At 68.5% G+C, this 55391-nt stretch carries 65 protein-coding genes (1 of these 65 running past the window's edge); 12 read left to right on the forward strand and 53 right to left on the reverse strand.

Features of this window, described 5'->3' with window-relative positions; all coding sequences use genetic code 11:
• Window positions 1-44 precede the first annotated feature (44 nt).
• The 14 genes from DMC64_RS41485 to DMC64_RS41550 all read right to left on the reverse strand — a co-directional run bounded on the left by DMC64_RS41485 (window position 45) and on the right by DMC64_RS41550 (window position 8829).
• Entirely contained in the window at window positions 45-491 is a 447-nt protein-coding gene (locus DMC64_RS41485; RefSeq protein ID WP_040133713.1) for a hypothetical protein, read from the reverse strand.
• Window positions 488-877 (reverse strand): hypothetical protein, encoded by a 390-nt coding sequence (locus tag DMC64_RS41490; protein ID WP_040133714.1) that lies wholly within the window; start codon window positions 875-877, stop codon window positions 488-490. The genes DMC64_RS41485 and DMC64_RS41490 overlap by 4 nt, the downstream gene beginning before the upstream one ends.
• 18 nt (window positions 878-895) lie before the next feature.
• On the reverse strand, window positions 896-1456 hold the full coding sequence (locus DMC64_RS41495; protein WP_040133715.1) for a hypothetical protein: 561 nt from the start codon (window positions 1454-1456) through the stop codon (window positions 896-898).
• Window positions 1450-2277: a hypothetical protein gene (locus tag DMC64_RS41500; protein WP_125737984.1), complete on the reverse strand. Its 828-nt coding sequence runs from the start codon at window positions 2275-2277 to the stop codon at window positions 1450-1452. The genes DMC64_RS41495 and DMC64_RS41500 overlap by 7 nt, the downstream gene beginning before the upstream one ends.
• 938 nt (window positions 2278-3215) lie before the next feature.
• Window positions 3216-3596 (reverse strand): hypothetical protein, encoded by a 381-nt coding sequence (locus DMC64_RS41505; RefSeq protein ID WP_125737986.1) that lies wholly within the window; start codon window positions 3594-3596, stop codon window positions 3216-3218.
• Complete coding sequence (locus tag DMC64_RS41510; RefSeq protein WP_125737988.1) at window positions 3593-4936, reverse strand: hypothetical protein; 1344 nt, start codon at window positions 4934-4936, stop codon at window positions 3593-3595. Before DMC64_RS41510 ends, DMC64_RS41505 begins: the two co-directional genes overlap by 4 nt.
• 247 nt (window positions 4937-5183) lie before the next feature.
• Window positions 5184-5417 (reverse strand): hypothetical protein, encoded by a 234-nt coding sequence (locus DMC64_RS41515; RefSeq protein ID WP_125737990.1) that lies wholly within the window; start codon window positions 5415-5417, stop codon window positions 5184-5186.
• Window positions 5417-5680 carry a hypothetical protein gene (locus DMC64_RS41520; protein ID WP_125737992.1) on the reverse strand — a complete coding sequence of 88 codons (264 nt, stop codon included), beginning with the start codon at window positions 5678-5680 and terminating at the stop codon, window positions 5417-5419. Before DMC64_RS41520 ends, DMC64_RS41515 begins: the two co-directional genes overlap by 1 nt.
• A complete protein-coding gene (locus tag DMC64_RS41525) occupies window positions 5677-5919 on the reverse strand; it encodes a hypothetical protein (protein ID WP_125737994.1) in 243 nt (80 codons plus the stop codon). The genes DMC64_RS41520 and DMC64_RS41525 overlap by 4 nt, the downstream gene beginning before the upstream one ends.
• Complete coding sequence (locus tag DMC64_RS41530; RefSeq protein WP_125737995.1) at window positions 5916-6296, reverse strand: hypothetical protein; 381 nt, start codon at window positions 6294-6296, stop codon at window positions 5916-5918. Before DMC64_RS41530 ends, DMC64_RS41525 begins: the two co-directional genes overlap by 4 nt.
• Entirely contained in the window at window positions 6293-6700 is a 408-nt protein-coding gene (locus tag DMC64_RS41535; RefSeq protein WP_125737997.1) for a hypothetical protein, read from the reverse strand. Before DMC64_RS41535 ends, DMC64_RS41530 begins: the two co-directional genes overlap by 4 nt.
• 100 nt (window positions 6701-6800) lie before the next feature.
• Window positions 6801-7463 carry a hypothetical protein gene (locus tag DMC64_RS41540; RefSeq protein WP_125737999.1) on the reverse strand — a complete coding sequence of 221 codons (663 nt, stop codon included), beginning with the start codon at window positions 7461-7463 and terminating at the stop codon, window positions 6801-6803.
• Window positions 7460-8332 (reverse strand): hypothetical protein, encoded by an 873-nt coding sequence (locus tag DMC64_RS41545; protein ID WP_125738001.1) that lies wholly within the window; start codon window positions 8330-8332, stop codon window positions 7460-7462. Before DMC64_RS41545 ends, DMC64_RS41540 begins: the two co-directional genes overlap by 4 nt.
• Window positions 8329-8829: a hypothetical protein gene (locus tag DMC64_RS41550; RefSeq protein ID WP_125738003.1), complete on the reverse strand. Its 501-nt coding sequence runs from the start codon at window positions 8827-8829 to the stop codon at window positions 8329-8331. Before DMC64_RS41550 ends, DMC64_RS41545 begins: the two co-directional genes overlap by 4 nt.
• Before the next feature lie 107 nt (window positions 8830-8936).
• Here DMC64_RS41550 and DMC64_RS41555 point away from each other — a divergent pair, with 107 nt between their 5' ends.
• From DMC64_RS41555 to DMC64_RS41565, 3 genes are all read left to right on the forward strand, one after another.
• Window positions 8937-9335 (forward strand): helix-turn-helix domain-containing protein, encoded by a 399-nt coding sequence (locus tag DMC64_RS41555; RefSeq protein ID WP_125738005.1) that lies wholly within the window; start codon window positions 8937-8939, stop codon window positions 9333-9335.
• A gap of 147 nt (window positions 9336-9482) precedes the next feature.
• Window positions 9483-10697, forward strand: coding sequence for a helix-turn-helix domain-containing protein (locus DMC64_RS41560; RefSeq protein WP_125738007.1), 1215 nt, complete (start codon window positions 9483-9485; stop codon window positions 10695-10697).
• Window positions 10698-11000: 303 nt separating this feature from the next.
• On the forward strand, window positions 11001-11372 hold the full coding sequence (locus tag DMC64_RS41565; protein WP_125738010.1) for a hypothetical protein: 372 nt from the start codon (window positions 11001-11003) through the stop codon (window positions 11370-11372).
• Window positions 11373-12311: 939 nt separating this feature from the next.
• Here DMC64_RS41565 and DMC64_RS41570 read toward each other — a convergent pair.
• The 5 genes from DMC64_RS41570 to DMC64_RS41590 all read right to left on the reverse strand — a co-directional run bounded on the left by DMC64_RS41570 (window position 12312) and on the right by DMC64_RS41590 (window position 16329).
• Window positions 12312-12731, reverse strand: a complete 420-nt coding sequence (locus DMC64_RS41570) for a hypothetical protein (protein WP_125738012.1) — start codon at window positions 12729-12731, stop codon at window positions 12312-12314.
• Between the two features lie 54 nt (window positions 12732-12785).
• Window positions 12786-14045: a hypothetical protein gene (locus DMC64_RS41575; RefSeq protein WP_125738014.1), complete on the reverse strand. Its 1260-nt coding sequence runs from the start codon at window positions 14043-14045 to the stop codon at window positions 12786-12788.
• A gap of 309 nt (window positions 14046-14354) precedes the next feature.
• Window positions 14355-14786 carry a hypothetical protein gene (locus DMC64_RS41580; RefSeq protein ID WP_125738016.1) on the reverse strand — a complete coding sequence of 144 codons (432 nt, stop codon included), beginning with the start codon at window positions 14784-14786 and terminating at the stop codon, window positions 14355-14357.
• The gene (locus tag DMC64_RS41585) at window positions 14783-15547 is read right to left on the reverse strand and encodes a protein phosphatase 2C domain-containing protein (RefSeq protein WP_125738018.1); all 765 of its coding nucleotides are present in this window, start codon (window positions 15545-15547) and stop codon (window positions 14783-14785) included. Before DMC64_RS41585 ends, DMC64_RS41580 begins: the two co-directional genes overlap by 4 nt.
• 11 nt (window positions 15548-15558) lie before the next feature.
• A complete protein-coding gene (locus tag DMC64_RS41590; protein ID WP_125738020.1) occupies window positions 15559-16329 on the reverse strand; it encodes a GntR family transcriptional regulator in 771 nt (256 codons plus the stop codon).
• Between the two features lie 80 nt (window positions 16330-16409).
• Here DMC64_RS41590 and DMC64_RS41595 point away from each other — a divergent pair, with 80 nt between their 5' ends.
• From DMC64_RS41595 to DMC64_RS41605, 3 genes are all read left to right on the forward strand, one after another.
• Window positions 16410-17612 carry a DUF2637 domain-containing protein gene (locus DMC64_RS41595; RefSeq protein ID WP_125738021.1) on the forward strand — a complete coding sequence of 401 codons (1203 nt, stop codon included), beginning with the start codon at window positions 16410-16412 and terminating at the stop codon, window positions 17610-17612.
• Window positions 17613-17636: 24 nt separating this feature from the next.
• A complete protein-coding gene (locus DMC64_RS43600) occupies window positions 17637-19229 on the forward strand; it encodes a hypothetical protein (RefSeq protein ID WP_125738023.1) in 1593 nt (530 codons plus the stop codon).
• 83 nt (window positions 19230-19312) lie between these two features.
• The gene (locus DMC64_RS41605) at window positions 19313-21526 is read left to right on the forward strand and encodes a hypothetical protein (protein WP_125738025.1); all 2214 of its coding nucleotides are present in this window, start codon (window positions 19313-19315) and stop codon (window positions 21524-21526) included.
• Window positions 21527-22748: 1222 nt separating this feature from the next.
• On the opposite strand, the gene DMC64_RS41610 is transcribed toward DMC64_RS41605, so the two are convergent.
• Window positions 22749-23129: a hypothetical protein gene (locus DMC64_RS41610; protein ID WP_125738027.1), complete on the reverse strand. Its 381-nt coding sequence runs from the start codon at window positions 23127-23129 to the stop codon at window positions 22749-22751.
• Window positions 23130-23216: 87 nt separating this feature from the next.
• On the opposite strand from DMC64_RS41610, the gene DMC64_RS41615 reads away from it, so the two are divergent.
• A complete protein-coding gene (locus tag DMC64_RS41615; protein WP_084098846.1) occupies window positions 23217-23324 on the forward strand; it encodes an MYXO-CTERM sorting domain-containing protein in 108 nt (35 codons plus the stop codon).
• Between the two features lie 53 nt (window positions 23325-23377).
• Here DMC64_RS41615 and DMC64_RS41620 read toward each other — a convergent pair whose 3' ends face one another.
• From DMC64_RS41620 to DMC64_RS41690, 16 genes are all read right to left on the reverse strand, one after another.
• Window positions 23378-24367, reverse strand: coding sequence for a glycoside hydrolase family 25 protein (locus DMC64_RS41620; protein WP_125738029.1), 990 nt, complete (start codon window positions 24365-24367; stop codon window positions 23378-23380).
• An 82-nt stretch (window positions 24368-24449) separates the two neighbouring features.
• Window positions 24450-24725, reverse strand: coding sequence for a hypothetical protein (locus DMC64_RS41625; protein WP_125738031.1), 276 nt, complete (start codon window positions 24723-24725; stop codon window positions 24450-24452).
• Window positions 24726-24743: 18 nt separating this feature from the next.
• The gene (locus tag DMC64_RS41630) at window positions 24744-25310 is read right to left on the reverse strand and encodes a hypothetical protein (protein ID WP_125738033.1); all 567 of its coding nucleotides are present in this window, start codon (window positions 25308-25310) and stop codon (window positions 24744-24746) included.
• Window positions 25311-25324: 14 nt separating this feature from the next.
• Window positions 25325-25879, reverse strand: coding sequence for a hypothetical protein (locus DMC64_RS41635; RefSeq protein WP_125738035.1), 555 nt, complete (start codon window positions 25877-25879; stop codon window positions 25325-25327).
• 96 nt (window positions 25880-25975) lie between these two features.
• Entirely contained in the window at window positions 25976-29734 is a 3759-nt protein-coding gene (locus DMC64_RS41640) for a LamG-like jellyroll fold domain-containing protein (protein WP_125738037.1), read from the reverse strand.
• Between the two features lie 43 nt (window positions 29735-29777).
• Window positions 29778-30401, reverse strand: coding sequence for a hypothetical protein (locus DMC64_RS41645; protein WP_125738038.1), 624 nt, complete (start codon window positions 30399-30401; stop codon window positions 29778-29780).
• 22 nt (window positions 30402-30423) lie between these two features.
• Complete coding sequence (locus DMC64_RS41650) at window positions 30424-33438, reverse strand: phage tail tape measure protein (RefSeq protein WP_125738040.1); 3015 nt, start codon at window positions 33436-33438, stop codon at window positions 30424-30426.
• Between the two features lie 43 nt (window positions 33439-33481).
• The gene (locus tag DMC64_RS41655) at window positions 33482-33958 is read right to left on the reverse strand and encodes a hypothetical protein (protein WP_040133635.1); all 477 of its coding nucleotides are present in this window, start codon (window positions 33956-33958) and stop codon (window positions 33482-33484) included.
• Window positions 33948-34124 carry a hypothetical protein gene (locus DMC64_RS42850; RefSeq protein WP_158634324.1) on the reverse strand — a complete coding sequence of 59 codons (177 nt, stop codon included), beginning with the start codon at window positions 34122-34124 and terminating at the stop codon, window positions 33948-33950. Before DMC64_RS42850 ends, DMC64_RS41655 begins: the two co-directional genes overlap by 11 nt.
• A gap of 92 nt (window positions 34125-34216) precedes the next feature.
• Window positions 34217-34591, reverse strand: a complete 375-nt coding sequence (locus DMC64_RS41660) for a hypothetical protein (RefSeq protein ID WP_125738042.1) — start codon at window positions 34589-34591, stop codon at window positions 34217-34219.
• Between the two features lie 75 nt (window positions 34592-34666).
• Window positions 34667-35818: a phage tail tube protein gene (locus tag DMC64_RS41665; protein WP_040133637.1), complete on the reverse strand. Its 1152-nt coding sequence runs from the start codon at window positions 35816-35818 to the stop codon at window positions 34667-34669.
• A 3-nt stretch (window positions 35819-35821) separates the two neighbouring features.
• Window positions 35822-36121, reverse strand: coding sequence for a hypothetical protein (locus DMC64_RS41670; RefSeq protein ID WP_125738044.1), 300 nt, complete (start codon window positions 36119-36121; stop codon window positions 35822-35824).
• A 32-nt stretch (window positions 36122-36153) separates the two neighbouring features.
• The gene (locus DMC64_RS41675) at window positions 36154-36651 is read right to left on the reverse strand and encodes a hypothetical protein (protein ID WP_125738046.1); all 498 of its coding nucleotides are present in this window, start codon (window positions 36649-36651) and stop codon (window positions 36154-36156) included.
• Window positions 36652-36653: 2 nt separating this feature from the next.
• Window positions 36654-36890, reverse strand: a complete 237-nt coding sequence (locus DMC64_RS41680) for a hypothetical protein (protein WP_125738047.1) — start codon at window positions 36888-36890, stop codon at window positions 36654-36656.
• 42 nt (window positions 36891-36932) lie between these two features.
• A complete protein-coding gene (locus DMC64_RS41685) occupies window positions 36933-37454 on the reverse strand; it encodes an NUMOD3 domain-containing DNA-binding protein (protein WP_125738049.1) in 522 nt (173 codons plus the stop codon).
• A gap of 4 nt (window positions 37455-37458) precedes the next feature.
• Window positions 37459-38136 carry a hypothetical protein gene (locus DMC64_RS41690; RefSeq protein WP_125738051.1) on the reverse strand — a complete coding sequence of 226 codons (678 nt, stop codon included), beginning with the start codon at window positions 38134-38136 and terminating at the stop codon, window positions 37459-37461.
• Between the two features lie 193 nt (window positions 38137-38329).
• Here DMC64_RS41690 and DMC64_RS41695 point away from each other — a divergent pair, with 193 nt between their 5' ends.
• Complete coding sequence (locus DMC64_RS41695) at window positions 38330-38530, forward strand: hypothetical protein (RefSeq protein WP_125685098.1); 201 nt, start codon at window positions 38330-38332, stop codon at window positions 38528-38530.
• Between the two features lie 5 nt (window positions 38531-38535).
• Here the strand turns inward: DMC64_RS41695 and DMC64_RS41700 are convergent, their stop codons facing one another.
• The 15 genes from DMC64_RS41700 to DMC64_RS41770 form a co-directional block, all read right to left on the reverse strand.
• The gene (locus DMC64_RS41700) at window positions 38536-38919 is read right to left on the reverse strand and encodes a hypothetical protein (RefSeq protein ID WP_125738052.1); all 384 of its coding nucleotides are present in this window, start codon (window positions 38917-38919) and stop codon (window positions 38536-38538) included.
• An 82-nt stretch (window positions 38920-39001) separates the two neighbouring features.
• The gene (locus DMC64_RS41705) at window positions 39002-40372 is read right to left on the reverse strand and encodes a hypothetical protein (RefSeq protein ID WP_125738054.1); all 1371 of its coding nucleotides are present in this window, start codon (window positions 40370-40372) and stop codon (window positions 39002-39004) included.
• A 142-nt stretch (window positions 40373-40514) separates the two neighbouring features.
• Window positions 40515-42248: a hypothetical protein gene (locus DMC64_RS41710; RefSeq protein WP_125738056.1), complete on the reverse strand. Its 1734-nt coding sequence runs from the start codon at window positions 42246-42248 to the stop codon at window positions 40515-40517.
• Entirely contained in the window at window positions 42238-42441 is a 204-nt protein-coding gene (locus DMC64_RS41715) for a hypothetical protein (protein WP_125738058.1), read from the reverse strand. Before DMC64_RS41715 ends, DMC64_RS41710 begins: the two co-directional genes overlap by 11 nt.
• A 98-nt stretch (window positions 42442-42539) precedes the next feature.
• Window positions 42540-42920, reverse strand: coding sequence for a hypothetical protein (locus DMC64_RS41720; RefSeq protein ID WP_040133646.1), 381 nt, complete (start codon window positions 42918-42920; stop codon window positions 42540-42542).
• The gene (locus DMC64_RS41725; protein ID WP_125738060.1) at window positions 42917-43918 is read right to left on the reverse strand and encodes a hypothetical protein; all 1002 of its coding nucleotides are present in this window, start codon (window positions 43916-43918) and stop codon (window positions 42917-42919) included. Before DMC64_RS41725 ends, DMC64_RS41720 begins: the two co-directional genes overlap by 4 nt.
• Window positions 43919-44266: 348 nt before the next feature.
• Entirely contained in the window at window positions 44267-44515 is a 249-nt protein-coding gene (locus DMC64_RS41730) for a hypothetical protein (protein ID WP_125738062.1), read from the reverse strand.
• A gap of 3 nt (window positions 44516-44518) precedes the next feature.
• Window positions 44519-44800, reverse strand: a complete 282-nt coding sequence (locus DMC64_RS41735) for a hypothetical protein (RefSeq protein ID WP_040133649.1) — start codon at window positions 44798-44800, stop codon at window positions 44519-44521.
• A gap of 305 nt (window positions 44801-45105) precedes the next feature.
• On the reverse strand, window positions 45106-46761 hold the full coding sequence (locus tag DMC64_RS41740) for a phage portal protein (RefSeq protein ID WP_125738064.1): 1656 nt from the start codon (window positions 46759-46761) through the stop codon (window positions 45106-45108).
• A 14-nt stretch (window positions 46762-46775) separates the two neighbouring features.
• The gene (locus DMC64_RS41745; RefSeq protein ID WP_125738066.1) at window positions 46776-48299 is read right to left on the reverse strand and encodes a terminase large subunit domain-containing protein; all 1524 of its coding nucleotides are present in this window, start codon (window positions 48297-48299) and stop codon (window positions 46776-46778) included.
• The gene (locus DMC64_RS41750; RefSeq protein WP_125738068.1) at window positions 48256-48708 is read right to left on the reverse strand and encodes a hypothetical protein; all 453 of its coding nucleotides are present in this window, start codon (window positions 48706-48708) and stop codon (window positions 48256-48258) included. Before DMC64_RS41750 ends, DMC64_RS41745 begins: the two co-directional genes overlap by 44 nt.
• Window positions 48709-48736: 28 nt before the next feature.
• Complete coding sequence (locus DMC64_RS41755; RefSeq protein ID WP_125738069.1) at window positions 48737-49162, reverse strand: hypothetical protein; 426 nt, start codon at window positions 49160-49162, stop codon at window positions 48737-48739.
• 67 nt (window positions 49163-49229) lie between these two features.
• Window positions 49230-49823, reverse strand: a complete 594-nt coding sequence (locus tag DMC64_RS41760) for a ParB N-terminal domain-containing protein (protein ID WP_125738071.1) — start codon at window positions 49821-49823, stop codon at window positions 49230-49232.
• Window positions 49820-50914: a phosphoadenosine phosphosulfate reductase family protein gene (locus DMC64_RS41765; protein WP_125738073.1), complete on the reverse strand. Its 1095-nt coding sequence runs from the start codon at window positions 50912-50914 to the stop codon at window positions 49820-49822. Before DMC64_RS41765 ends, DMC64_RS41760 begins: the two co-directional genes overlap by 4 nt.
• Window positions 50911-51537 (reverse strand): ParB/RepB/Spo0J family partition protein, encoded by a 627-nt coding sequence (locus DMC64_RS41770; RefSeq protein ID WP_125738075.1) that lies wholly within the window; start codon window positions 51535-51537, stop codon window positions 50911-50913. The genes DMC64_RS41765 and DMC64_RS41770 overlap by 4 nt, the downstream gene beginning before the upstream one ends.
• A 379-nt stretch (window positions 51538-51916) precedes the next feature.
• Between DMC64_RS41770 and DMC64_RS42855 the strand changes: the two genes are divergently transcribed.
• A complete protein-coding gene (locus DMC64_RS42855; RefSeq protein ID WP_158509823.1) occupies window positions 51917-52087 on the forward strand; it encodes a hypothetical protein in 171 nt (56 codons plus the stop codon).
• 187 nt (window positions 52088-52274) lie between these two features.
• Here DMC64_RS42855 and DMC64_RS41775 read toward each other — a convergent pair whose 3' ends face one another.
• Window positions 52275-53255 (reverse strand): hypothetical protein, encoded by a 981-nt coding sequence (locus tag DMC64_RS41775; protein WP_125738077.1) that lies wholly within the window; start codon window positions 53253-53255, stop codon window positions 52275-52277.
• Complete coding sequence (locus DMC64_RS41780) at window positions 53252-53461, reverse strand: hypothetical protein (RefSeq protein WP_125738078.1); 210 nt, start codon at window positions 53459-53461, stop codon at window positions 53252-53254. The genes DMC64_RS41775 and DMC64_RS41780 overlap by 4 nt, the downstream gene beginning before the upstream one ends.
• 283 nt (window positions 53462-53744) lie before the next feature.
• Here DMC64_RS41780 and DMC64_RS41785 point away from each other — a divergent pair, with 283 nt between their 5' ends.
• The 3 genes in view from DMC64_RS41785 to DMC64_RS41795 are tightly spaced (at most 13 nt apart) and all read left to right on the forward strand, a layout consistent with a single transcriptional unit that may run on beyond the window.
• Window positions 53745-54194, forward strand: a complete 450-nt coding sequence (locus DMC64_RS41785; protein WP_125738080.1) for a hypothetical protein — start codon at window positions 53745-53747, stop codon at window positions 54192-54194.
• A gap of 13 nt (window positions 54195-54207) precedes the next feature.
• Window positions 54208-54819 carry a hypothetical protein gene (locus DMC64_RS41790; RefSeq protein WP_125738082.1) on the forward strand — a complete coding sequence of 204 codons (612 nt, stop codon included), beginning with the start codon at window positions 54208-54210 and terminating at the stop codon, window positions 54817-54819.
• Window positions 54812-55391 carry the 5' portion of an MAB_1171c family putative transporter gene (locus tag DMC64_RS41795; RefSeq protein WP_125738084.1) on the forward strand. 575 nt of this gene lie beyond the right edge of the window, so only the first 580 of its 1155 coding nucleotides appear in the window; it begins with the start codon at window positions 54812-54814; its stop codon lies off the right edge, out of view. The genes DMC64_RS41790 and DMC64_RS41795 overlap by 8 nt, the downstream gene beginning before the upstream one ends.

Here is a 55391-nt window from a genome sequence, read left to right on the forward strand (position 1 = left end):
GAGCGGCACGTCGAGCTCGAAGACGCGGCCGAGGATCGGTTCCGTCACGCGGCCACCTGCCAGCGGCTCGGCGCGCGGAGCGTGGCCACGGAGGCTTCGCGGCGCAGTTCGGCGCGGACGCGTTCGACGGTGCGCGGGCTGACGCCGGTCCGCTCGGCGACGACGGCGACCGTGAGCGGGGTCGCCGCGAGCGCGCGGAGCAGGTCGAGCTGCTCCGCGGGGATGTGCTCTTTCCGTGGCGCCGGGATGACGGCGGCCACTGGGGTCTCGCGGCGCAGTTCGGCGCGGACGCGTTCGATGGTGCGTTTGCTGACGCCGGTGCGGTCGACGATCTCGATGGCGTGCCGACCGGTGGCGGCGAGGCGCCGCAGGGCTTCCCGCTGCTCGGCGGGGAGCAGGCGGCCGAAGGCGATGATGCCTTCGCAGGCGAGCGCGATGGCGAACTCGTCGAGCACGGCCTGGGGTTCGGGGTCGAACATCGGGATGGTCACGCCGCGACCCCCGTTCTCTTGTTGGCGCACAGGGTGCGGGCGATCCCGGCGTCGACGCCGGTGCTGACGAGGCGTTCGTACTCGGCGGGGTCCTGGAGCCAGCCGAGGAGATCGGCAGGTGAGCGGTCTTCGAGGACCAGGCCGGCGAGGACGGTGAGGACGGCGCGGGTGCCGAGTTCGATCCCGGCCGGGACCGGGGTGCGGTCGTTTCTGAGGGCTCGGCGCAGGACGCGGTCGGCGTCGGCGAGTGCGAGCCCGATGCCGTCAGCGTCGCCGCGGTGTACGAGGTCGATGACCTGTTGGACGTGCGGGAGGACTTTGTCGAGGTGACGGCTTCCGGTGACGGCGACGGCGTCGGCCGTCCCAGGTGCTGCTGGGGCGATCATCGCTCGTTCCCTTCGGGGCTAGTGGCTGCTGGTGGTGGCGGATTCGCGGGCGTAGCGTTCGGCGGCCGCGCGGCAGACCTTGCGGTGGCCGTGGAAGATCGGGGCGGGGCCGAGTGGCCAGACTCGGTTCTCGGTGAACCGGATGGGCCGCTGGTTCGCGGTGACCTCGCCGCCGCATTCGGGGCAGCGGCCCGCTTCGGAGAAACGCAAGGCTCTGGCGAAGACGACGTCGGAGACCTGGTTGGCCTCCTGGGCGCGGCAGGGCACGGGCTCGTGGCAGCAGCCGCACACCGGGTAGTGGCCGTTCGGGTAGATCCACCAGGCGACGACTCCGGCCCAGGTGCGCAGCCGCAGGGAGCTGGTGCCCGTGGTGGCGTGGATGGTGACCAGGCTCGGGGTGGCGTCGCGGCCGTGGGTTTCGCGCATCGAGCGGTCGGTTTCGGTCCATGCGTCTCGGGGGACGGCGGCGACGTCCTTGACGATCCAGGCGCGCCGGTCGTAGGCGATGGTGTCGCCGATTTCGGGAGTCCGGCGGGTCTTCTCCGCGTCGGCGGGTTCCCATGCGGGCGGTTTCAGCATGTGCTTGCTCCCGCCTGGATGGCCGTCTGCGCGAACGGGCGGTCGTCGTCGGGGTGCAGCGCTTCGGGCAGTTCGTCGACGTTCTGGACGAATCTGGGGCGCGGTAGCGGCGGCAGCTCGCGCGTGTGCGCGCGCGTGTGGTGGGTTACCTCCACGGCCGGAGTTTCGAGTCGGCCACTGATTCGGTGAGCAGGCTGTTCGAGGGCAAGCCGACCCGGACCGCAGGGAGCGGAGCGACCGAGGACCGGAAGCGGCGCGGCAGCGCCTTCCTTCTCTTCGGGTTGTTCTTCTGTTCTGGTTGTTGAGGGTTCAGGTTGTTGATCTCCCTTCTGAGGGAGGTCCGGACGTCCCTTGGAGCGGGTAACCGGATGTCCCTTGGAAGGGGTCGCCGGACCTCCCTTCTGAGGGATGTTCGGGCTGACCTGCACCTTTGCGCCGTAGAAGCTGGTCAGGGTGATGTGGCCGTCGTAGCTTCCGGGCGGGGCCTCGTGGACGGTGTAGATCAGCCGCTTGAACATGCGGTTCGGGCCCCACCGGACTTCTTCGATCTCCACCGCGCCGAGCTCCACGAGCGGGCGCGTGTACTTCCCGACGTCGGTCGGCTTCTTGAGTCCCATCAGGCCGGCGAGCGTGGCCTGCGTGGGCCAGCAGGTGTCGTCGCGTCGCTGCCCGTTCACGTGCATGCGTAACAACGCGTAGAGCGTCTTCGACTGGGAGGGGAGATCGGCGGCGAGGAGGACCCACTGGCCGACCGTGGTGTACGGGAATCCGCGTCCGTGGCGGATGGCCATCTCGGTGTCGGGGTCGTGCGTGTCGAACAAGGTCGTGCTCCGGTTGTGAGTCCGCGCGCGGGCGTGCAGGAGCGCCAGGCGTGGGAGGTGGTCCGGACAACGAGAGGGCGCGCGGGTATGCGGCGGCTCGGGCTGTGCCGGGAGAACCCTCGACGGGGTGCGACGAACGTGCGGTCCGGGCTGTTGGGCCCGCAGGGTTGACCGCGTGGACGTGCTGGCGTCGTGGGTGGGAAGTAACCCCTGATCAGCCGTTAGGTCAGCTGGCGGGGCTGAGCCGCCCGCGAGGAGGCGGGCGGTGCGACGATCGTCTGATCTCTACGGCGTTAGGCCGGAGATGTGACGCTCGTATCGGCTTGACGTCGCCGTGTCGTGGGTACGATCCACGCTGGCCCCCTGGTGCTCGTTTTTGTTGGAAGGAACGAGTCTGGGGCGGTGAGACGGTCTTCGACTGTCTCGGTCTCGGGGTGGATTGTGCTGATCCACCCCGAGGCTCCGCCTGACAAACTCGGTTGTTGCATACTCAACGAAACCTATGTTAGTGATGGTCCCCAACCAATAACAGGGCTGTAACACATAGATCTCCGAAAAAGAGTCGCAGCCGCCATTTGGGTGACGTGTTTTCGTGACAATTCCGAGGCCGAAACCTGTAACGATCACCGCGCCGGTGTCACTCACCAGGGACGACGCGCCACTACCGCCGAGTAAGTGAGGCAAGGGTAACCGCAGGTGAGAAGGGCCCTCGACCGTCCACAGTGACCGGACACACACGCCTTGAGCTTGATCACCTTCGGTGCCGGATCGATCACCTCCGGTGAATATGCAATTGCGCGCTACGCGGACTGCGACATTTGCACTAGCCCCGGAAATGTCACAGTAACAACAAAGGGGCGTCCAGCGATAAATAGTGTTCGCCATTGTGGATTTCGAGCGCAATTGAGCGCGGATCGCCTCCGCTGACGACCGCGGCCTCACGTCGGGAACGCGTAGTAGCCGCCGCGCGGGGTCACGTGCTCGTCCAGCGCGGCGAAGAACTCCGCCATCGCCTCGCGTTCCCAGCTCGGGGCGCCGCCGTCCGCGGTGTGCTCCAGGTAGCGCCTGGTGCTCTCCCATTCCTCCACCACCTTCGCCGTCGGCTCGTTCGAGATCAGCCACCGGGCGTGGCCTGCCGGGGTTCCGCCGCGCATGGCGGGTTTCAGTCCGGCGCGCAGGGCGTCCTCTTCGGACATGGCGAACGTCGACCACGGGGCGCCGTTCTGCTCGGCGGCGCCCGCCGGCTTGTACCCGGCGGGGGCCGGTGCCCGCCGCGCGGGGGCGGCGGGCACCGGCCATGACCACTTGCTGGCCTTCACGACGCGTCGTCCTCGGCGCTGGCCTCGTCCTGAATCGCCTGCTCGATCGCGGCCGCGATGATCTCCTGGCGCTGGTCCTTCTCCAGTGCGCTGTACTCGCGCAGCGTCGTGAGGATCAGGCGCCGGTCTTCCATGGTCAACAGGTTCGGGTTCTCCACCGGGTGCTTCACCACGTCCGCCAACACCCGGATCTGGTTCTCCAAGTCCCGGACTTCCAGGTACTCCAGGCCCGCCTTGATGGCCACGAGCAGCTGCTCTCCGGTCATCTCCGTGACGGGCTTCCCCTGGGTGTCCGCCGAGGCCTGCGCGGGCGCGGCCGGGGGCCGCTGGGGGCGCTGCTGAGCCTGCTGGCGGTTCTGCGGCGGCCGCCCGTCACCTTGGGCGCGGGCGTCCCGTTCGGCCAGGCGACGGGACTCTTCCGCGCGGTCCTCGTCCGCACCATCGCGGCGCACCTCCCGGCTGTACGCCTTAACGGGGTCGCACTTCATGTAGTCGAAGATCAGCCATTCCAGCGGGTTCCGGTCCTTCGGTGGCTCCACGGCCTCGTCTTCGGACTGGATGCCCGCGAACACCGAGCGGCAGCCGACGACCTCGACCTTCGCGCGACGGCCGCGCGTGCCGCGCCGGACACGGAGGATCGCCGTCGAGTCGAACGACAGGTCCTTCTGCGCCTGCGTCGACCACACCTTTTCCCCGGTGGGGTTGCCGTCGTCGCCGATCGCCGAGACGTCGCGGCCGCGCGCGGTGTAGACGACGATGCCGGGGATCGCGGCGAGCAGGTTCAGGATCTCGTAGTGCTTGTCGATCACCGGGTTCCAGTAGTTGGGTCCGGCGTTGATCTCCGCGTTCGGGTCCTGCCGCAGGATCGCGCGGTTCTTCTTCGACTGCCTGGCCCGCCACTTCGCGAGCGCGCCGAGGGCTTTCCACTCCCCCGACATGGAGTCGATGCACACCAGGATGGGCTTCTCCCCGGCGGCGAGAGCGGCCTTCCCGACGTGGCGCAGCCACGCCAGGCGCTCCATGAAGTCGGCGAGGTTCGTGAAGTTCACGACCTGGTAGTTCGCGCCGGGAACGGCGCCGTACTGCTGTGCGGTGCCCTCGAAACCGAATTCGAGCCAGAACGCGCGGCCGACCTTTTCACTGCCGGTGAATTCGGCGAGGAGCCAGGACTTCCCGGCCTTTTCCTCGCCTTCGACCAGGACCATGGGCCACGGCACCGCGCCGGTCGGCGTCTCGGTCGGCACCAGCTTGAGCAGGCGTTCCAGCTCGGCGGTTGCCTTGTCGAGCGAGGTCCCGGCGCCGGTCGGTGTGCTGCCCGGGGCGTCGAGTGTTGCGGTCATTTCTTCCTCGTTTCTGACATGACGGTCCCCTGACGCGCTTTCGTGTTGGACCGAAAGCGCGCTTTATGAACAGTTTGTTTTGGGGATGCCGAAACGCTATTCGGAATGGCAATCAGATGTCAATAAGCATTATTTGACGTCTGTTCTTAATGAATCAGGCCCGAGACGAATTCCGTCTCGGGCCTGTTCGATGACTTCCGCGGCTGGCGTCCTATGGGTACAGGTGTGCCGTCGCGCAGCCCGTACTTTAGCAGCTTTCCGCAGGTGAGCGAGGCTCCTCGCCCCAGTGTTCGCGGTTGCGGTCCGCCTGGGCGCGGAGCATCTGCGCGCGGCCGGTTTTGCCGAGCTCGTCGAGCTGATCCGCGAGCTCGTCGAGGCGGCGGGCGCGGCGTCTCGCCGCCCTGCGTTGCAGGCGGCGGACGCCGAGCAGCACCGCGAGGCCGTAGCTGGCGCGGGCCCGCAGTTCGGGGCCGGTCAGCATCAGCTGATCTCCCAGAAGCCGTGTTCGGTCGCGGTCAGCTCCCGCACCTCGCACGGCACGCCGTCGTCGGCGGAGGTGGCGAAGGCCCAGGACAGCGGGGTCCGTCTGCTCGGCTTCGGCTCGGCGTTGAGTTCCCGGAGGCCGGCGGCCCAGAGCCATCCTTCCTGCTGCCGCACGAGGTACGGGGTCTTCGACGGCTTGGTGTCGATCAGGACGGTGACGTTGGCGGCGGGTTCGGTGTCGCCGGTGCGCCAGGTGCTCATGCGGTGGCCTTTCCAGGGTGAAGGTGGACGGTTCGGGTCATGCGGGTGGCGAGGTGGTCGAGGAAGGCCGGGAGGCGTTCGCTGTCGTCGAACGGGTCCAGGTCGGTGCCGCGGATCTCGGCGGCGAGGTCCGGGCGTTCGCGCTTGAGCTGGTTGAAGGCGGCTTGTCCTTCGCGCTGGTCGGGGTGGTCGTCGTGGTACTGGGTGGCGCGGCGCAGGTATCGCTCGAACTCGGTCACGGCTGCGGCTCCGGGAACAGGCTCGGCTCCGGACCTTCGGCCAGGCGGGGCCCGGCCTGGCGTTCGTCGAGCGCGAGCGCCCACCGCGCGGACGCGGCGCCGATCTCGATCAGGTGGTCGCGCAGCCGTGTCGGGTCGAGTTCGGCGAAGGCGGCGGTGACGTGCTGCATGAGGACGGCGCGGTGCGTGAGCCGACCTCCGGCGCTGTCGACGGCGACGAGCTCGGCGGCCTTCGCCGCGGCGTGCCGGTCGTGCGGTCGGCCGGTGCCGTCCGGGAGCGGGCCGAGGCCGGCGGCCGCGGCCGCGCGGTCCTGCGCGGTGCACGCGGTGAAGACCTCGCCGAGGACGCGATGTGTGGAGGCTCTACCGGGGATCACGCGGTCGCCGCCTGGTCGTCGACGAGGGTGAGCGCCGAGGGCGGCAGGTGCAGCGGCTTCTGGCCGTCGTCGAGCCGCACGAGCACGTCGACAGGTGCCAGGATCTCGCCGCCGATCTTGACGGTGGGGCCGATCGTGACCCGCTGGCCGGGCTTGAAGCCGCCCGGCATGACGAAGACGCCGTGAGCGAGAAGCTTGCGGGCGATGACTTCGGCGGTCTGGACGATCGCCTCGTCGAGGATGGTTCCAGCGGGGTCTGGTTCGTCCTGGCGGAAGTCGTTGAGCTTCGCGAGGGCGCGGAGGCGCTGGCCGACGAAGTCTTCGATGGTCCCCATGATCCGGTCGTCGTCCTTCACCGCGCTGGCGATCAGGTCGACGAGCAGAGGCTCGGCTGGTGCGGTCATCGGCGGTTCCTTCGCTGGTAGAGGTGGCGGTCGCGGTTGGTGGCGCGGCCGTTGAACAGGGCATGGAGGCATCGGCGGACGTAGCGCGTCAGGTCGGTGATCACGTGGGCTCCTGGGCGGGGACGACGGCGGCGACGGCGGAGGGAAGGAATTCCAGGACCGGGTCGACGTCGGGCGGCAGCTGGCGGATGTGGTGCACGAGCGACGTGTCGGCGGCGCGCAGCGGCGGCCGGTCGAAGGCGAGGGTGAAGAACTCGGGAGGGAACCGGGTCAGCTCGGCGAGCAGGACCAGCGATTCCCACGTCGGGTAGAGCTCGCCGGCCTCCCACATGTCCACCTGTGGTTCGGTGACGCCGCAGGCTTCGTCGACGCCGGGGCCGTCGAGTCCGCGCAGGTCGAGGGCCTGGGTGATGCGGTGCGGGACGACGTCCCCGGCCGCCCACGCCTGGTAAGCCCGTTGATCGGGAGAGAACCGCTCGTACCGCTGGTGGGCGGCGCGGATGGCGGCTTCGAGGCGGCCGAGGGCGGCGATCCGGCGCCCGGCGGCGGCCGGGTCGGGCTTGGCCGCGGGCTGCTCGGCGGGCGGCTGCTTGCGGGCGTCGTGGTAGTCGGCGAGAACCTGGCGGCCACCGGGCCGCATCCGGAAGCAGGGTTCGAGCGGGGCCGCGCCGCAGGTCGGGCAGCGCCGGGAGCGCGGGTTGTCCCGCGCGGTGTCGCGCACCGGCCCGGACGGGGACCAGCGGAAGCCGTCGATGGTGCTCACGCCGCGATCCCCTCCCCGAACAGGTCCAGCTGGCCGCCGATGGGCTCCGGCGAGCGGAGGGAGTGGATCAGACGCCCCCGCCACGCCAGGGCGTAGTCGAGGCAGGACACGCACTTCTTGTGCGTGCCGACGCAGCCCGGCAGCGGCTCGCTGTGGCGGGCGTCGACCGACCACGCTTCGCTGTCGGACGTGGCGAGGAGATGGCCGACGCGACGGATGCCGAGGGTCTTAACCCCGTAGCCGTGCAAGCGGATGCCAGGCACCGCCGCGGTGATCGCCCGGATGATCGCGACGATTTCGCTGGTCGCCTGGCGGCGGCAGAGCGAGCCGACACCGACCGGCCCGGCGAGCAGGTCGACGCCAGCGGCGAGGTACTTCCGGATGTGGGCGACGTAGTCGCGGGGCGTGCCGCCCTGGAGCGTCGGGATGAACTTCGAGTCGCCGACCGTGCGGAAGCGCTGATTCCAGCGGGCGGTCAGCTCGAGGTAGTTCTCGGTGGTGCGGTCCTGGTGCTCGTCGACGTCGAGGCCGGTCTTGGCGAGGATGTGGTCCTCGCACATCCAGTCTTGGATGCCGACCATCACCGGCGGGCCGATCCAGTGGTGGTATTCGGCGACGGCGGTGACGTACTCGCGCGGGTCGGTGCGCCAGTAGCCGTGTTCCTCCAGCTCCGTGCGGGGTGTGCCGTCCGGGATGGAGTCGAGCATCGAGAAGGCCCCGGAGTCGACCATGTACGGCGGCAGGCCGCGATCGCGCCGGACCCACCAGGTGGTGCGCTGGAGCCGCTGGTGGGCGATGCACACCGGGACCGGCGCGGCGAGGTGCCGGGGTTCGGAGATGCCCAGGAAGAAGTCGGTCTCGACGTTCACGGCCGTCTCCGCTGGCGTGCCTGGTGAGCGGCAACGGCCGCGTCCAGCAGGTCGTCGAAGGACCGCGCGGGGTCTTGGAGACGGGACCAGCGGGCAAGCAGCTCTTCCCCGGCCGGGGTGAGCTTGAGCTGGTTGCCTTTGAGCCACACCCGCCCGAAGCGGTGCTTCTTCGCCGGGGCGAAGACGACGTACTTCTTGTTCGCGGCGAACTCGCGGGCGGCGCGCTCCTCCGGCAGGTGGAAGAAGTCCTTGAGCTTGTCCGCGTGTTTGCGGGTGTCGGCCAGGTCGCATTGCGGGTCGGCGAGGTCCGCGCGGCCGGTCCACACGTTGACCCGGAGCACGAGGTGCCCGGCGCCGATGAAGTGGAGCGCGCGGTAGTGCGGCCACGCGGAACGGGTCACGGGCCGGTCGGCCGGAGCGGGGACCGCGGGGAGTTCGGAGAGCTCCCACAGGGCCGGAGCGTCCTCGGTGGACGCGTCCATCAGGGACGAATTCATGCAAGAAAATCTTGCATATAAGGGCATCAGATGGCCAGGTTTTTATGCAAGATTTTCTTGCATGATCCGTGACGGCTGAACGCAAGGAAATCTGGCATGATGCGCGCGTGCCACCCATCGAAGTCCCCGGGGAATCCAACGAGCAGGAACGTCGTCGCGCGGCCGCGCGAAAGCGTCTTAAGCGCATCCGCATGGCCCGGGAGGACGAGCCCGCCGCCGTGCTCGAAGCGGTCGCGGCCGGGATCGAGAAGAACGAGATCGCGAAGCTTCTCGGCGTCACCAGGCAGACGGTTCGCATGCGGCAACGAGAAGGCGAAGCCGCGGGGAATCGGCAGGGAACCGCAGGTCAGAGCGGGGATTCCCCCACCCGTCCCCCCGTCGGGGACACTGGGGAAACCGGGGAATCCCCGACGTCGAACGGTCCCCGCGAGCAGGCATTCGGGGAGTCGTCCCCGGGGACGGGGACACCGGAATCTTCGGGGAGCGAACCCGGCGCGACGCGCTGAGTCCCCGCAGCGCGGGGACGGGGACGGCTCCCCGCGGCGCTACGCTGAGGAGGCACCCCGTGTGCATCCTCTACGCGGAGGACGCCCCCGGTTTGGCCACCGGGGGCACGCGCAGAGGATGACCCCCGCGTAGAAGGCAGGTCCGTCATGGACGAGCGCGCAGAGTCCCTTGCGGCGACGATCAAGGCGAAGCGCAAGAAAGTGAAGCTGACTCAACGGGAACTGGCTGAACGTGCCGACCTGAGCATCGCGACGATCCGGGCACTGGAACAGGGCTTGCGGACCGGGTCGGTCGGCACCCTTCAGGCGGTCGCCCACGCCCTCGACGTCACTATCGCCGACCTGCTGGCGAAGGCGAAGGCGCTCCCCGGAGACAGCCCTGACTCAGGCATCGTGGCGATTCGGCGCGTGCTGACCTCCGTTGACGACCTCCTCGACGACGTCGTCGAAACCGATGAGCCGGTCAGCCTCCGGGCAACGTCGCGGGACTCCACCTACGCGTGGGGTGCGTACTGGGGTGGCCGGTACGAAGAGCTGTCCGCGCTCCTGGCACAGGCGATGCTCCGCGCCCGTGCGGCCGAACACGCCAGCCCGACGAAGGACCGCGAGGCCGTAGCCGACAAGCTCGCCCAGCTGTACCAGGTCGCCAGCTGCACGCTGGTACATCTCGGGCACCCCGACACGGCATGGCTGGCGTGGGATCGGGCGAAGCAGGCCGCCAAGCGCGGCAGCGATCCGCTTCGCGTTTCCGCGCTCCAGGGCAGCGCCTCATGGCTCCTGCTGACCGAAGGCCGGTACGAAGACGCGGTGAAGGTGGCGACCAAGACCGCCGAGAAGATCGAGGTAGGCGGGAAGGCTTCGCTTCCGCAGCTGTCCGTGTACGGCAACCTGATGCTGTCCGCGGCCACCGCCACGGGCCGGAACGTCAAACTGCGAACCCGGGCAGCGAAGGCGGACGACTACCTCAAAGAGGCCCGCGCGGTCGCTGAGCGGACCGGCGAGCGCAACGACTACGAATCAGCCTTCGGACGCCAGCAGGTGATCATGCAGACCACTGACGTTCAGGTGGTCACCGAGCAGTACACCAAGGCCCTGCGAACCGCGCGAGGGATGCCCCGCGACGCCGGCCTTCCGCTAGCAGCTCGTTCCCGTCATCTCACGGACGTCGCGTTGTCGTTGGCCCGGCTCGGCCGGGACGACCACGCCTCGAACACAGTCCTGTCGATCGCCGCGAGCGCTCCGGCCTGGATCGAGCACCAAACCTTGTACAAGCACGTCGTGGGCGAGCTCGATGCCCGGCTGATGAGGTCCCCGCTGCATGAGCTGGCTCAGAAGATCGGCGCAAACGGCGAAGAGTTGTAACTCTTCGTAGCGCACTAGTCCGAAAGAGTAGTGCTACAAGGCGTAGTACCTGCTCCAGCTCAGCCGCCTTTAACGTCTTCGCCGTGACCAACGACGAGCGTTCTACCAGCGAAAACGGGGCCCCGGTGGCCTCGTCGACGCGGTCGTGCACGGCGTCGTTCTGGCCTGCCGACCTCGTGACTGACGCCTGGCGTTGGATCTCCGATACGCACCTGGCGACCGCTCGTGAGTGCCGGCCTTGGGGAACGGTCAACGACGACGCGGAGGCGGCGGGTAGTCATGGATGATGAGTACCGGATCCGCATGAGACCCCGAATCGGGATTCGCAAGCACCTCAACCTGCGCCACGCCTACCTCGACGCGCAGCTCAAGAAGCTTGAGCGCCGGGAGATCACCCAGATCGACCCGCTCTGCCACGCGAACCCGGCATACGCCGGTGTGCCGCACGTGTACGACATGGTCAATCGGTGGCCGTTCGAGCACATCGGTGGCGAGTTCACCGCCTGCCTCGGATGCCGAAGCTGGGTCGAGTGCCATCCGCACATCCTCGTCTTCCGCGACATCTTGATCATCTGCGACAAGGACAACGACGTCACCGGTATCCGCGGTGATCTGCCTCGCCCTCGGCAGTCCCGAGAGCGAGTAGGAGGTCAGCAGATGCTGGCCATCCCCTGATCAGCCTCCGGCCCACGCAAGCGGGCGAACTTGACGGCACGCCAGCGCTTTCCCTTCCCCAAAAGAGATCGCGCGTGAGCCGGAGGTGTTCCACCCTTCTCCCCGCAGAAGTGCGTGTTGACCACACGCGCTCCTTACGACTTCTGCGTGAGGGAGATGGGCACGGTGCGCAGAAGGCCTGGAAAACCTTCGTGCGTACCCAGCCGGTGTGGGAGCGGAAACGCTTCCCCGGTCGTCAGGCGCTCCCGGGATCTTGTGAGCTCAAGCCCGGGAGCGCCCTACAACTTCAAACATTTGAGCTACCTCCCAGGCCGGGAGGTGATCAACCCCTCTCCTCCCCTGGGGAAAACGCGATTTCCAACGTACTCCGCCCCACGGGATCCAGGAGATGGGCATGGTGCACAGAAAGCCTTCGGAAGCTGTCGTGTGCACCAGCCGACCACACCGATTAGCACCCGGACATGGTCGGCAGGGCGCTCCCGAGATCTTGGAGTTGAGTCTCGGGAGCGCCCCTACAACTTCATCCCCTCCAGGACAGCCTCGTTATCGGAGGTGGACCTGCCGTCTCGGATTCCGGGGTAATGCACAGCCCCCGGAAGCCGCGACGACGGGTCGGTGCACGGATACCCGCTCCGGTGGTGGGGATCGTGTGCACCAACCGGCCGACCTGATAGCTCCTCAAGTCGGTCGGCGGGGCACTCTCCTCCCGTCCGAGGGGAGAGTGCCCCGACAACTACAAAGCTCCTGCGAGCGCGCCAGGTTCGGCTCGACGTCCTCCCCCTGGGGGCCAGGCCGGAATGGGATTCCTCGCAGGGAACGAAGGCGACTGCCTCGCCCAGAACGCGTTCAGCCCCCCGCTGGGCGATGACGGAGACCTTCACCTGCTGGAACAGGGCCAGCAGCAGCGCCCCCGGAGACTTCCACACCTCCGGGGGCGCTCTACTGCTCCTCCACGCCAGCCTCGACCGCGGCCTCCACCACCGGCTCCACATCCGCCGGCCTGCCCGCCTCGCCGCTCACCCTCTCGTACCGACGCCGGATCAGCTCGAGCAACTGATCTGAACCCTCCGGCCACCGAAGTCGCAGCGTCCGCAGCCGGGATTGAGCCGCGGCCTTCGCCGCCTTCGCCCGTGCCGCCTCTCCCAACGTCTTGTGGTCGACGCCCCGTTCGTGAGCGAAGTAGAACGCCCAGTCCTCAGCGGCCTTGAACGCGGCCAGGCATCCGTGCAGCTCAGCGAAGAGATCGACCGCATCCTCAGCCGTGCTTTGCCACGCCGCTTCGGGAAGGGACAGAACACGCCGAAGGATTTCCGCCTCACCCGGCAAACCGAGCTGGCCGAACAGGTCAGAACGCTCCATAAAGCGCGAGGGTATAGGGCCCTATACCCTCGCGCCTAGGACAAATTTTCCTGTTCAGCCGGTCGCGCGACGCTCGGAGTGTCCATTGTGGAGGCTCGCTCCGCTCGCGCCAGGACGTGCCACAGGGCCCTCCTGGGCGCGTGGGGCGTTGCGCAGCACCTCGTCGTAGTGCCTGCCGCGAGGAACGCCAGCAGCGGCCCGGATCTCGGCGATCCTGGCGGCGCGGTCCAGGTCGACGTCGACCGCCGCCGGTGTTGCGCGGCTGGCTCGCACCTTCGCGAGGTCCGGCACCGGCTCCGGCTCGGCCGGGGCCGCGGACTTCCACGTGATGAGCAGCTGCACGCCCGCTTCGGCGGCCGCCGCCTCGAAGGCCGCACCGAGCAGGGTCCGGCGAGCGGCATCCCGGGCCTCGACGAGGCCAGCGCCCTGCGCCTGGTGCTCGTTGACGAGCGGCTGCATCTTGTCCTTGGCCGTGGCGGCGACGAGGGCACGGTAGGCCCTGGTGACCAGGGAAGTCTGGGTCGCCTTCTGGTTGGTCCACCACAGCAGCCGCGCGAACTCGTTCACGGTGTCGTCGTCGCCCTCGAAGTTCGGCGAGATCGCGACTTCGCGAGGCGCCCTCTTGTGGTCACCTTGCTGGTGACCACGTTGGCGGGCCCCGAGATTTGGCGAGGTGGCTTCATCATCAGCAGTCCCCGTAGGGGGCTGCTCGCGCTGGGGGTCCGGGGGGAGCGTCCCCCCGGTGTTCTTCTTACCCCTGGTCTTCTGGGGTTGGTCTTCTAAAGAGCTGCCGGAACCTCCGGTAGTGATGGGCCGGTTGTCACGAGCAGCAGTTTTGCCCTGTTTTGCCTGGTCATCACTACCGGCCGCTTGGGGAGGTAGTGCGTCTCCTTGGTCGCCTTCGCTGTTTTCGCTGGTCGGGACTACTTCCCCGTTGGGCATGTTGTCCCGACCAGGGGTTTCCCCCGCTGCCGGATCGAGCGCGACGCCGGCCTCGTCGACCGGCGCGGACAGCTCGGCCTCGACGTTCGCAGCGCGCTGCTCCTCGGCGTACTTGGCGAGGATCGTCGCGATCACTTCGGGCTTGTCGGTGACCCACCACGTGTACGGGCCGAGCGCGCCGGAGATGTCCTTCCCGGCCGCGTTCTTCGTGCCCTTCGGATAGCGGTCACGTTCCTTGCTTCGGTACACGTAGCCGCGGTCACGGAGTTCGATGAGAACGGAGCGGACTTTCTTCACGCCGTCCGCGCACTGGCTGGCCAAGAACTCTTCGGTGATGCGGTGGCCCTTTTGGTGGCTCAGCAGGTTGGTCATCAGGCCCTTGCCCGCGAGCGAGAGCTTCGGGTCTCGGGCGACCAGGTTCGCGACGATGGTGAAGTGGCTGGCTGCCGTCTCGCCTCGTTGCAGCCCGCCGATGAAGTCGTCTGCGGCTGGACGAGGTGGAGGTGATGAGCTGGTCACGGTGGTCCCTGTGCTGTGGGGCACGGCCGCCGGGGTGTCGCTTGCCTCCGGAATCGAGGCTGTGTGACACTTGTGGAGCCGCGCAATGGTTCGGAAGGCTATGCGGGCACTGCTTCAACGGCCCCGGCAGAGGTGCGAACTCTGACCGGGGCCGAGCTGTATCTAGGAGGCTTTAGCCTCGTCTTTCCACTCAGGACGCGGTGTGTCCAGTAGGGCCCACCGCTGCCTCCACTGGCCTTTTTCGTCCCGCCAGCGTTCGACGGAAAGCCAGCCTGTTTCCTGGAGCTCGTGGTAGAGCGTGCGGGTCTTGTGTGGCCCGGCGGGCGACTGCTCGGCGAGGTAGTTGATCGTGAGGGGTGCGCTAGAAGGCAGGGTTGCGATGAAGGCATACAGCCCTTTTGCGCCGAAGCTGATCGAGGTGTCTCGCAGCAGCTGCTCAGGCACGGTGGCGAAGCGGTGTGACCGGATCACCTCTGCGTTGTTGTCCACAGTGGTCTGACTCCCCTGTTTTCGCTGGTCGGCTCCAGTGGTGGAAACCCTATCGCGGGTTGTCCCCGCGCGGGTTTTCCTGACGCGGGTCGGCGTGTCGCTCATGGCTGAACCAGCACCGCGGTCGCGTCATCGTGCGGCTTGAACCGGCGTCCGGAGGCCGGATCCCCAACCGGTGGCGACGCGTACTCGGCCTCGCGCACCCGCTCGATCAGCCACCGCGGCCCGTGCGTGGCGAGCGCTGTCCGCAACGCGCCCCAATCCCCGAGCTCGAGGAGATCGGTGTACCGGCTGGCGCCATCGGTGAGGATCGCGAACTCGCCGGCCTGGCTGATCGGCACGCTGCCGACGATCGCCTCGTCGACGACGTGCGGATCCGCCTGCGCGACGAAGAACCCGCCGGGGCCGGGCCGGTTCCGCGCGGCCTCGATCCCCTCGCGGGAATAGTCGGTGAGGTGCGAGGTGCGGTCGTCGACGATCACGGTGCCGTCTTCCAGCACGATCGGCGAGTCCGCGAGCACGAGGTAGTCGAGCTCGTCGTCGACCAGGCGCACGATCGCGACTGTCGCGGAGGGCGAGGCGTTGTTCGTCAGGTCGCAGAATTCGGAGTGCTCGCTGTGCACCTTCATGATCGCGTTGCTCAGCACGGCGCGGAGATTGAGGTCTGGCGGCTCGGTGAGCTCCTGGCCGAGCGCGGCCGCGAGGTGCCGCACGTACCAGGCGACGGAGTGGTCGCATCCGGAGTCGATCCCGGCCGGGGCGGTGGCGCCGTCGAGCACGACCACCCAATCCGGCCCTGCGAGGACGTAGTCCTCGTTGATCCGGCCCGGCTCGGGCGACGGCTCGGTGGCGTAGGTGACCTGCACGAACGTGCTCCTCAGTCCTCGAAGTTGAACGAGTAGGCGAACTTCACCAGCAGAGGGTGCCGTACGCCGAGGAGGACTTCGATCGGCCGGTCCTTCTGGTCGTAGACGGTGCGGGTCCAGTCGATGACCGGCATCTCGTCCGGAAGGTCGAGCAGTGTGGTCTCTTCCTCGGTCGGCTCCAGCCGGACGACGATCTCCTCGATACCGTGGGTCGGCTCGTACCCGGCTTCGTGCAGGCGGGCGAATCCACCACCGGGGCCGGTGTTCTCCTCGCGCAGCTGTGGGACCGCGTCGGCGATGGCGAGCGGGTAGTAGCTGTCCGCGAGCTGGTTGGGCATCTCGTCGATCAGCGTGCGGCGGCGGCGAACCCAGACCTTCGCGCCCGGTTCGATCTGGAGCCGTTCGGCCACGTACTCGGTTGCGTCGACCTCCGCGAGCTCACGGACTTCCTGCTCCACGCGGTACTTCTGGGCGCCGGCCTCGCCTTCGAGGATCGCCTGACCCGCGTGCAGCCATACCCGGCGCCGGTAGCGGTCGGTGCCGTGATGCCGCAGCGGCGGAAGCTGCCGCACGAAGTTTCCGAGTCCCTGGCGGCTGACCAGCACACCCTGCGCTTTGAGCCTGTCCAGGGCCTGTCGTACTGGCATCGCCGAGACGCCGAACTCCTTCGCCAGGTCCGGTATAGGCGGCAGTACCTCGCCTGGTTCGTAGACACCTGTGACAACTCTCTGTCGCAAGGTGTCCGTGATCTGGAGGTAGAGCGCACGTTTCCCGCTACTCATAGTGGCCACACTAACGGCTACCGGTCAGTCTGTATACAGACTCTTGATCTTTTGACCACAAGCCCGTAACTTGTCAAAACATGGACAGTCTGTATACAGACCTAGCGGACCGGGGAGGTGAAGTGATACCGCCCGTCGAGGAGCATGAGCCGGACGGCGAGTCGTTCGACGAATTCGTGGACGAATCGCGCGAATATGCCGCCATGACTCACTCCTCCCACGGCCAGCACGCCCAGCTGGACGGAAATCGAGCCCGCGGAATTGCGCAGTGGCTTCGTGACTCCGGTCTCGGCGTTTCCTCTGTCGTACTTCTTGTGATCGTCGCCGGAGCTGGATGGACCGCGTCGTTCATCGGTCTGCACGAATTCGCTACCAAGCACATGGGCTACACCGAGAGCGAGGCATGGCTCGTTCCCCTCACTTTCGACGGCGGGGCGTTCGCCCTGAGCATCAGTGCGTTTCGCGCCGCACTCAATGGCCGGGCAGCTCCCCTGCGGCGACTGCTCGTCATCGTGTTCACCCTCGGTTCTTCGGTGATCAACTACAACAAGCTCGAAGACACCTCCGGCCGCTGGGTGAACGCCCTGCTGCCGGTCGTCGCGGTCATCGTGTTCGAGTCGGTGCTGGTCGAAGCGCGGAAGGCCTACGAACGGAATCACCAGCAGGGCAACGCGCGCCCGAAGATCCACCCCCTGCGCTGGTTCTTCGACCGCGACAACACGATCGAGATCTACAAGAGCTACGTCCTGGGCACCGAACTGCCCGAGCATCTGCGTGAGGCTGCTACGACCGTCGCCGAGCAGCAGGCGGCCGCGAAACCGCAGCGCCGCAGCACCAAGAAGCCGGTCGGCAAGGCCAAGAACAACACGGCCAAGCCGAAGGCGGTCACACCTGCATCGCCCCCCCGCGCCATCCCGGCGAACCCTGCGCCCTTGCAGGCCGAGGAGGAGCCCACGGTCGAGACGGCCAGCGACGTGCCCGCCAAGACACCGGCCGAGACGACTGGCCCGCTTGCCAAGGTGATCACGCTCGGCAGCGACACGGAGGAAGTGCCCAGCAAGGAGCAGGTGGACACGATGCTGGCCGAGAGCAAGACAACCGGCAACGGAGCCACGATCGTGCACATCTACTACGACCTGCTCCGTGAGGGCAGGCCCGCGCGAAGCCTGAACGACATCGACGAGATGGCCGGTACCAATCAGTACGCCCGCAAAGTGATGCGCGAGCACTTCAAGTTCTTCGGCCTCGAAAACCCCTACTCCCCATCCCGAGCCAGCGGGTAACCCCGCGCCCCTGGAGGAACGGTCATGACTCAGCCGAGCGCCCCGGCGCCCGACACGAAGCCTCAGCAGAAGGCCACCCCGAAGAAGAAGCCCCGCACGGCCACGCCGGGCAGGGTCCGGACCCGGAACCTCGGGATCGGCGTCGGGGCCCTCGGCGGAGTCGCAGCGACAACGCAATCCCTGCTCACCCTCGGTCCCACCACCACCGCCATCGGCGGTGCGACCGCCGCCACCCTCGCCACCGGCGCTGTCATCGCCGCCAAGAGCCGCCGACGTCCCGGAGCACGCCGCCGCAGCTCGGCGGCCGCGCCCGGCAGCGCCGCGCGCCGCTCCCTCATCGCCCGCGGCCGTGCCCGCGCCGCCACCAACGCCGCCCGCCGCGCCGCCGCCCCGGTCGGCGCGACCCGCCGAATGCGGAAGACCGGCACCCCCGGCATCGCCGGATGGTCCGCCGGACGTCGCCCCCGCAAGGGCGCCGCCACCCAGCGCGCCCTCGCCGGGCAGAGCGCCCGCAACGGCTTCTGGAAGCCGCTCGGCCCGCAGCGCCGCAACGCGCGCGGCCAGTTCGCCTCCGGTCACCACGCCCCCGGAACCCGGCAGCCCACCACCGCGAAAGCCGCCCGCAAGGCCGCGACCGCGCGACGTCGAGCCGCGGCCGCGATCGCACCGGCCGCGCGTCGGACCACGCCGTCCCGCCGGGCCGCCACCCGGCTTCACCGTGCGGAAACCCGCGCGGCGAAACGACGTACCCGCGCCAGCCAGCGCGCCGCGCAGCGCGCAACCGACGCTGCGCAGAAGCGACGTGGTCGCCGCATCCGCAAGGACAACACGGCCCGCGATCGCCGGTACCGGCAGAGCCGCAGCGAGGTCCGCAGCATCGAACGCTTCGCCAAGAGGATGGGACGACTCGGGCGCCGCATCGCCCGCCTGCACCGCGGCCCGCTCGGGCGCGGCACCACCGCCGCCTGGATGTGGACCGCCACCAAGGTCGGCAACGGCGTCCGCTCGGGATCAGTCGTCCAGGCCCTCGTCGCGCCGTTCTCCGACATGTTCATCCGGCGCCCACCGGCCGCCCTGCCGCAGCCGGCGCCCATCCCCGCCGCCGCCATCCCGATCCCGCCCTCGCCACCGGCGGACCCGCTCGGCATGAACCTCCCGCCCCACCCCCTGAAGGGAACCGGACGAGGCCGTGCCCCAGCTTCCCACCCCGTTTCACCAGCACCAACGCCCGTTTTCGGACCCGGATCCGGATACGGACTAGTACGAAGGGACCCCACCGTGACGAATCAGATGGACTGGAGCGCCGTCGCCGACCAGATCCGCACCTGGCAGCCCCAGACCCCCGAAGACACCCAAGCTTTCCTCGAAGGGCTCCCCGACGGCCTGAGTGAGGTCGCGGCCGCCTTCCATGCCAAGGGCGTGGAGATCTCAGAGACGTTGCCCTACGCGCCGATCGTCGCGGACGGGCTCGATGCCCTCGGCAACCTCATGCACGCCGCCAGCAGTGAGGCCGATGGGCAGCGGGGCACCTTCGACGCCACCCACGCCACCGAGCTTGAGTTCCGCGACAAGACGGAAACCAAGCCGAACGCGCAGCACTGGACCGAAAGGGCGTAGCCCACCTGATCCGGAGCCGGACCTGCCCCTCGCGGGTCCGGCTCCGCCTTACCCGCCAGAACCCCGCAGAGAAAGAGGAGCCCATGCCCCGCCCCCACGACGAACCGCACACGCTCCCCAGCGCGTTCGCCTACTCCCTCACCGGGGGCGTCGGCACCTGGGCGTGCAGCACTTTCTTCCTGACCAACGTCGAAGACATTGCCGCCTGGCACGTCGCGCTCGGCGGCAGCTGCGCGACCGCGCTGGCCGTCGTCGGCGTCCACCACATCTACCGCAACAACAAGAAGACGACCGGCTTCTTCCGCGGCACGGCCAAGGCGGTCGCGGCCACCATCGGAGCCGGAGCGACCGCCTGGACCACCTGGGCGCAGACCACCGGTCACCCCAACAGCCTCGCCAGCCTCGGCGCGCTCGCGGGCGGAACCATCCTGACCTGGTACACCACCGGCCTCATGACGCACTGGCTCGATCATCGCGACGACGTCCACCACGCGCAGCTCGAGGAAGAACAGCGGATCGCGGACATGAACTTCTGGGAGCGGGTTCTCGACGCAGCCGGCGTCCGGGGTGCCAAGACCAGCGCCCCGGCCCAGGACAAGCTCGGCAACGAAACCGTAGGTATCGCCGTCCCCAGTGCTTCACTCTCGAAGATCACCGAGGCTGGGATCGAGGAGAAGATCGCTGTCGAAGCCAACCGGCTCGACAACGGCATGACTCTGCCCGCCGACGCGGTCAAGCTCTACCGCTTGCAGCAGGCTGGCCAGTTCCAGATGCGCATCGAACGATCCCGGGACAGCGCCGTGCTGGCCAAGGTCATCCCGTATGTCCCCCCGCAGGGGCCAGTGGATATCGCCGAGGACTTCGAGATCGGCCAATGGGAGAACGGCGAGCCGATCGTCATCAACCTGCTCAAGCTCCACGTCGAGATCGTCGCGATGACCCAGGTCGGCAAGTCCAGTTTCCTGAGCGTCCTCCTTGACCGCATCGCCGCCAGCTACAACGGCGTCGCCTGGGTCGGAGGGAACTGGAAGCTCAACGACCTGCTCTCGCCGAGGTTGGAGCCGCTGAAACACGGCCACCAGCCGACCGAGGGCTACATCGCGCACGGCACGAACGACACCCTGGAAATGTTGGCCACGGCCTTCGAGGAGGCCAGCCGTCGCTACACCATCCCGGCCCTTCAGCGCCCAAACCGACCGACCCGCGAGATGCCCGCCATCTTCTGCATCATCGACGAAGCCAGCTTCCTGATGCGCCGTCGCAAGGACAAGGTGCTCTGCCACGACGGCATCTACCGCAACGCCTCGGAGCTGGTGGACGTGCTGACCCGCGGCGCTACTGGAGTGTTCGTGCAGGTCATCCTCGCTACGCAGTCGGGGCTCAATGCCGACTACGGTGATCATGGCGGCGATATCAAACGCCAACTCAAGCTCAAGATCGTCATGCGGATCGAAAACCCGAGTGACCTGCGCAGGGTGATCCCTGGTCACTCCCGCGATCTGAAGCCGGAGAAGCTGCTGTACCCGGGCGTCGCCTACGTCAAGATCGACGAGGTCGTGCTGATGGCTGGGAAGCTCGCCTTCCTGGACATGAAGTTCGTCCCCCAGCTCGTCGTGCAACGCCAGCCGACCCGTGTCGACCTTCCGATCGAGGCCGGCGCCGCGTTCACTGTCGGTGCTCGCTGGGAACGACCGCAGTCCGAGCCGGGAGAGCCGGAGAAAGATCAGGTTCTGGTCCAGACGTCGGCATGGGAACGGCGGTGGATCGGGGACGTCGAGACCTTCCTGGAGTACGCCACGACGGGCACACGGCCCGCGGGCCAGCAGTCCACGGTCGCGGCCGCCGTCACCTACGCCGGGCGGCGACGGCCCGAAGCCGATCAGCCGAAGTCGATCGAAGATGCCCTCAGTGCCCTCGGTGCCGTCGCCCAGCGCCACCGCACGGAGAAGCGGGAGCAGGGAGTGAAGAAGGTCCTCGGCGCCGACGAGAAGACGATCGAGGAGTCCTTCGCCGAGCTCACCGCCGACTTCGGCCAGCCGGTCCCCGAGTTGCTGGCGAAGCTGATCGAGGCCTTCCCCGGGCGCGAGTTCGTCTCGACCGACGACCTCGCCAAGGCGGTCGGCATGGAGTCGGCCGCCCTCGGGCTGATGCTGTCCCGTCCCCCGTACTCGATCACCCGGGACGCGAAGGCGGTCCGCCGTCCCGAGTACGACGGGAAGCCCACGCGGGGGTTCTTCATGGAGCCGCTGCACGCGGCCGCCGAGGAGTTCCGGACGGGGAAACGTCCCCCCGCCTAACCGCTATTGTCAGGACGCCAACAGCGCCGCCCGGGGAACCCGGGCGGCGCTGTCGCGTTCCCCGCCGGGGACATGCCGGGGACGAATCGGAGCGGCGCTCCCCGCCCGGCAGACGTCCCCGCAGGGACTCCTCCCCATGCGTCGGGGACGCGGGCACCACTCCCCTCGTCGCATCCGCACGTGGTCGTCCCCGGCGCGCGGGGACGACCACACGGAGGCAGGGGCGACGGACGGGGAAACGTCCCGACGAGGTCTCTGCGGCTCGTCCCCGATGGCTCGCCGGAGGCCATCCCGAAGCCGGGGAATCCCGCGCCGCCGAGGCCGGCGAGGAACGCGTCCCCGGAGACTCGCCGACAGGGAAACGGGAGGCGTCGCGGGTGTCGCAGGTCCCCGCGCGAACGCGCGAAAAGTCCCCGAAAACCCGTCGCGAAACCGTCCCCGCAGGTGGAGGGCCATCCGGACCCGTAACGCTGTTTCAGACCCGTCACACCCGATACCCGCAGGCTGCACCCGTGACGGCACCCGCGACGACCCGCTACACCCGTGACGGGTCTGTAGCGGGTGCCGTCACGGGTCGCCAGAGATAAGCCGGGAAAGTCGTCGCGCAAGCTCCCCGAGGCCCAGGTCGCCATCCGGGGACCGGTTCAGTGAGCATCGCGGGGACGAAGTCAGGCACCTCCCCGTCTCCTGGTCGTGGCCGGGGAGGGAATCGGGGAATGTGGCCTCCACCTGCGTATCCCCGATTCCCCGCAGTGGTATTCCCCGCCGTCCCCGTCTCCCCGGCAGTGAGTCCCCGCGGCGAGGGGAAGGTTCCCCGCCGCTCGTGTCCCGGCTCCCCGGAGTCATGGGGACGAGGTCCCCGGAAGGGCTTCCCGTCGTCTCCAGCGCGGGGACGACAGCGCGGCCGTCCCGTCCCCGTCCGCGCTCCCCGCCCGGGGACGCAGGTCCCCAAACGGGGGCTGCTCCCCGTCCCCGAAGGCGCTCGACGGTCAGCGTCCCCGCGCCGCGCTACCCGCCGATCAAGGGCCCCGTTAGTGACCTACAAGTCAGCAACCCAATGCTCGGGGAGTGCTGTCCCCGCGCGGGGACCGGTGAAGCCACCGACGACCCCGTGAACGACGTCCCGTCGCCGGGCCCCGGAGACGACGAAAAGGCCCCCCGCACCGATCGGTGCGGGGGGCCTCAACAGACCAGCCGGGAACAGCCGGACGGGGAATCGGGATCAGTCGACCGGGCCGCCCTTGGCGGGACGGTCCGCCTCGGCGTGCAGCTGCCGGTCGACCCCGGCGATGACGTCCGCGGCGATCCCTCCGGCCGGGGTCGCCTTGACCTTCTCGATGGCCTCCCCGACACCGGGGAGACGGGCGACCGAGCCAGCCGCGTCCTCGACGGCGGTCAGGGTCTTGCTCGACACGTGGACGCCGAGCACCTTCAGTAGACACAGCACCCCGGCGACGAGCGCGCCGACGAGACCGGGCCGCCAGTCGGTGGCGACGCCGACGTGCAGAGCGTCGGACACCTCCCCGGCCGCGACGGTGCCGCCGAGCGCCTGGAACACGGTCCAGAGCACACGGTCGACGAGGTTCATGAAGAACGGGGACAAGAGGTACCTCCTGTGGGATCGGGTCTGGGGGCTTCCGCAACTGGCGAGGACTGACCGGTCCTCGACCAACAGGACGGGAGTACGCGGATGACCACCGAGATGTGGCTCGCGCTGGTGAACGACACGATCGGCAACGCGATCGGCGGGGTACTGGGAGCGCTGGTAGCCGCCTGGCTGTTCCGGCGCCGCCGCTGACGCCGACGCCCGCCGGGAACACCTGGAACCCGGCGGGCGCCGGCTGGCCGGGGTCAGCCCCGCGGCTTCACCTGGATGAAGCAGGACACTTCGGTGCCGCAGCTGTACTCGACGTGGGCCTTCGAGGTGCCGGACGGGATCCGGATCGGCTCGCCTTCCTTCACCTCGACGCGCCACTGCACCGGGTCTCCGCCGGTGCCCTTCCCCTCGGTCGGGGTCCAGTTGTAGATGTGGCCGCCGAAGATCGTGGACTCCGCCGCGAACACCAGCGTCACGTCGTAGTCGGGCGGGAGCGCCAGCACCTTGGTGCGGGTGGTCGGCGCGGGCGGGAACGTGACCATGCAGTCCTCCATCATCTGGATCAGGGCGGCACGGATCGTGGCCGCCGTGCCGGGGGTCGGGGGCGGCCGGTCACCGACGAAGACGGTGCCTTCGTCGATGTTGGCCAGGACGTCGTCGAGGTCGACGTGTCCGGCGATGCCGGGCACGCGGCCAGCAGAGGTGTACTGGTGGACCGCGGCCTGGCCGCCCTTGTAGTGGCGGATCGGGTTCTTGGTGCCGTTGTTGACGCCGTACTCGGCCGCCCACTCCAGGACGTCGGCGCCCGGCACCGTGATCTCCCAGGCGCGCATCGCCTGGAGGTCGGAGCCGGAGCCGTAGAGCAGGTTCTTCCCCAGCTGCGGCAGCCGGACGTTCATCTGCGTGAGGAACCTGCGGATCCAGGTCTGCGCGGCCGGGCCCTTCGGCAGCGAGTGGTCCTCGTAGTCGAGCGCGGGCGCCAGGTCGAGCGCGTTGAGCCGGATCAGCTCGTCGGCGAAGACGTTCGCCTGCGCGACCGGGTCGCCGCCCAGCGCGTAGTGGTAGCCGCCGACGCGGGCGCCGGCTGCGCGGGCACCGGCGACGTACCGGTCACCGCGGACCCGGGCCTGGCCGCCGCCGTTGGTGAGCTTCACGAACACGCGGCGCACACCGCTGGCGACGACCTGCGGCCAGTTGACCTGGCCCTGGTACGCCTCGTAGACGTCGATCGCTCGGTCACCCAACGGGCACCTCCTCTCTTCGGGGTTCGGCGCGCACGAAAAAGGCCCCGGCGGATGCCAGGGCCTTCGTGCGAGCGGGGATGGATCAGTGGCGGGTGGCGAGCTGGATGATCAGACCGACCGCGCCGGACGCGACCGCGCCCGCGATGGCCACCCAGAACATCTGGCGGCCCGCGCTCATGCGGTTGTCGTCGGAGGCCATGTCGGTCTGGATCTTCGTGACGTCGACCTCCACCCGGTCCAGCCGGACACCGTGGGTGGCCAGTTTCTCGGTGTGGGTGTCGAGCTTGCCGTCGATGTGGTCCAGCTTGGCTTCGAGGCGGCCGAAGCTGTGCGCCAGCGCGGATTCGTCCGTGGGCACGTGGGTTCACCTCGTGATCTAAGGCAGCGGAGCGACAGGCTCCTGGTCGGGAATCGGGGAGACGGTCACCAGCTGGTAGTCCTCGGCCGCACCTGCCGAGCCGGTGTCGGGGTTGCGGTTCGGCCAGGACGTCGCGGTGATCCGGTAGTGCTGTTCGCCCACGGCGAGCGTCTGGCCGTCGTAGAACGGGGCCGGGTACCGGCCGCGCTCGACCAGCACGGCGCCGGTGTCGGCGCGGACGATCTGCGCGCGGGCGGGCGGTACCCCGGCGATCACCCGCACGTAGTTCGCGTAGCAGGGCACGTACGGGGCCTCGGTCAGCACGGTCAGCTCGGCGGCGCCGCCGTCGACGACCTGTTCGACGTACCGGCCGAGGTTCATGTCCATTACCATCCGCGGGCCCGGCACGACCTTGACCGCCTGGAGGGTGTGTTCGTACGCGGGATCGAGGCCGGCGACCTGCACCAGGTGCCCGACCCATTCGCTCATCGCGTCCGGTCGGAACAGGCCGGTCGGCTCCTCCGGGGTGACAGTGATCGTCGAGACGACGCGGGTTCCGCCGCCGAAGCCGATGCTGCTGGTCATGGTGTCCTCCAGTTCTATGGGCCCATGCGGCGGATGTTGAGGCGGGCACAGGTGCGCCCAACGACGGTGGGGATCGTCGATCCGGCCGTGTGGAAGACCGACATATAGATCACCGACCCGACAGCGAGACTCGGGAAGAACGCGTTCGCGTGCAGGATCTGCCCGTCGTTGGTGTTGAAGCCCGGCTTGTGGTCCTCGCCGCCGACGTTGTTCACCGATGTGCTGGTGCCGTTGACCAGCAGGAACATGTAGATATCGGAGGCGGCGGTCTGGAGCGGGAATTGGGCGTCGACCTCGTAGGACCCGGCGGTGCGGATGGTGATCGTGTTCGCCACCGAGGGCACCCACATGGAGTCCGGGTTCGATTCCATGGAGTCGAAGTTGATCAGTACGTCCTGGAGCTGAGGGACCTGCTGTGTGATCGTCTGCTTCACGCTGGCGTGCGGGACGTAGTTCCTCGGCGCGGGCGCGCCCGTCACGATCGAGGAGAGGTTGTTGATCCCGGTCGACAGCAGGTTCAGGTCTCCCTGGTGAACCAGACTGCCGTCCGCGAAGGTCGGCATCGTCATGGCCGGTCCCCCACTCCGGGGCGACGGCGGACGTCAAAGGCTGGCACCGTGGCCACCTCCGTTTCGGTCGGTGGCCACGGCACTGGCCCAGATTGATCAGTAGATCGGTGTCGTCGTCGAGCCGAGGACTCCGTACTGCGGATCCCCCAAGACCCACGCCGAGGGAACGAACACCGGGCTGCATTGCAGCTCGATCCGCCACGTCCCGGCGTCCGCGTCGATGGCGTGGTTGATCTGCTCGACGTAGTAGTCCCCGCTCATCACCAGCTGGCCCGATCGGCGACGGATCGTGACCCGGCGTCCGAGCTCGAGCGAAAGCAGCGGCCCCCACGCCGCTGGGTAGGCGACGGGGTTGAGCGCCAGCTTTTCGACGCGCAGCTTCGCCCGCCCGTAGCGGGCGAGGTAGAACGTCCCGGCCTGGCTGAGGTCGAAGTCGTTCGTCGCCTGCACGTTGTGGCTGAGGATCCGCTGCCCGTAGTCCGCCTTCGCGGCCGCGTTCACCATCGGCGGGAACTCGTTGTTTCCCGGCCTCGTCAAGTTGGCCTGAGAGAAGACGTACGTCGGGTCGACGTCGCCTTCGTAGTCCTCGTATGGGATCTCCCCCGCTGCGGTGTCTTCGCCGAACACGACCGCGGGGATCTGCTGCTCACCCCGATATCGGGAGTCCCGATCGTCGAAGACGACGAGGCCACCCTGGTCGGCGTACAACAGGCCACGCTCGGACTCCTGGATCTCCTGGAGCACATCCAGCAGCATTCGCCTGGTGTAGTCGGTGTCCGCCGCGAGCCGCATCCGGCCAAACGCCAGCTTCCACGGCCCTGCCCAGTACTTCGTTAGCAGACGACCGACCCGGTCTCCGCATCTCTCGTCGTTATATCCGGAGCCGCGTTGGTAGTGCGTTGTCACCTGCGCGGCGGATAGCGCGTACGGGTAGGTGGCGAAGTTCGCGAAGGACGCCGTCGACACCGGGTCGCCGTTGACGGTGGTCACATCGAAGAACATGTTGTCCAGCTGAACCGAGGCCGAGGGAGTAAAGCCCAGTGGTGAGTTCGTCCAGCAGGGTACGGCGTCGATATACAGCGACCAGTTTCCATTAGAGAAAACTATGGCGAAGTAATGCCAATCGTCGTCCGGAAAAGCGCTGTAATTTGGGGTTTCCACTATCCACAGCGGGCCTTCTCCGCCGTTTGGGTCGTTGAAGCGTGCACCCAATCGGCCGCCTGTTGTGAACATTGTTATTCCGTATTGTGGCCCGTAAACAGTATCTACGGTATCCGTTCTTTCGCCTCGCTTCATTGAGCCCAGGCCGAAATATATGCACCCGTCGAGGAAGCGAAACCAGCCTTCATAGGTGAATGCGCGCGGATTCATGGATATCGAACCGCCACGCGTTCCGACATACGTCACCTGTTTGATATCGGCCTTCACCGGAGGGGTGGTGTTCTGTTGCGTAATCGACAGTGCCGGAGTGCCGTCGAGGAACGAATCTCCTCCCCAGTTCACCGAGGCGCTGTTGCTGCCCAACTGGGTGTAACCCGCCATAGGCGCTCCGCCTGTCGGCCGCTGGATTCGTTGGGGACCGCTTGCGTCATTGAGTGGCGCGATCAGGTTCGGACCGTCCGCCGAGATCGTCGCCTGGTAGCTCTCGGCAATCTCGGTTCGCGACAGGATCGCGAGCGCGTCAACCGCGGTGAGCGGGCGGATTCCACGGGTGCCGTGCATGTCGTAGTGCAGCGGGTATCGCTCGATGTACCCCGAGTAGAGCCGGTACGCCTCAGGCCCTTCGGTAGTGAAGAGCGTCGGGTTGAGCCCGAACTCCAACTGCACCGCATCGACGTAGTACCGCGTCGGCGCTCCCCCGCTGCCGAAGATCTCCACCTTCTCGACCATGTCGACCGCACGCCACGACACGAAGACACGCGTCCACGTGTCCTGGGCTGTGGCCACGTTCGAGTTGTGCTCGATCCCCGCGGCGTCGATGATCCGCAGCTGCACCGTCGTGCCAGACGTGGGTTTCACATACGCGGACATCACCATGAGGAGGTCGGGCCCAACGACGATCGGGAGATTTACGCCAAAGCCGCGTCCCGCTGTCGTCTGCGTGACCTGCATCGACCTGGTCCCGGTCCAGAACTGCGTGGTCGACGTTGCCTGAGTCGTTCCGGCGCCGCTCGGTACGAACTTGCCGAAACCAGTCTCGAAGGACGCATCAGCGGCATCACCGATCAGCGACTTGTTGATCATGTTTCCGGTGTTGGGCCACAACGCCGTCACCCGCATCGCCCGGTACGGCTTGATCTGCCGCCCGCCCTGGTTCAGCGGGCTGGCGGTGTTCACCGGGTTCAGGTTTTCAAGCGGGTCGGTGATCTCAAAGGTCGCCGTACCGGCCTGCACCTGGTCAAGCTCGTACTGGCGTCCACGTTGGATTGAGATCTTCCGTGCCACCGTTCGGCGCGCCTGGGAGTTCAACGAACTGCGTGTCTCGAAGCCGACCGTCTTCGGCGGCCCCACAGTGAAGTCGGCATACGGGATCAGCAGCGGCCGGTTCGGGTTCGGGATATCCCCCGTCAGACTGCTTGGCGCGACAGGGAAAAGCCCCGCGCCGCCCAGCGTCGACGTCGGCGCGCCCGCCCGGGAGGCGGCGGGGGCGTCGTTGGTGACCGTGTTCCCGATCGCAGCGGCAGGCGCTCCTCCTCGAGCTCCGGTCGGCCGGTCGGTGAACAGCGTGACCCCGATGGCCAGCGCGGCGCCCGGTGCTCCGGAGCGGGCCGGGCAGACGGTGTCGTGCACCGTCACGCCGATGAGGACCGGTCCGTCTACAGGGGAGCCAGCCCGGCCGGGGAACGGGACGTCATCGACGGTGACGCCGATGGCGACCTCGTCGGCCGGGGCGCCGGAGCGCGCGGCCGCAGGAACATCGATCCCCAGCGGGACGTCGATTGCGACCATGTCTTCCGGCGCCCCGGCTTGCGAGGCGAACGGCACGTCGAGGAGCGTGATCGGCTCCGGCGCGGTCCCGGCGAGCTTGCTCTCCGGCGCCCCCGCGCGGGACGCGGCTGGCACGTCGGTGGCCAGCGATACCCCGATCGCGGTGGCTTCGCGCGGATTGCCGGTGCGCGCAGCCTCGGCGACGTCGGCCACGGTGACCGGCACCAGCCGACCCTGGTAGATCACCAGGGTCTCCAACGCGGTTTTCGCAGTGCCGAGCGTCGGAGACCAGCTCTGCAGAGCGCCGGTCGATCCCAAGGCGGGGATCTTGTAGGAGGCGCGCACCGCCTGCGTTGTCGACCCTGCCGGGCTGAACGCTCCCGGCAGGGTGTGCCACGAGTCCCCGCCGGCCTGGTTGCCGTCCTCGGTGTAGGCGTCCGTGCTGGGCAGCGGCACGAACAGAACACCGAGGACCAGCGTGTACGTCGGATACGGCGAGGTCGGCGCCAGCGAGTTCGTCGGCGTCGTCGTGACCGCCTTCGTGCCGGTCGGGTCGACCATCCAACGCCACCCGGACGGCGCCGCCCCGGAGAACTGGTCCACCGCCAGCGCGTAGTTCGCGTTGTTCGCGGTGAACCCCACCGAGATCAGGTCACCGGCCAGCAGCGCCGTGGCGATGACCGCCGAGTACACGATGTTCATGCCGTCACTACTGGACGTGCGCGCGAAGTCCTGCTGCCAGGTGTTCCCGCGCGAGTCCGTCACGGTCGGCGGCGTGGACCCCGCCCGGTAGTTGAAGGATGCGAACCGCAGGACCAGCAGGTCCCCGGCAGGGACACCACCGGCAGGGACCGTAATGGACAGTCCGGTGGTGACCGTGCTGCTCGAACCGTTGGTGCCCAACGACTTGACGAACGCGAACGACACGGCCGCCCCCTCCCCTGGCCCGAAGACCCGCGGTCGTCGACGACTACGGGTGGTAGATCAGCAGCGTTCCCTGCGGCGACCACTGATCGGTGAACGTGCCGCCCTGGCCGGACTGATTGCTGCCGAAGTCGTGGATCCCGAGCAACGGCTGCGCGTTCGCGGCCGCCGGGGTCCGGTCGGACAGCACCAGGTAGCGGGCACCGGTGAACGTCGCCGAGGCCCACGCCGGATTGCTGGCGGTGAACTGGGTGGCGCCGGAACCGACGCATTCCCACACCACCGAGCCGTCCGTGACCGTGCCGCCCACGACGGTCGGCCAGGTCGGCGCCGAAGCGCCCGACGTCCCGCCCGACACACACCGGTACAGGAACCCGTTGCCCGGGGCCGGGCGCACAGTGAACTCGGCCGCGTACGCCGTCGCCCCGGCCCACGCGGTGGCCCAGCTGTTCGCCGCGATGTACGACACCGCCTTGCCGGTGAGCGCGACCCCGCCCACCGTGTAGCCGGAGGCGGTGGGCAGCTCCCCCGCCAGTGCCGACACGTAGGCGTCGGTGTCGAGGTTCGGCGTGTAGCCGGTGCCGTGCAGGGTGGCGACGACGTTGTCGGTCACCCAGTTCCATTTCGCTTGTGCGGCCAGCGCGAGCGCCTGCCGGTAGAACTTGGCCACAACAAGGCCCCCTTCTGGTCGATCAGCTGAATGCCGGGGTGAAGCCCGGCCCGTTGTTGCGCCCGGCGAACCGGATCACGATCTTCTGGACGAGTTTTTGCAGGTCGTTCTCGGTGAGCACCGACCCGGCGACGTTCAGGGAGACGTTCACGATCTGCGTGGAGCCACCGCCGCCGATCGGCACGACCGGGGCGAGCCCTCCCCCGCTGGTGGCCGTCGCCGCGGCGCCGGCCTGCCCTCCGTTGTTCGTCGTCGGTCTCCCGGAGACGCCGGTCGAGAGGTTCACCGCGACCGACGACGCGTCGGTCACCCGCCGCGCCATTGAGGTGGCGGCGTTGACGGCCTGGTCGGCGTGGTCGTCGATACCGACCGCGAGACCCTGCGCGAGGTAGGCGCCGAGCTCGGCCATGACCCGTGACGGCGAGTTGATGCCCATCGCGGCCATGAAGCCGTCGACGATCCCCCTGGCGAAGTCGTTGATCTTGCCCCAGAGCCAGCTGGCCGCACCGGTGATGCCGTTCCAGAGGCCTTCGACGATCCACCGTCCGGCGTCCAGGAGCCAGCGTCCGGCGCCGGAGAAGAAGTCGCCGATCCGGCCCGGCAGTTCGGAGAACCAGCGCTTCACGCCTTCGTAGGAGTTCGTGACGCCGTTGCGGAGGCCGATCAGCATTTCGGCGCCCTTCTGCACGAGCCAGTTCCAGGCGTCGGAGAAGAACTGTTTGATCTTGCCGGGCAGTTCGACGAACCACGTTTTCACGGCTTCGTAGGCGTTGATGATCCCGCGTCCCATGCCGATCAGCAGGTCGCGGCCTTTCTGCACCAGCCAGTTGTGTGCATCCGACAGGAAGCCGAGGATCTTCCCCGGCAATTCCTTGAGGAAACGCACGGTCGCTTCAAAAGCGATTTTTGTTCCGTTTGTGAAAGCCTCCCAAGCGCGAACCGCAGTTCGCGTGAGAAGTCCGGCCAAAAAACCGAGCGCGAATCCGATTTTGCGCGGTAAATCCTTGACCCAATCTATCGTTATCTGAATTCCGCGCTTCGTCGCGTCCACGGCAAAATTCCAGGCCCGAGAAATCAAATTTCCGAGCATCGTTCCGAGCTTGGAGAGGCCGTCGAGGATCTTGCCGGGCGACGCCTTGATCCAATCGATCCAGCCGGAGACCAAGTTGATCACCCAGTCGATGGCCGTGGAGAAGGCGTTCTTCACGGTGTTCCACAGGTCGACGAAGAACGACGCGATCGAGTCCCAGTTGCTGATCAGCAGGTAGATCCCGGCGGCCAGGAGCAAGACCACCACGATGATCCCGGCGATGATCCAGGTGACCGGGTTGGCGGCGAAGCCCCAGAACACCGCGAGCAGCGCCGAAAACGCGACGACGAGGATGACGCCGATGACGACCGCGAGGATCTTCGCCGCGGTCTCGTTCCGCGAGAGCCAGCCGGTCACGTCGGCGACCACCCCGGCGATCTTCGAGAACACCGGCAGCAGCTCGGTGCCCACGGAGATCGCGAGCGCGCCAAGGCCGGACTTCGCCTCGGAGACCTTCTGATTGAACGTGTGCTGGATGTGGCTCCAGCCAAGCACGTGCCCGCCGGCCTCCACCGTCGCGTCCGCCACGGTCTTCACCGAGCGGTTGGTGATATCGGCGTTCTCGCCGGTCAGCATCAACGCGACGTTCAGGCCGGTCGCGTCACCGGTGGCTTTTGCGAGCGCCTGCCCGTAGGACTGCATGACCTGCGCGCCGGTCGTCTGGCCGGTGCCGAGCTGGTGCATGGACGAAGCCAGCGTCGCGAAGGATCGGGCCTGTGACGCCGAGATCGGGTCGAGCGCTTTGGTGTCCTGGATGAACTGTTTCGCCGTGATCGATCCGTTGAGCACGGCCTGGCCGAGCTTCTGTACCTCCGGCGGAAGACCGCGGAGCGCGGTCTGAAGGTTGAGGATCACCCGCGTCGACTCCGGGCCCATCGAGTCCCGGATCCGGTTCGCGATCATCTGGAGCGTGCCGGACAGGCCCCGTTCGCCAAGGCTCCCGGCGAGGTCCTGGCTGTTGATCCCGAGGATCGCGAGTTCCTTTGCCTGCACCGAAGTTGGTGACTGCATGTGCCGGATGACGTCGGTCAAGTTCTGGGCCGACTGTCGGGCGGACATGCCGTGCACGGTCATCGAGGCGAGCGAGCCGAGAATGTCGTCCAGCGACACGTGCGCGGCCGACGCGACCGGCAGCACCGCCGCCATCGCGCCCGTCAGCTCTTGGAAGGTGGACTTACCCACCGACGTCGCCGCGACCAACTTCGAGGTCACCATCGCGGCGTCGTCGGCCTTGAGGTGGTAGTCCACCAGGACCGACGTCACCGCGTCGGCGACCGTGTGCAGCTCCGCGTTCTCCGCTTTCGCGCCCTCGGCGGCCGCGCGCAGCACCTTGAGCCCGTCCGCGCCGTGCTGGCCACCGGAACCGATGGTGTACATGGCTTTCGACAGCTCTTCGGCCGAATACCCGACCGACCCGGCCATGTCGAGAATCCCGCGCCGGACCATCTCCAGGTTGTCCGCGGTTTCACCGGCCGAGGTGACCAGCCGGACGGTCGACGCCTCGAAGTCGCCCGCCATCTTCACAGTCACCGCGGCCGCGCCGACCCCGACCGCGCCGATCGCCAGCGCGGCCTTCTTCAACTGCTCGACCTTCCCGACCGTCGTCGCGGCCGAAGCCGCGGCCGCCGCGTCGATCTTCGCGGCCATCGCCGCCGTCGACGCCGCCGCGCGAGCGTTCGCCGCCTCCATCTGCGTGGTGGCCGCGATCGTCTGCGCCGCCATCCGCTGGTACGCGATCCCGTACGACAGAGCCATTTCATCGGCCTTGGTCGTCATCGCGCCCATCGACAGCAGGAGCTTCTGGTTCTCCCGGATGATCGTGGCCGCCGAGGCGGTGATCTTCGCGGCCATCGACTCCCCGGCCAGGCCGGCGGCCTGGAACTGGGGGAGCAGCTCGGCGGCGTTCGAGCGGAGCCGGATGTAGAGATCAGCGACTTCCTGCGCCACAACCCACCCCCTTCACGTCGTGATCTGATGGGGGTGGAGCGGGTCAGCCGAGGCGCAGCCAGCCGGTCGCGCCATACATTTCGTCGTAGATCCAGCGCGCCGGACCGTTCACGACCCACAGGAACGCCGGTTCGAGGAACGGGTACTTCGCGCCGTTGCGCAGCCCGGTTTCCAGGTACATGCCGTACTTCGACGACGGCGTCTTCGAACGACGCGAGCCGTACGACGGGTACTGCCCGGCCGCGATCCCGACCTTGACCTCCCAGCCGAGACCGGACGGCAGGACCGCCGTCCGGACGATCGAGCGGTACAAGGTGCCGGAGATCTGCGCCGGACCGGTGCCCGGCCACGCCGGGGTTTTGGTGCCGTACGGGTGTTTCCCCACGCTGGCGTTGATCCGCGCCTGCTTCACGATCAGGTCCGCGATCGGCACCAGCGCCGTCCGGGTCCGCAAACCCGTCTCCGCGCTGATCCGCGCGAACGTCGCCGACAGCAGGCCGGGCGCCAACTCACGCTCCATGAGCCGCCCTCTCCCTCTCGTGCTCGGCCATGACCTTGTCGTGCTCGGCCTGCTCGGCGGAAAGCCGGGCCTGCATCAGGTCCCAGCAGTACCGCCGCACGTACTCCGGCGTCGCGTCCAACTCGGGCCAGGACCAGCCCATGTAGCGCATCAGCTCGAAGTCCACGAACTCCGGCGGGGGAGGCCCGGAAGACCACGTGCCCTCATAGATCGCCTCGGCAGGCCAAAGGAGATCTTCGAGGTACGGGCTCCCGGGCTCTACTGAGGGTTTTGGGCGCTCTTCACGTTGTCGGTGATCGCGGAGATCACTTCCAGCGGCAGGCCGGCGGCCGACTCCGGGGTGAGCGGGAACGTCAGCAGCGGCTGGTCGAGCGGGTTGCCCGCCTCGTCGATGCCGTCCACACGGGCGTCGTAGAGACGACCGCCGATGATCAGGCGCGCCATCAAGGCGTTCACCGCGGCGGTGGCCTGCGCCCGGTCGGGGGCGCCGTCCGGGCCGAGCGCGACCGCGTCGGCCTCCAGCTTGGACATGGTCTGCGTCTTCGGGTTCCGGAAGACGACGAAAATGTCCTCGCCGTCCTCGGCGAGCTCGGGGAAGTGGGTGGTGATCACGCGGTTGGCGTATCCGGCCACAAGGGACTCCTCAGGAAAGGTGTTGCAGGACAGGGGAAAGGCGCGGCCGGAACGATGCCCGGCCGCGCGGCGGCGTCAGTAGACGCCGGGGTGGAAGTTCTTCAGGACGACGGCGAGCGAGCCGCCGTCGACGCCGTTGTAGATGCCGCTGATGCTGTACGACGCCTGCACGTAGTTCCCGCCGATATCGCGGCTCGCCTTCTCGAACCCGGTCTTCGACGTCGTGATCGCCAGCGACGTACCGCCCGCCGTGATCGGCTGCGTCAGCGTCGCCGTCGCGGGCAGCTGCACGTTGTTGCGGTACAGGTCGTAGTCCAGCTGGTTCTCGAAGATGGCCTTGTACGAGCCATCCACCGACAACGGGCCCTGGAAGATCTCGCGCGGGCCCTGCGTGCCGTCGCTCGACTGGATCGGGTCGACCGACCGCTTGATCGTGTAGTCCAACGACAGGCCGCGCGTCGACGCCGAACCGGCGTTCGCCATCGCCCACTGCCAGCCCAGCAGCGGAGGCTGCCCGTTGAAGGCCGGGGCGAACGTCGCCTGGCTCGTCGCGGGCATCGACGTGAGCTTGACCGACATGGTGACGGCGTTCTTCGGGTCGATCTTCAACCCGAAATCCGAGAGCGTCGCGTACGTGTAGCCCTGCGGATTCCCGGTCGTGTCGTCGAGGGTGATCGCGTACGAACGCCGTGGCACGAAAGGGTTCTGCTTGAACGTGTGCGTCGTCTGGCCGACGACGGCCGCGTTGATCAGGTGGCTCTTGCTGAGCCCGCCTACCGGCGTCACGATCGGGATCTCGTACGGGCCTGTGCCGGTCGCTGCCCCGGTGACCGCGTACTCGATGTTCTGCCCGGTGTCGAGCATGATCGTCGACCCTGCGGGAATCGACACCGCGGTCTGGATCGACGTCGCGCCAGCCGCGGCCGCGGCCGCCAGCGTCGTCGAGACACCGGGCGTGACGACGTCCGGCCCGACGATCCCGGCCAGGAACAGCCCGACGAGATCGGGGTAGGCCATGACGTCCAGCGACCATGTGGCGTGCACCGGCCCCTGATACATGCCCTGGAGTTCCGAGTCGTTGTACCGGTAGGACTCGTCCTTAATGGACCCGATCACGTCGTCGAAGTCCGCCTTGGTGAACGGAATCGAGTACGACGGGACGACGTACGTACCGGGCGTCACTTCGGGAGCGATGCCCAGTTTGGTGAGCCTGGACAGCTGGGTCATCGGCTACTCCTTCACGGTCGATTCGTCCTCGTCGCCGGACGTCGGGGCCTCGGCGACGGAGGACTTCTTGCGCGCGGCCGCGGACACCCGGCTCGGGGTCTGCTTGCCGGGCGGCGGGGTGGTGGGCTGGGGGAGCGTCGCCGGGTCGGCCGGTGTGTTCGGCACGGGCACGACCTCGGGCGGCGGGTCGAGCGGCGTGAGCCCGGTGATCGGGTCCGGCCAGTCGATGGTCTCGCCGGGGCCGACCTCGGCCGGGACGCCTGGCACCGTGACCGGCCACAGGGTGTTGTTGATCTGTCGCACGCGAAACTCCAAGCAGGACAAGGGAAACGGGGTCAGATGAACGCCTCGTCCTGCGCCTGCCACATCACGTCAGCGCGGAGCAGGCCGTCGACGGCGGTGTTCTCGACCGGCATGTAGTGCACGGTGATCTCCGTGCGCGCGGGCGCTTCGGCGACGGCGAGGAACCGCCCGCCGTGGGTGTGGTCGCCGAGCAGGCCGCGGACCCGCTCGACGACCAGGCCGATCGCGTCATCGAGCGCGTCTTGCTCGAGCTCCGCAATATTCGCGGTGACCGTGGTGGTGCCGAGCGGCCAGTAGATCGCCGCCCGGAACGAGTACGTGGCCAGCTTCCGCTGGTTCGCCCACCGGTCATCGGTGTAGTTGCCGGGCAGCAGGTACAGGCCGGCGGCCCGTGTCGGCGGGGTCCGGGGCATCCGTGCCTGCACCACCTTGAACGGGCCGCCGTCGGCCTGGAGAAGCGCGGGCAGCCCGTCACCGGAGGAGGTCAGCCACGCCGCTTCGCGTTTGATGGCGTCGCTGATGCCCGGCACGGCTAATCGCCGTCCGCCGCCGGGGCGTCGAGCGCGGCCCGCACGAAGGAGTCCTTGGCGGACAGCAGGGAGCCGAGGCCGCGCGTCAGCATCGGACAGTCGGGCAGGTGGTCGATCATGTCCTGCGCGAGGTCGTGCACGGCCTTGCTCACCGCCCGGAGCCGGTTGGGCAGGTGCTCGTACTCGAAGTACCTGGCGATATCGACGACGGCCGCGTGGCGGCCTTCCAGTCTTTCCATGTTCACCTCACGAAGTCAGGGGAGCGGCCCTGAGCAGGGCCGTCAGGTCTTGCGACCACGGCGCTTCTTGTGCCGGGTCTTCTTCGGTGGCTTCCACACGCGGTGGTGCGGAACGCGACGGCGGACGACGATCCGGGTACGGCGCATCCGGTGTTTGATGACCACACGGGTCCGTTTCCGGTAGGAGCGCGCCGAGATCAGCCGGTACTGCTGGGCGTGGTGGCTGCCCCGCTTCACCCGTCTCGTGCCGTGACGTTTCCCGGCGTGCGACACCGCACCGTGCCGCGCCGGACGCCGACGCCTGGTCGCGGTGCCGTCGTGGCGGCCGCGAGCGTTTCGTGATCGGGCGCGCGCGTTCGGGTCGCGCGGTCGCTTCGGCTTCGCACCGGCCGTGCGCCGCTTCCTCTCCCAGTACGCCTTGAGCGCGGCCGAGATCTTCGCCTTCGTCTCCGCCGACAGCGGATGACCCTTGTGCGACTTGCCTTTCCGCGCGCGGTTCCGCTGCCGCGCGGCCTCCGCGAGCTTCGCCCGGCCCGCCGGGGTCAGGTGGTACGTCCTGGCCATCGGATCAGTCGCCGCGCTGGTACGGGCTCAGCCACGACACCGCCAGCGCCTCCAACGCATCCGGGTCATGCCCATGCGTCGTTTGCAGCGGCGCCAGCTCCCGGCACGCGATCGCGGCCGCCATGTACTTGCACGCCCGCCGCAGGTCAGACGGCACGGTCGTGTACCCGCCGGAGTACCGCACCGTCGCGTACGACCCGATCGGCAGCCACGTCCCGAGTCGGAACCACACGTGCCCGGTGTCGACGTCCGGCCCCTCGAACCCGCCGCCCACGAGATCCTGCCCGCCGCCGTAGGAGCGGGTGACCGCGATCGACAGGTCCGAATAGGACCAGAACTCCGGGTAGTGCGGCGCACACTGGTGCAACCAGATGTGCCGCACCTGATCCGATCCCGAGTTCAGCGACGTCGCCCACGACCGGCCCAACTGCCCGGCCAGATCCAGCGGGATCCCTGCCGACCCCGAAAACTCGTCCGGGTCCACACCCGCGAGCCGGTGCGTCTCGACGAGCCCGGTGAACGGCGCCAGCCGGCGACCGACCTCGGTTTCGCACGCGCGAGTCGCCTCGGCGAGCATGTCCGTGATCGCCGCGGGGGAGAACCCGTGCACCAGGTCCGCGAACGCGCCTTCCTGTAGCTGCTCTGCTGTGCAGAGCGGTGTTGGTGCATCTTCGCTGGCCACAGGAACCCCCTTCCCAGCCCGCTAGGCCAAATGAGTGAATGTGGTGTTGGGGGGTTAATTCGGAGGGGCCTCGCCCCAATAACAGAAGGAGCAGGTGACGACGGGTCGCCTGCTTTTTTTTGTGCCCAGAAAGGCCGACCATGATCAAAGTCCCTGTCGTGAGACTCTGGTTTACGCAGGTCAGGTGGCTCGCATGACACCTCTCGAATGGGCAGAGGTGGCCGCTGTCGGTGCCTTCGTTGGCGTCGTCGTCGCAGCCGGAGTGGCTGCGATCGTTCGGCGCGAGAAGCTGCTCAGGCTTTTCGTGATCGCGGGCGTTCTGCTGCTCGGCGTGCTGGCCGTCTCCCAGGGAAACCCGGACGTCGTTCGTGAGCTCCGGGGCTGGTTCCCGTGAGCGCGCTAGTCGGTCGAGGCGGGTCGCCTGCTGCCACGTCCGCGAGCCTTCGGTGCCACCACAGGCTCGGCCTCGGGTTCGGAGAGTTCCGGCGTGCTGGCCTCCTCACGGGCAGCGAGTCCGGCGAGATCCGCCTCCGGCTCGACGTCCGGCGTCACCGCGGCGGCGGCCTTCTCGGCGGCGACCTGCGCGGCGAGCGCTTCGAGGTCGACCAGGCCGGTGGTCACCGGCTCCGGCTCGTCGACGGGCTCGGCCTCGTGGAAACCGCCGTCCGGGATCTCCAGCAGGTCGGCGGCGTGCTCGGGGGCGACGTCGACGACCGCGCCGTCCTCGCCCCACGTGTGGCCGTACGAGTCACTGCCCGCACGGTCCTTTCGGATCAAAACCATGACCGTCCAATCACGACAGAAGAGGGGTATGGGGGAGCGGGGCGCGGCTGCCACAGTGGACGGCCGCGCCCCGGATGCCGCGTCAGAGCTGGGTGTTGACCCGGTTGATCACGCCGAGGTACTTCGGCGCGCGCAGCGCCAGCGTCGTGTCGGCGACGATCGCGTACGGCAGGGTGTCGGGGCTGTCCGTCGTCGGGAAGACGTCCAGCGGTTCCAGCTCCCGCACGTACGGGCGGTACAGGTTCTCGCGGTCGCGCGACACGAGGTAGATCGACTCGTTGCCGGTGGCGGGCGGGAACCGGTTCACGTTGCCGCCGACGTACACCGGGGACGGCTGCGCCGGAGCGGTGGCGCCGGCCTTCGGGATCAGCGTGGCGCCGTTGTCCACGATGGACGTGGCCATGATCGGCGTCTTGCCGTCCGCCGCGAACCCGACGACGGCGTCCACGACGCCGAGCAGGGTTTCGGTTCCCGGGCTGGTGGAGCGGTACACCTTGTAGAGGAGCGGCTGCGCGCCCTCCAGGCCGCCCGGCACCGCGAAGGACAGCGTGACCGTGTTCGTGGCGCCGGTGAGCGCCGCGGTGGTGACCGCCGCCGACGCGGCGATCTCGCCCTGGCGCTCCATGACCGCGGAGATGCGGTAGTTGTAGGTGCCCGCCGCCAGCGTGCCGCCGGTCGACGCGCTCGCCTGCGTGACCGTGCCCATCGTGTACGTCCGCGTCGACAGGAACGAGGACTTCACGATCGGGATGCCCCGGTAGGACGGCACGATCAGACCGGCCGCGACCTCGATGGGGCCCTCGAACCGCTGCTGAGCCTGGAGCAGCTGCGACATGCGGGACTGCGCCGTGTTGCTCATGACGAACATCCACTGCGAGTCGAACACGCTCATCGCGGCGTTGGTCTCGACCATGTCCGCGAGCTCGTCGAGGTGCGCGAGCGACAGCGACGCGCCGCCCTTGTCCTGGGCGTTCTGCTCGGCACCGGAGAAGTTGCCGACCAGGGAGTCCAGGCCGTCGAACTGCGGGTAGGCGCCGTTCACGGTCGCGGCCGCGTTGCCCCACAGGACCGAGGTCTCCATGTCCCAGTAGAGACCCTGGATCGAACCCTCGATCTCTCGGGCGCGCAGGTCGCCGATCACCTGGCGGGTGACCGCCTGGGCGTAGCCAGTGACGCCACCGACCGTCTGGAGGTGGGTCATCTGGAACGCGTACTGCTCGTAGGTGCTGGCGGTCAGCGGTCGCGCGCCGCCGTCCTGCACGTGGCCGCCGCGAGGATTCCGGGTGCGGCGGTTGAAGTAGTAGACGTCCGAGTCCCACCGACCGCTGGGGATCGAGCGGACCAGCGGCGAGTAGCGACGCTGGTACTCCAGCAGCTGCGGGTCGATGATTTTCGGGATGAGCGCGCCGACACCGGCCGCGCCAAGGGCTTCCTTCAATTCGTTGCCGTTCACGGCGATGGTCCTTTTCTCAGGCATGAAGAAGCCCGCCACAGGGGCGTGGCGGGCTTGGGGGATGGGCGACCATCACTGCCGGACGGCACCAGCCGGGGCTGGCGGTCAAGACGAGGGGATGAAGCCGAGACAGAGGGAGCGGTTACTGCGGCTGCCGGTAGATCGAGCGGGCGCCCATGATCGTCTGCTCGGTGGAGGGGCGCAGGTACTTCGCGCGCTCCTCCTCGGTGTAGGTGTGCAGCGGCTTCTGCGGCCACTCCGCCGGGAGGCCGTAGTCGGCGCCGACGAAGTTCGCGGCACCTGCGGCAGCCGCGCTTTCCGTGGCGCCCGGCACCAGCCCCTTCCGGGTGGGCAATCCGCCGGCTGCGGCGTGGCCCTGCAAAGCGGCGGTGATGCCGTCCTGCACCAGGCGGGCGATGCGCTGTTCGTCGGTCTCCTGCGCGGCCACCGGGGCGGCCGGGGTCGCAGGCGCCGCCGGGGGAGCGGTCTCGGTCGCGGCCGCCGGAGCTTCGGGTGCCGCTTCGGTGGCCGGTGCCGCCGCTGCTTCGGCGGGCTTCGCGCCGCCGATCCGGGCCAGCAGGGCATCGAACTGGTCGCCGGTCAGGGTGATGCTGGGCGCGGCCGCCGCCTGGGTGTCGGCCGCCGGGGTCGTGGGCTCCGTCATCGCGGGCTCCTCTCCTGGTGTGTCGGCGACGGCCACCGGGGCGGTCACCGTCTCGTCGTGGATGTCGGCCGCGGGCGCAGCCGGTTCGGGGTCGGGGGTGGTCTGCTCGGCCTCGATCACTGCGGGGTCCTCGGTGGCCGCTTCGGTCGGCTCCCCGCCGCCCCCGCCACCGTTGAGGTCCGGGTCGATCGCCAGGAGCGCGGAGATCGCGCCATCCATCGCGGCCTTCCCGATCGCGGGCAGCTGGTCGGCTTCGAGGTACCAGGACGACACGCACACGCAGATCGGGCCGTTCGTCAGCTCGACCTTGAACGCGCCAGAGTCGTCGTCAAACATCTCCAGCACGCTGGACTCGTTCACCGCGCGGACCGGACCGGCCAGCACTCCGGCCGTCGCGGTCAGGCCATGGGTTTCCAGAGCCCGCGCGATCCGCTGCCGGGCCCGCTTGAGCTGCGGCGGGGTGTACTCGGCGGTGACCGACTCCTGGGTGAACGCGTACCAGGCGTTCACCGTCTCGGCGGCCGTGCCGAGCGGATACCGCTGGCCTCGGCCGGTGTAGCCGTTGTCGGCGTAGGTGACGCGCGGCTGCTCGGCGGCCGCGGGTTCGGACGCTGGGGTCACGGGGCTTTCCTCCTTGATCGGGGTGGTGTCCACCAGCGCTTCCTGCACGGACTCGTGGATGACGGTGCGGCCAGCGGACTCGGTGGCGCCGGCCTCGGCCGGTTCGGTGCGCTGCACGGCGTCGACGCGCGCACCCGGCACGCCGGGGCTCTTCGTGAAGTCCAAGCCGTCCAGCTCCAGGTCGTCGCCGACCTCGACGGGCCCGCCGTCCGGCCCGGACTCGGTGCGGACCGGGCCGAGCCAGAACCCTCGGATCGAGACGCCGCGCAGGAACTGGCGTCCCTCGGCGTCCGGCTCGATGAGGTTGAGAATGTCGCGGGCGGTGCCCGTGGTGGCCATCTCGGCGACGAAGTGCACGGCGCCGGTCTTGTCCATCGACAGCTCGACCAGGCGCCCCACGATCTCCGTGGAATCGTCCTCCGCGTCGTGGTGGGTCAGCATCGTCAGCGGCATCCCGTCCGGATCCGACAGGCGCTCCTGCGCCCGCGCGACCATCCGCGCGATCAGCTCCCGCGTGTACAGCCTGCGGTTCCGGGACACCCCCGGCTTGATCGCGACACCGGTCGCGATGGCGAGCGTGCTAGCGGCCACGGCGGGCACCTCCTCCTCGAGCTGGGGGCGTCGCTGCCCGGATCGGCGCGGCGGCCGCGGGGAAGACCTCGCGCAGCTTTACCCGGACCTCCGGGGAGTCGAGCGCGAGCAGAAGCAGCTCCATGAATTCCTCGACGTCGGCGTCGGCGAGGACGTCGTCCCCGTCGTCGGTAGGCCGGGGACGGGGACGCATCCGACCCGGCCGTCGCGGGGAAGACGAGGACTGGACCGGGGACGGGGAACGCGCCGGGGACGACCGGGGAGCCGGGGAATAAGAGGGGGACATGCAGGTCACCGGCCATAAAGGGCGACAGCGACACCTTGCAGGTTGGGGGTGGTGCCGCCGACGGTGAAGACCAGTCGTCCCCGCTCGGGGAGCACCAGCGGCTTGGTCGCGTGGTGCAGTCCCCCCGCCGCCTGCGCCGTCCCCGCAGCGGTCAACTGGGGGGCGGCGAGCCCGGCGGGGAACCACTTGTCCCCGGCACCCTTGATCTCTAGGGACACGTCCAACGTCGGGGCGTCCCCGGCGACCGAGTCGACGGAAACCGACAGCCAGAGGTCGGTGAACTCGCGGAGGCTGAACTCCTTCGAGGTGGTCGTCGCGGTGAGCGTCGAGCTGATGCCGGACGAGGCCCGCGACCAGACAAGGCGCCCATGGGGCAGGTAGTTCATCGAGACCCTCCGAGCAGGTAGGGGAAGACGTCGAGCGTCAGCGGCGACGTGGGAATCAGGACGCACCGGCAGTACGGGTGCAGCGGTGGCGTCGGGGCGCCACCGATCGGATGCGGACTGGCGGACTCGGCGTCCATGCAGTGCCCGCACACCAGCGCGCCGCCCACCGTCACGAAGTCCACGTACCGGGCACCGTGCTCCCGGTAGAGGGAGAGGCCGGCGTGCGCGAACTCGGCGCCCATCGCGACGTCCATGCCGACCGTGAGCGCGCGCAGCTCGTCGTCGTCGAGCAGGTCCCACACGGAGCGGACCATCTCGTCGTAGTCGGCGCCGTCGTCGGCGAGCCGGGCCAGGACTGCGGCTACGTCGCCAGCGGCCGCGCGGATCAACGCGGTGATCACCGCGGCGGCGAGAGCCGGATCTCCGGGGTGGTCGGTGTAGGCATCGGCGAACACGGCGGCGACGTCGACCGGGCCGTGCCCGGCTTGGTGCGCAGCGAGCGCGAGCGCACCCGCGTAGCCCTCGGCCCAAGCCGCGCGGAGGGCATCGGTGACGAGCGTCGCGAGCGCCACGAACTTCGGATCGTGCCGATCCCGGACGATCCCGGACAGCAGTAGGAGCGCGGCCGCGGCCGCCTCGGCACGATGCCGATCCCGGGTCTCGGGGTCGGTCGCCTCGGACGCCAGGGCGAGCCGACGTCGGAACGTCGCCACCGATCCAGCGACGTCCGCTGTAACGGTGAGTGACGTCCATGCGGCGGCGGCGAGACGTGTCCGCTCGTCGACGAGCGCGTCCCGCCGCGCGTACACCTCGGCCCAGATGCCTTCCAGTTCGCCGAGCCGGACGGTCGCCTCCAGTACCCCTGGCTCCGTGTCGTGCTCGCACGCGAGCGCCACGGCGGCCGCGCACCCGGCCCGTACCTGGTCGGTGAATGGGCCGTTCGTGGCAGCCCACCCGGAGACGTACGCGAGCCGGGCGGCATTGGCGAACTCGGACACGGACACCTCCCCGGGGACGTCGTCGATCGGGGACGCGGCTCCCCGCGCCGGGGACCTCAAGCCGCCAGCGCCCTCGTTGTCCGGTCGTGCGGGGACGGCGAGTGAAGAGGGGAGTGAAGAGGGGAGTAAACGGGGAACGGGTGGGCCCGAGGGGTGCGCGGGGACGTGGCGGGGACTCGCCAAGCGGGGGTTTCCCCGCGTTCCCCGCGTCGGGGGCGAGTGAACGGCAACTGATCTGACCTGCGGTTTCCCCGTTCCCCGACGTGTTCAGGCGGGGACAACCGCCGCCGAGGCGACTATCGGCGGGACTGGGGAGAAATCGGGGAGTGATGGCGCCCGGGGACGTGTTCAGAACCGATAGCGGAACGGTTCCCAGCGGGGAATCGCGGAGATCCCGTCTGACCGGCTGGCCCCGTACTGGTCCCGTGCGGACCCGCCGATCCCCGCCGTCTGGGGATAGCCGCGGTCGCGCAGCAGCCGCAACCCGGCGGCCTGACTCTCCACCGGCAGGTCGATGTCGGAGGCGAAACCGTAGCCAGGGATCTCGACGGTCCACTGGCCGTCGCGCTTCCGGATCGCAGCCCTGCGGCGCGGCACCGGTCAGCCCTCCACGGGTACGTGCCACGTCCCCGGCTCGTGATCGAGACGCGTGCACAGCAGCGGCCGAGGGTGGCCTTCGGCCGCTGGCTCGCCCTCATCCATCGGGATCTCGTCCACGAAGAAGTGACCACGGGGAGTGAACACGGCGAGGGACACAGCCGTCGCGTCGTCGTCGGGCGGCGGGTCGTTCGGCACGAGGGTGGTGACCGCCGCGAGGCAGTGCGCGGGGTCGTCGCCCCACTGGGCGACGTAGTGGACGATCTGCGCGAGCGCGGCGGGCACGGGCACCTCCAGAGGGGTCGGTGAGCTTGGCCCGGCCACCTCGCCGCACACGGCACGTGCGCGCGGTCGAGGTGGCCGGGAAAGTGCCGGCCTGGGAGCGCCACGGGGGCTCTCCAGGGCGGCATGGGGCCGCGGACGCGGCGCGCCTGGATCCGCCAGTTACGGGGGTGAGGTCCGGCGCGGCCAGCGTCCGCGGAGTCAGGCGATGATCTTCGGAATCAAGGCGGCCACGTCGCGGGCTCGCACCGGGCGCGGCTGCTCCGGAGCGGGGTCCGGCTCGGCCGCCGTCTCGACGTCGTCGTTCATCAGGCGGCCGCCAGCTCAGCCAGCGCGGCGTCACGACGAGCCCGGTAGCGGGTGTGGAACTCCACGAGCCGGACGCGGTCACCACCGAACATCTCGGTCGGCTCCTCGTCCTTCTTCGCGTCGTCGTTCTTGCCCGCGGCCTTGCCCGGCTCCTCCTGGTCCTCTTCGCCGCCGGTGCCGACGTCGTCGGGTTCCTCGGCGCCCGGCTCCCCGGCGAACGGTTTCAGCTCGTCCGGGATCGGCTCGGGCTCCGGCTTCACCAGCTGCACCGGGGTGGCTTCGTCGGCCGGTTCGCCGGCCTCCAGCGACGTCCCGCGCAACAGTGCGGCGATGGCCGCCTGGCCGTGCGCGATCACGTCCCGCCACAGGAACATCCTCGTTCCGACCACGAACACCGGTTCGTCACCGCCGGGGACCGAAGGTTCGCCGATCTCGGCGCGGGCCCGGTTCAGCGTCCACAGGCCGGTGGTGACCCGCTTCTCCCGGATCTCCTCGATGACCTTCGAGTCGCGCATGTCGACCTGCTTGAACTTGAGCGTCCAGCCGGTGATGTTGAAGCCGTTGGTGACCAGCGCCGACACCAGCTTCTCCAGCACGATGGCGGCGATCGGGTCGCAGGTGTTGACCTCGTAGCTCTTGCGCTGCGACTCGCCGGTGCCGCCACCCAAGTTGCCGGACTCGATCACACCGACCTCGGCCGGAGGAACGCCGTAGCAGGCCAGGATCTCGTCGCGCTTCTGCGCCAGCGTCTCCAGCGCCTCGCCGATCTTGGCCTGCTGAAGTTCGTTGATCTTCCCGCCGCCCTTGGTGGTGATCGGAACGCCGATGTTGCGCGGGCCGACGTTGCGCACCATGTGCTGCGACGTCCACTTCGTGATCTCGGCCGGGGACATGTCCCGGGGGAGGTCGGCGTGGATCTGGGCGGGGTTGCCCTTGCGGTAGATCTCCTTGAGCGTGGCCGCGGTGAACAGCCAGGTCGTGATGGGCAGCAGCGCGGCCTGCGTCGGCGCCACCCCGAACATCCCCGAACGCGGGGCATCGAGGCTGATGTGGATGACCTCATGCGGCGCGAACTCGGCGCGCTGCCCCTGATCAGTCACCTGCACGTAGGCGGTGATCTCGCCGTGCTCGTCAGCGATCGGCAGCATCGACGGCGCATCCAGCGTGTACAGCGCCACCGGCACTCGTCCCAGCCACACGACTTCGACGTACGCGTCACCGAACACCAGCAGGTCCGCGATCGTGGACCGGAGCAGCTGTCGAATGTCCTCGCGCGGGTTGCAGAATTTCAGCAGCCGCTCCAGCGCTAGCACGTTCGCGGGCTTCTTCGGCTGCTCCTGGTCGCCCTCGCCGTCGTCGTTCACCCAGTCCGTGACCAGCCCGCCAGCGGTGATCGTGCGGGCGATCGCGTTGGTACATGCCCACGACCACGGGCACGCCAGGAACGCCTCGTACAGCTGTTGCATCAACGATCGGCGGTCGGTCTGTGTCGCCGTCCCGACGCCCTGCGACGTCTCGGTCAAGCCGCCCGGACCGACGCCGTACTCGAAACCGCGGCGCGGGGCCGCCGGCTGCGCGAGCGCCACCGGAGCCTTCGCCTCGGTGACCGTGTCGTCGCGGCCGCCGCGCCGGAACCAGTTGCTCCAGAAGGCCATCGTGCACCTCCTGATCAGACGTCGTCGGCGGTGACCACCGCTCCGCGCGTGGAATCGGTGTCCCCGGCCCAGCCGGGACGGTTATCGGTGCGGTAGGCGTAGTCACCGATCCGGTGCACATCGCCCACGTTGTTTTCGCCTGGTGGGGCAGGTACGAACTCGGGCCCGCCGCCCAGGTTGATCAGCAGATACCGGAGTGCGTCTCCGGCGTGGTCCTCGGCGTTGCTGTCGATGTCCTCCGGGTCGCCGGACGTCGCGTGGGGCAGCGTCGGCAGCGTCCGGATCAGGTTCTCGACGGTCTCGAACGCGTGCAGGCGGGGGCAGGTTTCCCAGCCCATCGCCCGGTGCAGCACGCACGCCGGGCCCTCCGCGAGGTAGGAGTGCACGCGCTGCCAGCCCGGGACGCGGCCGCCTTTCCCTGCCGGGGTCAGGAACACACCGTTGTCGGCGTAGGCGTCGCTGATCGGCTTCGCGTCGCCTCGGGTCGCCCACATCGCATCGTCGCCGAACCGGGAGCCGACGTGCTCTTCGTCGCCCTCGGCTGCGAGGATGCGCCGCGCCTGCTCGGCCTCGCCGACCCGCGTGGCGTACAGCTCCCGGTACACCCAGACCCGGCCGTCTTCGTCGACCGCGGCCCACAGCACGCACCAGGGGTTGCTGAAACCCCAGTCGATGCCGTTGTAGCGGCGCCAGCTGGACGGCAGGCTCACCGGCTTCACTACGTGCCGGTCGAACGACCACTCCGAGAAAGCCTGTCCGGCGAAGGTGTCCCAGTTCCCGTCACGGAACGCGGCGCGCAGCTGCTCGGGCAGCGCGTCCAGGTCGTGCGCGTACTCGGCGTTCACGTGCGGGTTGTCCGAGAGCTTCGAGGGGATGAACCGCACCTCGCGCTTGCGGACGTCCACATAGGTCTTCGTGCCGTAGTTCGTCGGCTTGATGAACCTGTCCCTGACGAAGCCATGACCCGGCCCGCCCGGGTTGGTCCCGCTCCGGATGCCCAGCACCGGAACGTCCTCCCGGCCGGACCGAAGCCGCGACTCCAGAAAGGACACCACGTTCGGCGGGGTCAGCGTGCGCTCGTCGAACAACAGCAGCTGGTACTGGCCACCCTGGCGCCGTGTCGCGTCCTGCAACGACTCCGCGTAGCGGAACATCAGCCGCGAGCCGTTCGAGAAGGTCAGGTTGTACTTCGTGCCGTTCCACGCCGCGCCGAGCTCCCGCGCGAAGCCGACCTCGGCCAGCTCGGCGAGCAGACTCTCCTCGAGCTCCGGGTACGTGCGCCGGAACGCGCCGACCCGGAGCCCGGGGTAGCGGACACAGGCCCGAAGGCCCTCCATCAGCAGCGCCCGAGTTTTCCCGCCACCGGCCGCGCCCCCGTAGAGGACGTCGAACTCCGCGGCTTCGTGGAACACGATCTGCCGGGGCGTCGGGACGTACCCGAGCGTCCCGAACACGTCGACGTTGCGCAGCCGCTCAGTCTCGCGCCGCTCAGCCTCAGCTTTCAGCTCCCGCAAAAGGGTCAGGCGCTGGATTTTCAACTCCGCCAGCGAGCTCGGCTTCGAGTTTCCGGATCTCCTCGTCGACGGCGTCAAGGGTGATCACCTCGACCTTCGCCGGGCGATCCAGCCCCAGCAGCTTCCGGCGCTCGACGATCAGCCGGCGGCACGTCTCGATCGCCAGCAGGTCACCCTTGACCGCGGCAGGCCACGCCGCCGCCTGCAACCGGTCGAGCCGCATCAACTCGACGTTGCGCAGCTCGTCGACGGCCGCGGACGCCTCCTGAATGTAGGCCGTCATCGCCCGCTGAATGTCCTTGTGCGCGGCCTGCCGCGACGAATATTCGAGCCGCTCGGCGATGGTCTCGTAGTCCATCCCGGCGAGCCGGAGCCTGATCGCATCCGCCCGGCGTTTCGCGGTGGCCGCGCGCTGCTCCTTCGACGCACCCACGAGGAGGTCACCCCCTCGCGATCGAGCACTACCAGAGCTGGGCGGGCTGAGGCACACGCAGCGAGTCGAGGAACGTCGCGCCGGGCGCGTCCGGCCGGACACGGCCGGGGAAGACCCCCTTCATCACCGTCCGCTGGAGCTCGCCGAGCGCGGTGCGCCGGTCGAGAACGGCCGGATGCTGGTAGCCCTCCGCGACGCGACGCCGGTACTCGAGGAATCCCTCGGTGTTCCGGAAGCGGCAGTGCAGCGCGAGGTGGCAGATCACGCACAGCCCGACGAAGCTGGTCGGCTCGTCGTAGTTCTCGTGGTGCGCGTCGATGACGCCCTCGTTCTGGCCGCACGACTCGCATTGCGTCGGGCGCTCGATTCGGCCGGCCGCGAATTCCCTCGTGAGCCAGGACTGGACGCGTTCGCGTTGCGCCCCGGAAAAGCCGTTATAGGTGGAGAGTCCCATAGGAATGTCCTAAGTGGATTCGGTGCGTTGCTGACCGAAGGACACTACCGGGCACCCCCGCCGAGCACTACCGCTTCGCCGCGGGCTTCCGGCCGTCCTCGGCCGGGTACCAGGCCGGGCTGTATGCCCAGTCCTTGATCCCCTTTACCGCGAACACGCCGTCCTGCGCGAGCAGGTTCACCTCGTCGAGCGTCGCGCCCATCTCGGTGGCGATCTCCTGCGGGTCCATCGCGTGAACCTCGATCAGCTCCCGCACGATCTCGCTCATGCTGACCGCGACGTGCGTGCCCTTCGCGCGGTTGATCCGGATCGTCATCAGCATCGCGGTCGGCCGGTCGACGTCCAGCACCGCCACCGGCACCTTCCCGCCCCAGCGCTGCCGCACCTGCGCGGCGAGGCGTTTCCACTTCCCGTGGCCGTCGACACCGCCGTTGGAGGAGAGCCGCCACCGGTGGAAGCCGTCGATGATCAGCCCGTCCGGGTTCACCAGCAGCGGCTGAATCCAGCCGGTTTCCAGCATCGAACGGGCCAGCAGCTTGAGCTCGGCGCCGTGGACCCGGTTCGGGTTCCAGCTGTTCGGGTCGAGCATGTCCGCATCCACCCACTGGAGGTGGTCGAGCGGGTCGGCCCCTGCCGGGGTCGGTTCGAGCTTCGTGATCATCCTCGCGTCCCCCGTTGCGCCTGGTCGGATTTGGTCTGGTCGGCGAAGGCCTGCGGCAAGATCCGCCGCTTGTACGCGCCGGAGGTGAACTGCTTGAGCACGTAGGGGAGCGGGAACGAGTCCGGGGCTCGTCGGGCGGCGACCTTCACCCGCGCCAGCGCCTTCATCGCGTTCGCCAGCTCCGCGGCCTCGTCGAAGTGGTCGGTGATCCACTGCTCGATGCCGTCCCACGATTCGGCGTAGCGGGCGAGGATCCCGGCCCGGTCGATCTCCGCGTGATACCGCTCCTGGAGCGCCATCTCCGGGAAGATCTCCATCACCTGGTCGTAGAAGACCGGCTCGGTGGCGCGCAGGTAGTGCAGCGCCTTCGCCGACTCGGGGATCAGCGGCGTCGCCACACGAAGCGCGTTCCCCGCCCACGCCTGCGCGTCGTAGATCGGGCAGTACCGGATCTCGTTGTCATAGAAGAACCGCAGGACGTCGTTCTCTTGCCAGTCGAACAGCGGCTTGCACAGCGACGCCTTCGGCGTGCTCGACGCGCAGATGTAGTTCTCGTTGAGCTTGACCACCGACGACTGCCACCGCATCAGCGACTCCGAGGCGCGGACACCGGTCATGATGGCGACCTTGCCCTTGTACGGGGCCGCGAGCACCGAGTCCATCGTCAGCTGCGAGAACACCGTGTCCGGCGGGTAGCCGAGGTCGTCGAGCGTCGTCGCCCACGCCGGTTTCGGGCGCACGTGCTCCCGGTTCGGATCCCACTGGATGTACCGGGACGTCTTGCCCAGCACGTACTTCGAGGAGATCAGCGGCACCGCGTACCAGGTCATGTTCACCCACGGCAGTTGCCGGTAGGTGTCCACGAAGGACAGCACGGTGTCCGGGATGACCTCCTCGTCGCGGAAGGCCACGTTCACCGCGGTGAGCCCGCGCTCCTGCGCGACCTCCCACGTCAGATGCAGCAGCGCCAGCGAGTCCTTGCCACCGGAGAACGCCACCACGACGTTGTCGACCAGATCGTAGATGTGGTGGATCCGCCGCCGCGCCTCGTCGACCACGTTCGCGTCGATGTGCCTCTTCACCCTGGTCACCGGTCAGCACCGCCGATCCCCGGTACCCGGGCGTCGAAGAACTCCACCAGCCGCTCGCCGAGCGTCTCGGCGCCGCCGTACTCGCGCTTCAGCCAGCGCACGAACGCGTACCAGCGGGCCTGCTGCGTCTCGTCGTCGAACACGATCTGGTACGCCACCACGGGTTCGCCGACCCCTGCCGGTGAGTCCCCGCCGGCCTCGTCCTCGCCGTCGAACTCGGGCGGTTCGAGCAGCCGGTCGACGTCGTCCTTCGTGTACCCGGTGCCGTCGTAGTCCTCGTCCAGGTAGGACAGCAGATGCACTAGGGCGTCGTCGTCGTACCCGCCCAGCTCGGCCGAGCGGTTGTCGACCAGGTTGATCCGGAGCGCGTCCTGGTCGTCGCAGGTGATGACCTCACACCGCGCCGTCGCGTGCCGCTCCAGCTTGATCGCCTCGAACGTGTGGTTCCCGGCGAGGATCGTCAGCGTGCCGTCGTCGGCCTGGCGGACGACCAGGGATCTGTACTGGCCGTTCCGCTTGATCGATTCGCGGATCTTCCCGACGTCGCCACGCTTGGCGTTCCCCGGGTACTTCACCAGCTCGCCGAGGGGGATCTCCCTCGTCTCGACATACACCGCGCTCACCGGCTACCCCCTCTTGAGTTGTTGGATCTCGGGCCCCGCCGAGGTGCCGCCCGGCGGGGCCCGAAAGCGGTCGGTACGCGCTTCACACGCCATCCATTCGTTGCGCGTGCTCTGCCCGGGCGAGGCGGGTATCCTGGAGTGACCGACACCGCCCAGCGACGGGGAGACCGCTCGGGAGCGGTGGTCGGACAGCTTTGGAGGATCAAGGCCTGGCCGCGCCAGGTCTTACTTCGCATGGGCTCCTGGGCCCGAATCAGCCTCGGCACGTTGGTGATATCCACGCCCTGACTCGCCGCTGATCAGTCGCCAGGACGACTGATCAGCGTGAGGGGGACGGCAAGTGGTAAACGCTCTCGTTGCGGCCTACGCACTCTTGTTGATGGCCCTGCTCGGCTGCGCAGGCTGCGTCGCCCTATTCGTGGACGACGCGACGAGACGGGCCGACGCCTTCAAGGTGTTGAAATACACCGGTCGTCTCGTGGCAGGCACCGGAGGCGCCGGTGGGCTGATCGCCTTAGGAATCAAGCTCTACGAGCTGGGAGTCCTGTGAACGAGGCCGGGCCTGCCCAGGGTGATCCCCGGGCAGGCCCGTGAGGCTGACAAAGTCCTCTGCGAGCACGGTAGCGGTCGGCACCGACAGAAACGGCCCGCCCCCGGAGCAGAGGGGCGGGCCGTTTCGCGGTTTGGATACACGACTCCCGTCGCGCAGGCGCCTATTTAGCCAGGGACCGAGTCGATCACGCCACGGCCGCCACCTCTTCGGCGTGTCGCGGCCGCCGGTTCCGGGTCGGCGTCGACGTCGCCACCTCGACGACGTCGGCCACCGAATACAGCGGCCAGCCGCGGCCGTTGCGGCGCCGGGCGACGATCCGGCCGTTGCGGGCCCAGGTGTGGATCGTCTGGACGCTGAGCGAGTCCCGCGCCATCAGCTGGGGGAGCGCCTTCGACAGCTCGGCCGCGGTGAGTTCGAGCGACAGCGCCGAGTTCAGCAGTTCTTCCCGGCGAGACGCGGCATCGTAGGTGAGGCCGCAAGTCGAGCAGCGCGCGAACTTTCGGTCCGGCCAGCCGTACACGTCGCCGCCGCACACCGCGCCGGTGTCCGGGTCAGGCTCGTCGCACTGCCCGGCGTACTGCCGATCCGGCCGCCGGTCGATCGCCCGCCAGCACCGGTCGATGCCGTCCATCACCATCGCGTACAGGTCGCCGGCCTCCGGGGTCTCGGCGAGCCACGTCGGCCGCAACGCCAGGTACTCGGCCATGCCCTCGATGGTGGGCGCGCAGTGCGGGACGTGCTGGTACCCGTGCGCCAGACGGCGAAGGCCTTCGCCGTCGCTGATCCCGAGGCACACGGCCGTCGTCGGCATCCACCGGTCGTACAGGTAGCGGAGCCAGGACACCAAGGTCGTCTTGAGGTCGCGCAGCGCGGTATCGGCGCGCTGGTCCGCCAGCGGAGCCTGCGGCTCGCTCGACCGGACCACGATCCCGATGGAGACCTTCGAGCCGCGGCCCTGGCGTTCGGAGGTGAACCGCACCTCCTCGGTCAACGTCGGCATGGACGCGCCCCGGTCGCTTCGGCCTCGCCGGTACAGCGTCCGCAGACCGGCGCGGAGCCGGGCGACGCAGGCCGCGCACACGACCTCAGGGGAGTCGGGGCGCAACGCCGTCGAGCACTTCCGAACGGCGCACACCTGGCGGGTGTCGATCATGGTCACGGTCATCGGGCACCGCCGGAAACCCCGCGAGCGTGCTCGATGACCATGGCCAGCGCTTCGGCCCGCGTGAATCCGCACTGCTGATAGGCGGTGAACAGACCGCCCATGACCATCGCGCATTGCCGCTGGTCGGGCGTCGGGTCGACCGCTGCGGGCGGTAGGCCCGTGAGACCTTCGGTCGTCAGCTCTGACGCGATATTTTCCCCAGTCATACGCCCCTCCTGAATCAGGGGAATCCGTGCCTGATTCCCTCGAATCCATTCCAGAGTGGCGGCTTAAATATGGCCATACCGTAGTTCGTAACGCGATTTCGCGACCGAAAAAAATTGTTATGCGGCCAGGTCGCTGGAGGTGTGCGTGTGCGTTGGCGAAGGGTCTCAATCGCGTCACCCGGGGGGCAGCGTTACCGGCTAGGCTGTAAAGTATATGTGACATGAGCGACGTTGTTCTGACTTTAAGTTACATCTATGGTCGCTCGGGCTGGAGAGGAACACCATGACGGAGCCGAAGGATCTCGAACCGGGGTCGACCTTCGCTGACCGCCTGACCTACTTGATCAGAATGCACCCGGATGAGCCCGGTGACATGGAGATATCCGCGAAGATCACTGAGCAGGGTGGCCAGCTGAGCCGGAACGCGGTGTACCGGCTGCGGACGGGCAGGGAAACGAACCCCACGCTGGCGACGATCAACTCCCTGGTCAAGCTCTTCGGGTGCTCCAGCTCCTTCCTCACCGACTTCTCCGCCAAACCCGGCACCGAAGCGGCCCCCGCTGACGCCGACGACGAGACGCAGCGCGCACTCGAACTTCTCAAGGAAGCAGGTGTCAAAGAAGTCCTCAATCGAATGGGGCAGATGGGGGCAGACAGTCGCAAAATCCTCATCAACATGAGTGAACAGCTCGCGGCGCTCAACCAGAAACACGCACCAGACAAACCTGAATAGGGAACAGCAGTACATGTCCATCGAAGACAAACCTCCGGTCAGCGCCAACCGCTGGCGCTCCGGACTCCGAGGAGCCGTCGAGTACCGACGACTCCAAGGCCGCATCAACGACCTCCTCGACGAGGTCGGCATCCCCGAACCCTGGGATATCCGGGCGTTCATCCAACGCGTCGCCGACTACCGCGGCCGCCCGATCGAACTCGTCGCCGTCGAGATCCCGCCCGGCGGCCCAGACGCCATGTGGGTACCGGCCGAGCACGTCGACGTCATCCTCTACGACTCCACCCTCCGCGAGGGTGACCTGCATTGGGAGCAAGTTTTGGCACACGAGGCTGCCCACATCCTGCTGTGCCACCGCGGCGACGAAGACGCCGTCCTCGCCCGCGGACCGGTCACCAGACAGCTCCTCGAGCTCATCGCCAAGAACGTCGACAACCCGGGCGACGGGCCGATCCTCTTCCGCGAGACGTACTCCTCGGACCAAGAGACCGAAGCGGAGATCGCCGCATCGCTCATCTGGAAGCGTGCAGGCCGGCGGCTCATCGCGCCGAAGCGCACCTTGGGTGGCGCCGACGCCGTGAGCGTCGACGAGCTCGCCTCGATCATGGAGCGCACCCGTGCGTGAAGCCATCCAGGCCGGTTTCCAGTACGTCATGGTGATCGCCGGTCTCGCGGTGACGATCTACCGGCTCGTCGACCTGATCCGATCTCCGCGACGGCCCGCGATGTGGGCGATGTGGTCCGGGCTGCTGATGCTGACGCTCGCCGTCGCGGTCGGGATCAAGAGCTTCTGGCCGAACTCGCCAGCCACCTTCATCATCCAGCACCTCTTCATCCTCGGATGTCTTGCCGCGTTCGAGTGGTTCTACTTGCTGACGATCTACGGAACGCGGGCTCGGCCAGCCGAAATCCGCTGGTACCAGCTGGCGATGTACCTGTTCACCGCAGGCATGGTCGTGAGCTGGGGACTCAGCGTCATCTACGAGACGCCGGACTACAACGACTTCGACTACACGGCTTACCCGTACGTCCTCACGATGGTGCTCAGCTACACCGCGGCGATGGCCGCCTCGTTGCTCACGCTGTGCCGTCTGTCGTGGAAGTGGTCCCGGATCGCTGACCGTGTCTGGCTCCGACGCAGCCTCGTCACTTTGACCATCAGCACCGGCCTGGGGCTGATCTACACCGTCCACCACG

The organism is Amycolatopsis sp. WAC 04197 (genome assembly GCF_003947475.1).
GTDB lineage: Bacteria > Actinomycetota > Actinomycetes > Mycobacteriales > Pseudonocardiaceae > Amycolatopsis > Amycolatopsis japonica.

Bases quoted from the DNA above. Each gene is read 5' to 3' on its own strand.
- DMC64_RS41490 (WP_040133714.1), bottom strand. From the start codon at position 877: ATGATCGCCCCAGCAGCACCTGGGACGGCCGACGCCGTCGCCGTCACC.
- DMC64_RS41495 (WP_040133715.1), bottom strand. From the start codon at position 1,456: ATGCTGAAACCGCCCGCATGGGAACCCGCCGACGCGGAGAAGACCCGC.
- DMC64_RS41510 (WP_125737988.1), bottom strand. From the start codon at position 4,936: ATGACCGCAACACTCGACGCCCCGGGCAGCACACCGACCGGCGCCGGG.
- DMC64_RS41515 (WP_125737990.1), bottom strand. From the start codon at position 5,417: ATGCTGACCGGCCCCGAACTGCGGGCCCGCGCCAGCTACGGCCTCGCG.
- DMC64_RS41520 (WP_125737992.1), bottom strand. From the start codon at position 5,680: ATGAGCACCTGGCGCACCGGCGACACCGAACCCGCCGCCAACGTCACC.
- DMC64_RS41535 (WP_125737997.1), bottom strand. From the start codon at position 6,700: ATGACCGCACCAGCCGAGCCTCTGCTCGTCGACCTGATCGCCAGCGCG.
- DMC64_RS41550 (WP_125738003.1), bottom strand. From the start codon at position 8,829: ATGAATTCGTCCCTGATGGACGCGTCCACCGAGGACGCTCCGGCCCTG.
- DMC64_RS41560 (WP_125738007.1), top strand. From the start codon at position 9,483: ATGGACGAGCGCGCAGAGTCCCTTGCGGCGACGATCAAGGCGAAGCGC.
- DMC64_RS41565 (WP_125738010.1), top strand. From the start codon at position 11,001: ATGAGACCCCGAATCGGGATTCGCAAGCACCTCAACCTGCGCCACGCC.
- DMC64_RS41570 (WP_125738012.1), bottom strand. From the start codon at position 12,731: ATGGAGCGTTCTGACCTGTTCGGCCAGCTCGGTTTGCCGGGTGAGGCG.
- DMC64_RS41575 (WP_125738014.1), bottom strand. From the start codon at position 14,045: ATGACCAACCTGCTGAGCCACCAAAAGGGCCACCGCATCACCGAAGAG.
- DMC64_RS41580 (WP_125738016.1), bottom strand. From the start codon at position 14,786: ATGAGCGACACGCCGACCCGCGTCAGGAAAACCCGCGCGGGGACAACC.
- DMC64_RS41590 (WP_125738020.1), bottom strand. From the start codon at position 16,329: ATGAGTAGCGGGAAACGTGCGCTCTACCTCCAGATCACGGACACCTTG.
- DMC64_RS41595 (WP_125738021.1), top strand. From the start codon at position 16,410: ATGGACAGTCTGTATACAGACCTAGCGGACCGGGGAGGTGAAGTGATA.
- DMC64_RS43600 (WP_125738023.1), top strand. From the start codon at position 17,637: ATGACTCAGCCGAGCGCCCCGGCGCCCGACACGAAGCCTCAGCAGAAG.
- DMC64_RS41605 (WP_125738025.1), top strand. From the start codon at position 19,313: ATGCCCCGCCCCCACGACGAACCGCACACGCTCCCCAGCGCGTTCGCC.
- DMC64_RS41615 (WP_084098846.1), top strand. From the start codon at position 23,217: ATGACCACCGAGATGTGGCTCGCGCTGGTGAACGACACGATCGGCAAC.
- DMC64_RS41630 (WP_125738033.1), bottom strand. From the start codon at position 25,310: ATGACCAGCAGCATCGGCTTCGGCGGCGGAACCCGCGTCGTCTCGACG.
- DMC64_RS41635 (WP_125738035.1), bottom strand. From the start codon at position 25,879: ATGACGATGCCGACCTTCGCGGACGGCAGTCTGGTTCACCAGGGAGAC.
- DMC64_RS41655 (WP_040133635.1), bottom strand. From the start codon at position 33,958: ATGGAGCGTGAGTTGGCGCCCGGCCTGCTGTCGGCGACGTTCGCGCGG.
- DMC64_RS41665 (WP_040133637.1), bottom strand. From the start codon at position 35,818: ATGACCCAGCTGTCCAGGCTCACCAAACTGGGCATCGCTCCCGAAGTG.
- DMC64_RS41680 (WP_125738047.1), bottom strand. From the start codon at position 36,890: ATGGAAAGACTGGAAGGCCGCCACGCGGCCGTCGTCGATATCGCCAGG.
- DMC64_RS41685 (WP_125738049.1), bottom strand. From the start codon at position 37,454: ATGGCCAGGACGTACCACCTGACCCCGGCGGGCCGGGCGAAGCTCGCG.
- DMC64_RS41695 (WP_125685098.1), top strand. From the start codon at position 38,330: ATGACACCTCTCGAATGGGCAGAGGTGGCCGCTGTCGGTGCCTTCGTT.
- DMC64_RS41700 (WP_125738052.1), bottom strand. From the start codon at position 38,919: ATGGTTTTGATCCGAAAGGACCGTGCGGGCAGTGACTCGTACGGCCAC.
- DMC64_RS41715 (WP_125738058.1), bottom strand. From the start codon at position 42,441: ATGCGTCCCCGTCCCCGGCCTACCGACGACGGGGACGACGTCCTCGCC.
- DMC64_RS41720 (WP_040133646.1), bottom strand. From the start codon at position 42,920: ATGAACTACCTGCCCCATGGGCGCCTTGTCTGGTCGCGGGCCTCGTCC.
- DMC64_RS41740 (WP_125738064.1), bottom strand. From the start codon at position 46,761: ATGGCCTTCTGGAGCAACTGGTTCCGGCGCGGCGGCCGCGACGACACG.
- DMC64_RS41755 (WP_125738069.1), bottom strand. From the start codon at position 49,162: ATGGGACTCTCCACCTATAACGGCTTTTCCGGGGCGCAACGCGAACGC.
- DMC64_RS41760 (WP_125738071.1), bottom strand. From the start codon at position 49,823: ATGATCACGAAGCTCGAACCGACCCCGGCAGGGGCCGACCCGCTCGAC.
- DMC64_RS42855 (WP_158509823.1), top strand. From the start codon at position 51,917: ATGGCCCTGCTCGGCTGCGCAGGCTGCGTCGCCCTATTCGTGGACGAC.
- DMC64_RS41775 (WP_125738077.1), bottom strand. From the start codon at position 53,255: ATGACCGTGACCATGATCGACACCCGCCAGGTGTGCGCCGTTCGGAAG.
- DMC64_RS41780 (WP_125738078.1), bottom strand. From the start codon at position 53,461: ATGACTGGGGAAAATATCGCGTCAGAGCTGACGACCGAAGGTCTCACG.
- DMC64_RS41785 (WP_125738080.1), top strand. From the start codon at position 53,745: ATGACGGAGCCGAAGGATCTCGAACCGGGGTCGACCTTCGCTGACCGC.
- DMC64_RS41790 (WP_125738082.1), top strand. From the start codon at position 54,208: ATGTCCATCGAAGACAAACCTCCGGTCAGCGCCAACCGCTGGCGCTCC.